The organism is Labrys sp. E2SS-1L (genome assembly GCF_057073705.1).
Genome location: NZ_CP172712.1, coordinates 2938868 through 2996538, shown reverse-complemented (window position 1 = coordinate 2996538; position 57671 = coordinate 2938868). Strand labels below are relative to the sequence as shown.

The 57671-nt window shown below is 62.7% G+C and carries 43 protein-coding genes, 1 tRNA gene and 1 pseudogene (2 of these 45 running past the window's edge); 11 read left to right on the top strand and 34 right to left on the bottom strand.

All coding sequences use genetic code 11. The features are described from left to right. From rnc to pyrE, 6 genes are all read right to left on the bottom strand, one after another. Positions 1-545, bottom strand: partial view of a ribonuclease III gene (gene rnc / locus ACIGJE_RS13755; RefSeq protein ID WP_311934437.1) — the 5' portion only. 169 nt of this gene lie to the left of the window's left edge; only the first 545 of its 714 coding nucleotides appear in the window; its start codon is at positions 543-545; its stop codon lies off the left edge, out of view. Beyond that, positions 542-1213, bottom strand: coding sequence for a signal peptidase I (lepB, locus tag ACIGJE_RS13750; RefSeq protein WP_415086659.1), 672 nt, complete (start codon positions 1211-1213; stop codon positions 542-544). The genes rnc and lepB (ACIGJE_RS13750) overlap by 4 nt, the downstream gene beginning before the upstream one ends. After that, the gene (lepB, locus tag ACIGJE_RS13745; RefSeq protein WP_311934436.1) at positions 1213-2013 is read right to left on the bottom strand and encodes a signal peptidase I; all 801 of its coding nucleotides are present in this window, start codon (positions 2011-2013) and stop codon (positions 1213-1215) included. Before lepB (ACIGJE_RS13745) ends, lepB (ACIGJE_RS13750) begins: the two co-directional genes overlap by 1 nt. 376 nt (positions 2014-2389) lie before the next feature. Beyond that, the gene (acpS, locus tag ACIGJE_RS13740; RefSeq protein WP_367625736.1) at positions 2390-2797 is read right to left on the bottom strand and encodes a holo-ACP synthase; all 408 of its coding nucleotides are present in this window, start codon (positions 2795-2797) and stop codon (positions 2390-2392) included. Next, a complete protein-coding gene (locus ACIGJE_RS13735; protein WP_415086655.1) occupies positions 2794-3576 on the bottom strand; it encodes a pyridoxine 5'-phosphate synthase in 783 nt (260 codons plus the stop codon). The genes acpS and ACIGJE_RS13735 overlap by 4 nt, the downstream gene beginning before the upstream one ends. Before the next feature lie 2 nt (positions 3577-3578). After that, a complete protein-coding gene (gene pyrE / locus ACIGJE_RS13730; RefSeq protein ID WP_311934433.1) occupies positions 3579-4169 on the bottom strand; it encodes an orotate phosphoribosyltransferase in 591 nt (196 codons plus the stop codon). Positions 4170-4404: 235 nt separating this feature from the next. Between pyrE and ACIGJE_RS13725 the strand changes: the two genes are divergently transcribed. Beyond that, positions 4405-4749 (top strand): hypothetical protein, encoded by a 345-nt coding sequence (locus ACIGJE_RS13725; RefSeq protein WP_311934432.1) that lies wholly within the window; start codon positions 4405-4407, stop codon positions 4747-4749. Between the two features lie 73 nt (positions 4750-4822). Here ACIGJE_RS13725 and ACIGJE_RS13720 read toward each other — a convergent pair whose 3' ends face one another. Both ACIGJE_RS13720 and rpoZ read right to left on the bottom strand, forming a co-directional pair. Further along, positions 4823-7015 carry a RelA/SpoT family protein gene (locus ACIGJE_RS13720; RefSeq protein ID WP_367625753.1) on the bottom strand — a complete coding sequence of 731 codons (2193 nt, stop codon included), beginning with the start codon at positions 7013-7015 and terminating at the stop codon, positions 4823-4825. Positions 7016-7194: 179 nt separating this feature from the next. Next, on the bottom strand, positions 7195-7572 hold the full coding sequence (gene rpoZ, locus ACIGJE_RS13715) for a DNA-directed RNA polymerase subunit omega (protein WP_311934431.1): 378 nt from the start codon (positions 7570-7572) through the stop codon (positions 7195-7197). Positions 7573-8005: 433 nt separating this feature from the next. On the opposite strand from rpoZ, the gene ACIGJE_RS13710 reads away from it, so the two are divergent. Next, entirely contained in the window at positions 8006-8674 is a 669-nt protein-coding gene (locus ACIGJE_RS13710) for a LabA-like NYN domain-containing protein (protein WP_311934430.1), read from the top strand. Between the two features lie 218 nt (positions 8675-8892). Next, entirely contained in the window at positions 8893-9537 is a 645-nt protein-coding gene (locus tag ACIGJE_RS13705) for a uracil-DNA glycosylase (RefSeq protein ID WP_394309696.1), read from the top strand. Positions 9538-9645: 108 nt separating this feature from the next. Here ACIGJE_RS13705 and smpB read toward each other — a convergent pair whose 3' ends face one another. After that, complete coding sequence (gene smpB, locus ACIGJE_RS13700) at positions 9646-10119, bottom strand: SsrA-binding protein SmpB (protein ID WP_311934428.1); 474 nt, start codon at positions 10117-10119, stop codon at positions 9646-9648. A gap of 134 nt (positions 10120-10253) precedes the next feature. Then, a complete protein-coding gene (dapA, locus tag ACIGJE_RS13695; RefSeq protein ID WP_440724479.1) occupies positions 10254-11144 on the bottom strand; it encodes a 4-hydroxy-tetrahydrodipicolinate synthase in 891 nt (296 codons plus the stop codon). A 366-nt stretch (positions 11145-11510) separates the two neighbouring features. Between dapA and ACIGJE_RS13690 the strand changes: the two genes are divergently transcribed. Continuing rightward, entirely contained in the window at positions 11511-13589 is a 2079-nt protein-coding gene (locus ACIGJE_RS13690) for a lytic transglycosylase domain-containing protein (protein WP_483677704.1), read from the top strand. Between the two features lie 135 nt (positions 13590-13724). Here the strand turns inward: ACIGJE_RS13690 and ACIGJE_RS13685 are convergent, their stop codons facing one another. Next, entirely contained in the window at positions 13725-14918 is a 1194-nt protein-coding gene (locus ACIGJE_RS13685; protein ID WP_415086651.1) for a porin, read from the bottom strand. A 292-nt stretch (positions 14919-15210) separates the two neighbouring features. On the opposite strand from ACIGJE_RS13685, the gene ACIGJE_RS13680 reads away from it, so the two are divergent. Next, on the top strand, positions 15211-16890 hold the full coding sequence (locus tag ACIGJE_RS13680) for an ATP-grasp domain-containing protein (protein WP_415086649.1): 1680 nt from the start codon (positions 15211-15213) through the stop codon (positions 16888-16890). Between the two features lie 257 nt (positions 16891-17147). Here the strand turns inward: ACIGJE_RS13680 and ACIGJE_RS13675 are convergent, their stop codons facing one another. From ACIGJE_RS13675 to ACIGJE_RS13635, 9 genes are all read right to left on the bottom strand, one after another. Beyond that, complete coding sequence (locus tag ACIGJE_RS13675; protein WP_311934423.1) at positions 17148-18503, bottom strand: porin; 1356 nt, start codon at positions 18501-18503, stop codon at positions 17148-17150. A gap of 980 nt (positions 18504-19483) precedes the next feature. Continuing rightward, the gene (locus tag ACIGJE_RS13670) at positions 19484-20776 is read right to left on the bottom strand and encodes a porin (protein WP_415086647.1); all 1293 of its coding nucleotides are present in this window, start codon (positions 20774-20776) and stop codon (positions 19484-19486) included. Positions 20777-21457: 681 nt separating this feature from the next. Next, the gene (locus ACIGJE_RS13665; protein ID WP_415086645.1) at positions 21458-22228 is read right to left on the bottom strand and encodes a hypothetical protein; all 771 of its coding nucleotides are present in this window, start codon (positions 22226-22228) and stop codon (positions 21458-21460) included. A 324-nt stretch (positions 22229-22552) separates the two neighbouring features. Then, complete coding sequence (locus tag ACIGJE_RS13660; RefSeq protein ID WP_483677701.1) at positions 22553-23386, bottom strand: phosphotransferase; 834 nt, start codon at positions 23384-23386, stop codon at positions 22553-22555. A 196-nt stretch (positions 23387-23582) separates the two neighbouring features. After that, on the bottom strand, positions 23583-24749 hold the full coding sequence (locus ACIGJE_RS13655) for an iron-containing alcohol dehydrogenase (RefSeq protein WP_367625725.1): 1167 nt from the start codon (positions 24747-24749) through the stop codon (positions 23583-23585). An 81-nt stretch (positions 24750-24830) separates the two neighbouring features. Continuing rightward, positions 24831-26216, bottom strand: a complete 1386-nt coding sequence (locus ACIGJE_RS13650; protein WP_415086641.1) for an aldehyde dehydrogenase family protein — start codon at positions 26214-26216, stop codon at positions 24831-24833. 172 nt (positions 26217-26388) lie between these two features. Then, positions 26389-27762, bottom strand: coding sequence for a glutamine synthetase family protein (locus ACIGJE_RS13645; RefSeq protein WP_311934417.1), 1374 nt, complete (start codon positions 27760-27762; stop codon positions 26389-26391). Positions 27763-27860: 98 nt separating this feature from the next. After that, positions 27861-29453: an amino acid permease gene (locus tag ACIGJE_RS13640; protein ID WP_483677698.1), complete on the bottom strand. Its 1593-nt coding sequence runs from the start codon at positions 29451-29453 to the stop codon at positions 27861-27863. Between the two features lie 113 nt (positions 29454-29566). After that, a complete protein-coding gene (locus ACIGJE_RS13635) occupies positions 29567-30370 on the bottom strand; it encodes an N-formylglutamate amidohydrolase (RefSeq protein ID WP_483677696.1) in 804 nt (267 codons plus the stop codon). A gap of 119 nt (positions 30371-30489) precedes the next feature. Here ACIGJE_RS13635 and ACIGJE_RS13630 point away from each other — a divergent pair, with 119 nt between their 5' ends. Continuing rightward, positions 30490-31368, top strand: coding sequence for a MurR/RpiR family transcriptional regulator (locus ACIGJE_RS13630; RefSeq protein ID WP_311934414.1), 879 nt, complete (start codon positions 30490-30492; stop codon positions 31366-31368). Here ACIGJE_RS13630 and ACIGJE_RS13625 read toward each other — a convergent pair. From ACIGJE_RS13625 to ACIGJE_RS13590, 8 genes and pseudogenes are all read right to left on the bottom strand, one after another. Further along, entirely contained in the window at positions 31365-32195 is an 831-nt protein-coding gene (locus ACIGJE_RS13625) for a carbohydrate ABC transporter permease (RefSeq protein WP_483677694.1), read from the bottom strand. The two genes, ACIGJE_RS13630 and ACIGJE_RS13625, sit on opposite strands and share 4 nt — an antisense overlap. Further along, positions 32192-33055 (bottom strand): carbohydrate ABC transporter permease, encoded by an 864-nt coding sequence (locus ACIGJE_RS13620; protein WP_311934412.1) that lies wholly within the window; start codon positions 33053-33055, stop codon positions 32192-32194. The genes ACIGJE_RS13625 and ACIGJE_RS13620 overlap by 4 nt, the downstream gene beginning before the upstream one ends. A gap of 316 nt (positions 33056-33371) precedes the next feature. Next, on the bottom strand, positions 33372-34715 hold the full coding sequence (locus ACIGJE_RS13615) for an extracellular solute-binding protein (protein ID WP_483677692.1): 1344 nt from the start codon (positions 34713-34715) through the stop codon (positions 33372-33374). A gap of 25 nt (positions 34716-34740) precedes the next feature. After that, a pseudogene (locus ACIGJE_RS13610) lies at positions 34741-36287 on the bottom strand (putative N-acetylmannosamine-6-phosphate 2-epimerase). Positions 36288-36377: 90 nt separating this feature from the next. Continuing rightward, entirely contained in the window at positions 36378-37196 is an 819-nt protein-coding gene (locus ACIGJE_RS13605) for a GntR family transcriptional regulator (RefSeq protein ID WP_483677690.1), read from the bottom strand. A gap of 335 nt (positions 37197-37531) precedes the next feature. Further along, positions 37532-38689, bottom strand: coding sequence for a LysM peptidoglycan-binding domain-containing protein (locus ACIGJE_RS13600; RefSeq protein WP_483677688.1), 1158 nt, complete (start codon positions 38687-38689; stop codon positions 37532-37534). Positions 38690-38830: 141 nt separating this feature from the next. Then, the gene (gene pbpC, locus ACIGJE_RS13595; protein WP_483677686.1) at positions 38831-40951 is read right to left on the bottom strand and encodes a penicillin-binding protein 1C; all 2121 of its coding nucleotides are present in this window, start codon (positions 40949-40951) and stop codon (positions 38831-38833) included. A 193-nt stretch (positions 40952-41144) separates the two neighbouring features. Beyond that, entirely contained in the window at positions 41145-46370 is a 5226-nt protein-coding gene (locus tag ACIGJE_RS13590) for an alpha-2-macroglobulin family protein (RefSeq protein ID WP_483677684.1), read from the bottom strand. 356 nt (positions 46371-46726) lie between these two features. Here ACIGJE_RS13590 and ACIGJE_RS13585 point away from each other — a divergent pair. Together ACIGJE_RS13585 and ACIGJE_RS13580 are read left to right on the top strand one after the other, a co-directional pair. After that, a tRNA-Phe gene (locus ACIGJE_RS13585) sits at positions 46727-46802 on the top strand. A gap of 272 nt (positions 46803-47074) precedes the next feature. Further along, entirely contained in the window at positions 47075-47287 is a 213-nt protein-coding gene (locus tag ACIGJE_RS13580; protein ID WP_311934406.1) for a hypothetical protein, read from the top strand. Positions 47288-47788: 501 nt separating this feature from the next. On the opposite strand, the gene ACIGJE_RS13575 is transcribed toward ACIGJE_RS13580, so the two are convergent. The 6 genes from ACIGJE_RS13575 to ACIGJE_RS13550 all read right to left on the bottom strand — a co-directional run bounded on the left by ACIGJE_RS13575 (position 47789) and on the right by ACIGJE_RS13550 (position 54866). Next, positions 47789-48547, bottom strand: a complete 759-nt coding sequence (locus ACIGJE_RS13575) for a hypothetical protein (RefSeq protein WP_367625715.1) — start codon at positions 48545-48547, stop codon at positions 47789-47791. 336 nt (positions 48548-48883) lie between these two features. Then, entirely contained in the window at positions 48884-49930 is a 1047-nt protein-coding gene (locus ACIGJE_RS13570) for an ABC transporter permease (protein ID WP_105865301.1), read from the bottom strand. A gap of 76 nt (positions 49931-50006) precedes the next feature. Then, entirely contained in the window at positions 50007-51536 is a 1530-nt protein-coding gene (locus ACIGJE_RS13565; protein WP_483677681.1) for a sugar ABC transporter ATP-binding protein, read from the bottom strand. 139 nt (positions 51537-51675) lie between these two features. Then, positions 51676-52602 carry a sugar ABC transporter substrate-binding protein gene (locus ACIGJE_RS13560; protein WP_311934402.1) on the bottom strand — a complete coding sequence of 309 codons (927 nt, stop codon included), beginning with the start codon at positions 52600-52602 and terminating at the stop codon, positions 51676-51678. A 176-nt stretch (positions 52603-52778) separates the two neighbouring features. Continuing rightward, positions 52779-53609, bottom strand: coding sequence for a TIM barrel protein (locus tag ACIGJE_RS13555; RefSeq protein ID WP_367625713.1), 831 nt, complete (start codon positions 53607-53609; stop codon positions 52779-52781). Between the two features lie 231 nt (positions 53610-53840). Beyond that, positions 53841-54866 (bottom strand): LacI family DNA-binding transcriptional regulator, encoded by a 1026-nt coding sequence (locus ACIGJE_RS13550; protein WP_367625712.1) that lies wholly within the window; start codon positions 54864-54866, stop codon positions 53841-53843. 255 nt (positions 54867-55121) lie between these two features. Here ACIGJE_RS13550 and ACIGJE_RS13545 point away from each other — a divergent pair, with 255 nt between their 5' ends. The 3 genes in view from ACIGJE_RS13545 to ACIGJE_RS13535 are tightly spaced (at most 36 nt apart) and all read left to right on the top strand, a layout consistent with a single transcriptional unit that may run on beyond the window. Continuing rightward, complete coding sequence (locus ACIGJE_RS13545) at positions 55122-56237, top strand: fatty acid desaturase family protein (RefSeq protein WP_415086819.1); 1116 nt, start codon at positions 55122-55124, stop codon at positions 56235-56237. Between the two features lie 36 nt (positions 56238-56273). Further along, positions 56274-56588: a MocE family 2Fe-2S type ferredoxin gene (locus tag ACIGJE_RS13540; RefSeq protein ID WP_367625710.1), complete on the top strand. Its 315-nt coding sequence runs from the start codon at positions 56274-56276 to the stop codon at positions 56586-56588. A 4-nt stretch (positions 56589-56592) separates the two neighbouring features. Further along, positions 56593-57671 carry the 5' portion of an NAD(P)/FAD-dependent oxidoreductase gene (locus ACIGJE_RS13535; RefSeq protein WP_415086817.1) on the top strand. Its footprint extends 157 nt past the window's final position, so only the first 1079 of its 1236 coding nucleotides appear in the window; its start codon is at positions 56593-56595; its stop codon lies beyond the right edge, outside the window.

Genomic DNA, 57671 nt, shown 5'->3' with positions numbered 1-57671 from the left:
AGGCGATAGGTCGGCGCCTTCAGGGCCCTGCCCTGGGCCCATTCCTGCAGCGCCGTCTTGGCGTCGCTCGGCGGTCGCACCGGGGCGTGGAGCCGCTCGCGCCAGGCCTTTTCGACCACGGCGCGCGCCTTCTCATAGCCGGCATCCACGAAGACGCCGCCGATCAGGGCCTCGCAGACATCGCCCAGCGTGGTGACACGCTTGCGCCCGCCCGAATGGGCTTCGCCCAGGCCGAGCTTGACGTGCGGACCGACGCCCCAGTCGGTGGCGACGGCCGCGCAGGTCTCCTTGCGCACGAGATCGGAAAGCCGGCGCGACATGGCGCCCTCTTCGTCATCGGGGAAGACGCGGTAGAGCATGTCCGCGACCGCCAGCCCGAGCACACGGTCGCCGAGGAATTCAAGGCGCTGATAGCTCGCCAGCCGGCCTGGCCCATCGAGGAAACTGATATGCGTCAACGCCCGCTCCAAAAGAGAGCGATCGGCAAAGACATGGCCGAGCGCAGCTTCCAGTGTTTCGAGCGCAGGTTTCTTCTTCGAACTCATTGTATGATCTTAAACAGACGCATTTGTGCCTTGGCTGTCGAGAACAGGACCCGCCAGGGTTTGCCCACGAAATTCTCGAGCGAAATATAGCCGACAGCCGCAAGATCCCGCGAATCGTCGGAATTGTCGCGGTTATCACCCATCACGAAGCAATGGCCGGCCGGAACGACATATTCATCGGTATTGTCGTAATAGCCGCTGTCGCCCTGGATCTCGATCACTTCATAAGTGCGCCCATTCGCCAGGATCTCCCGGTATTTCGGCACCGGCTTCTCGCTACCGAACTCCACCGCAGTCTTGTAACTGCCGGCTGGTTCGCGGCGCACCATGTCCCCGTTGATGAACAGACGGCCATTGCGCATCTGGATGCGATCCCCCGGCAGGCCAATCACCCGCTTGATGAAATAGCTCGATCGCACCTTAGGCAATCGGAACACCGCCATGTCGCCGCGAGCGGGAGCCCCGGTTGCAGGCCCCTCGCCGAAGGGCAACACCATTACGATGTCCCCCACGAGCAGCGTCGGGATGTTGGAACCACTCGGCACGGAGAAATTGCGGCAAGAGGCGAGCAACAGCAAAGCGCCACCGGCAAGCAGCAATCTGCCGAGGCGGCTCGCACGAGGCCGAATTCGATACAACACTCCGTCAGGCGTGGTCCGATCCGTCATTATCGAATGAGCGAGAACAACCGGCTGCCGCGCACGGTCCACGGCCACTGCCAGAAAGCGAGCGGCGAGGCGTCATCGGCGACGGAGAAGAAGATGATCTGGCCCTTGCCGACGAAATTGTCGAGCGGCACATAGCCGACAGCGGCAAGATCGCGCGAATCATCGGAATTGTCGCGGTTGTCGCCCATCATGAAGTAGTTGCCCGGCGGCACGACATATTCGTCGGTATTGTCATAGTAGCCAGTGTCGCCCTGGATCTCGATGACCTCGTGCTTCACGCCGTTGGGCAGGGTCTCGATATATTTCGGCACCTGCTTGTCGCGCCCGAATTCATCCTTGACCAGATAGGTCCCAGCCTGCTCGCGCTGAACCATGGTGCCGTTGATGAACAGCCGGCCCTGGCGCATCTGGATGCGGTCGCCTGGCAGGCCGATGACGCGCTTGATGAAATCGGTCGAATTGTCTTTGGGCAGCTTGAAGACGGCGATGTCGCCGCGCTTGGGCCCCTCGCCGGCCCACAGGCGGCCCGATGGCAGAATGCCGGAAATCACCGGCACCGAATAGCGCGACCAGCCATAGCTGTATTTGGAGACCATGACGTAGTCACCGACCAGGAGCGTCGGGATCAGCGAGCCGGACGGAATGTTGAACGGCTGGAACAAGGCCGTACGGACCACCAGCGCGATGATGAGCGCGTGAACGATGATCTTGATGAGCTCGCCGATACCGCCATCTTTCGACGTCTTCTTGGCGGCGCCGCTGGTGTCGGGCGTCTTGTTCGGTTGGCTGGCCACGCTCATCGATCTTCCATCTTTGGAGGCGGTCCTTGGCGGAACCGGAGCCTCGAAATATTGCTCCGATCCAAGATCCCGCAAGAACCTTGAAATTACGCAAAGCTTCCGGAGCCGGCCTTGAGGCAAGCTCCGGAAGCTTTGTAACGAAACAACCCTGTTGCGGCTGCTATAACCCCTGCGGATTGAGGGTGCAACGACAGAGCCTGCCGCGCGGGCATGTGGTGAGGCGAGGTCTTGCGCCGGATGAGAGCGGGGTTCGTCCTCGTCTGGCGCCGTACCATGCCTGACGAAACGCCCTGACAGCATCGATCATTCGCCGGAATGACGGATGCCAGAAACAGCATGATTTCGGCAATTGCGCGGCGGCGGACAACCTTTCCTCTCAAGCGCGCGGTCGGGCCTCGATCACCACGAAGGCCTGCGCCAGGGGATGCTCGTCGGTCAGGCTGAGATGAAGATGGGCCTCATGCGCCTCGGGCAGCATGTCGCCGAGGCAACGCAAGGCCGCGCCGCTCAGCCGCAATTCGGGCCGGCCGCTCTCGGCATTGAGGACTTCCATGTCATGCCAGTGAATGCCCGCCATACCGTTGACGCCGGTTCCCAGGGCCTTGGAGCAGGCCTCCTTGGCAGCGAAGCGCTTGGCAAGGGTACCGGCCTTGTCGGCCCGGCCCGCGGCCTTGGCCCGTTCGCCTTCGGTGAAGCAGCGCCGTTCGAAGCGCTCGCCGAAACGGGCGAGTGCATCCTCGATCCGGCGGATGTCGCAAAGATCGCTGCCGATGCCGATGATCATCCGGCACGACTCCGTCCAGCCGCCATTGCCGCCTTGACGGTGCGGATACTCTCGGCGAGCCCGACGAAAATCGCCTCTCCGATCAGGAAATGCCCGGTGTTGAACTCGGCGAATTCGGGTACCGCAGCCAGGATTTCAGAGGTCTCGAAGTCGAGCCCGTGCCCCGCATGCACTTCAAGGCCGAGGCCCGCGGCGATGGAAGCGCCGAGCTTCAAGCGCTCGAATTCGGCAGCAGCATGGCCGGTCTCCCCCGAAGCGACGGCTTCGCACCAGGTGCCCGTATGGAGCTCCACGATATCGGCACCCAGGGCGGCGCAGGCTTCCAGCACCGCCCTGTCCGGCTCGACGAACAGGGAGACACGGATGCCGCTGCCTTTGAGCCGCGGGATCGCCATCCGCAGATTGGCCTCGCCCGCCCTGACGTCCAGGCCTCCTTCGGTGGTCCGCTCCTCACGCTTTTCCGGCACCAGGCAGACGGCATGGGGCTTCACGTCCAGCGCGATCGCCAGCATCTCGTCGGTCACCGCCATCTCGAAATTCAGCGGCGCCTTCACTTCGGCGCGGATGCGACGGATGTCGGCATCTCGGATATGGCGGCGATCCTCGCGCAGATGGGCGGTGATGCCGTCAGCGCCGGCCTCGACCGCCAGATGCGCGGCGCGGACCGGATCCGGCCAGAGGCCACCGCGCGCGTTGCGCACGGTGGCCACGTGGTCGACATTGACACCCAGGCGCAGAGCCTCCGGGCGCGGAACCTTGGGCAGAGCAGTTGCGGTCATCTTCAGGCCTGTCCTGCGAGAGCCCGGCTGCCGGGCTTGACGGCCGGCAGGCTGGCAAGTTCCGGCGGCAGCTTGTCGGCCTCGAAGGTGGGGATGTCCAAGGTCGCCAGAGCCACCAGAGGCTTGCCGAGCTCGGCCTTGCCGCCCGAGCGGTCGATCAGGCAGGCCGCCCCGACGATTTCGCCCGGCTGGTCGGCGATGGAGGCCAGGCATTCCCGCGAGGACAGGCCGGTGGTGATGATATCCTCCACCATCACCACGCGGGCGCCCTTGGGAATGGCAAAGCCGCGCCGCAGCTGGAACTGGCCATTCTCGCGTTCCACGAACACCGTCTTGGCACCGAGCGCGCGCGCGGTCTCGTAGCCCGGCACGATGCCGCCCACGGCCGGGGACACCACCATGTCGATGGGTCCATAGGCGGCGCGGATGCGCTCGGCCAAGGCACGGCAAAGACGTTCGGTGCGCGGAGGATCCATGAAGACGAGGTTCTTCTGCAGATAGACCGCGGAATGCCGTCCCGATGTCAGGATGAAATGTCCTTCGAGCAATGCCCCCGCCGCCCGGAATTCCGCCAGCACCTCATCCTGCGTCATCATCGTCTCCTGGTTTTTCCGGTTGTACGGGCTACGCTTCCGGGGCGTACAGATCAATGGCCGACACCGGTTGGAGGTCGAAAATTTCGTGAAGAGCCAACGGCGGTGTCCCGCCCGTGGGTCGGCAACGGGAGGTTTTGGATATGCCTTTGCGCTTCCAGGAGACTTCGTCTAGTCGCAACACGGTTTAGCCGCCAACCTCCCGCTGTTTTTCGAGATATGGAGCGCGAGTACCGTGAGAAAACTGATCTTCTGCCTGTCGCTGCTGCTCACCGGATGCACGATCGGCGACAGCGGTATCCGGCCGCTGTTCTCGATGGGCTCGTCGGAACAGGCTTTCGTCGAGCGCTACGGCAAGCCGGATTTTCGCGCCGCGGAAGGCGGCGCCGTTCGCCTCGTCTATCTCGGCAATCGTCTCGACTTTCGCCAGCGCGGTGATACGCCGCCCATCCCGCTGCCTGAGCAGAAGCGGATCCTGGCTCGCTACGGCCTGGCCTATGACCGCAATTGCGCCGTCCTCGTCAGCCTGATGTTCGGGCGCGTGATCGGCATGACCAGCATCGGCGGACAATGCTCCTGACGCCCTTGCGCCTGCTTGGAACGCGGACCTCCCAGCGACATGCCCGCATGTCGCTGTGACCGCGCTGCTGGCCTCAGATCACGCGCTGCACCTCGCTCACCACCTTGCGGGCGCGCAAGCCATCGATGATGGCGAGCAGGTGCTTGAGGTCGTAGACCTCGAGATCGACGATCATCTCCGTCATGTCGAAGGAGCGGCGCTGCATGGCGAGATTGTCGATATTGCCGTCCGTCTCGGCGATCACCTGGGCAATCTGGGCGAGCGTGCCCGGCTCGTTGATCGAAACCACCTGAATCCGGGCGGGATAGCGCTCGGCGCGTGCCGCCTCCAGATCCCAGCGCACGTCGAGCCAGAGTTCCGGCCTGTCCTCGAAATCGGCCAGCGCCTGCGACTGGATTGGATAGATGGTGATCGCCTCGCCCGGCGTGAGGATTGCCACGATGCGGTCCCCGGGTACCGCCCCTCCTTCGGCAAAGCGCACCGGCAGATCGCCCATCAGGCCGCGCACCGGAATGGCAGCCTTGGCCGGATCCCCGCCCCCAGGCAGCTTGAAGCGCAGATTCTGGCCGCCCTGCAGGCCGAACCAGGTCTCGTCGAGCCCGGCAGCGGCATGGCTCGACTGTTCGAGCTTGAAGTCCGGGAACACCGCCCGCACCACATCCTGCGAACGCATTTCGCCGCGGCCGACGGCGGTGAGCACATCGTCCACGCTCTTGCGGGCCAGCCGCTTGAGCGCCCCCTGCAAGGCATCGGGGCTATAGGTCTTCTCCAACCGTTCGAAGGCGCGCTCGATGATGCGCTGGCCGAGCCCTGCATATTGCGCACGCACCGCCGTGCGCGTGGCACGGCGGATGGCGGCCCGAGCCCGGCCGGTGACGACCAGCGTCTCCCAGGCCGCCGGCGGCGTCTGCTGCTTGGCGGTGATGATGGCAACCTCGTCGCCATTGTAGAGTTCGGAGACCAGCGGCGTGGTGCGGCCATTGACGCGGCAGCCCACCGCCGTGTTGCCGACATCGGTATGCACGGCATAGGCGAAATCGATGGCGTTGGCCCCGCGCGGCAAGGTGATCAGCTTGCCCTTCGGCGTGAAGCAGAACACCTGGTCCTGAAACAGTTCGAGCTTGGTATGCTCGAGGAATTCCTCCGGATTGTCGCCCTCGGCCAGCATCGCCATGGTTCGGCGCAGCCAGGCAAAGGCCCGGCTCTCCCCTTCCAGGCGCAGGCTGTCGCCGGCCTTGTTCTCCTTGTAGAGGGCGTGGGCGGCGATGCCGAATTCGGCGATGCGATGCATCTCCTCGGTGCGGATCTGCAATTCGACGCGCTGGTGGCCCGGGCCGATCACCGTGGTGTGCAGCGAACGATAGTCGTTCTGCTTGGGCGTGGAGATGTAGTCCTTGAAGCGGCCCGGCACGAGCGGCCATTTGGTGTGGACGAGGCCGAGTGCGCGATAGCAATCCTCCACCTTGTTCACCAGCACGCGAAAGGCGAAGATATCGGAGAGTTGCTCGAAGGCGACCTGCTTTTGTTCTGTCTTCTTGAAGATCGAGTAGGGGCGCTTCTCCCGCCCCTTGACCGTCGCCTCGATGCCGCGCTCCTGCAGCCGCTCGCGCAGATCATTCTCAATCTCCGCGATCAATGCGCCATTGCGGCGCTTCAATCCTTCCAGGCGGCGGACGATGGTTTCATAATGGGCCGGCTGCAATTCGTGGAAGGACAGGTCCTCCAGCTCCTCGCGCATATCCTGCATGCCCATACGCCCGGCAAGCGGGGCGTAGATGTCCAGCGTCTCCTGGGCGATGCGGGCGCGCTTCTCGGCTCGCATGAAATTGAGCGTGCGCATATTGTGCAGGCGATCGGCGAGCTTGACGAGGAGAACGCGCACATCCTCGACGATGGCCAGCAAGAGCTTGCGCAGGTTCTCCGCCTGCTTGGCCTCCTTGGAAACCAGATCGAGCTTCTTGATCTTGGTCAGCCCGTCGACGAGAGCCGCAATCTCCTTGCCGAAACGGCGTTCGATCTCGCCGCGCGTGGCATCGGTGTCCTCGATGGTGTCGTGCAGCAGGGCGGCGGCGATGGTGGCGTCGTCGAGCTTGAGATCGGTGAGTAGCGAGGCCACCTGCAAGGGGTGGGAAAAATAGGGATCGCCCGAGGCGCGAAACTGGGCACCATGCTTTTGCATGGCATAGACATAGGCGGCGTTGAGAAGATCCTCGTTCACGGCCGGGTTATAGGCCCGCACCTTGTCGACGAGTTCATATTGCCGCATCAGGCGAAATGGCGCCGTCACTCACAGTCTCCCGCCGGCAGCGTTGCCGCACCCGGCTCACCTCATTACCGCGCTTCGATCGAACCGAAGCATCGCGCTATTCAATACGGGTGCAGCGCAAAAGAAAAGCGGGCCGGTGATGCCGGCCCGCTGAAATTGCCTGGGAGGAAGCGAAGAGCTTATTCTTCGTCGTCCGAGCCATTGTTGGCCGGCGGCACCAGCCCTTCCAGGCCGCGCAGCAGGTCTTCTTCCGACATGCGGTCGAAGGCGACATTGTCGTCGGAATCGCCGGCGGCGAGAGCGGCCGGATCCGATTCGGGCTCGTCCACCTCGACATATTTCTGCATCGAGTGGATCAGGTCTTCCTTGAGGTCATCCGGGGTCAGGGTTTCATCCGCGATCTCGCGCAGAGCCACCACCGGGTTTTTGTCACGATCGCGATCGACCGTCAGCGCAGCGCCGCCGGCGATCATGCGGGCGCGATGGCTGGCCAGCAGAACCAGCTCGAAGCGGTTCTCGACCTTGTCGATGCAATCTTCCACCGTGACGCGGGCCATGGCGACGCCTTTCTGTACCGTGTTTTGGGATCAAGCGCGCCAACTACACCGCCAGGCGAGTTTGTGCAACCCTAAAAGGCCGATCCGTGGTATCGTCGGGCCTCCGAGGCAAGGAGATTGACCGCAAGTTCTACCTCATTCGACTTACATATCGAGGCTGCTCGTCTCGATATTGCAATAATCCTGTCAACACTCTCATTGGAAAACACTCAATCTAACGACAATGCTGATAACCTTGACATTCTATACCGCGATAGGCACAAGCTGAATGTATCGGGCCTAAACTTGCCGTTGCTGCCGTTCCGCTGGGATTACACAGAGAGCCCCCTCTCGATGTTGCCCTTGGGATTAATTCTAGACTGTAATTTAGACCGATTTCAATCGCATTCGATCAAACCGAGCATCAGCAGAACGAACCTCAACTGGCAGAAGAATGAACAACACCCAGGAACGCATCGCTCTCTTTATTGACGGCGCCAATCTTTACGCAACGGCGAAAAGCTTGGGGTTTGATATCGACTACCGGAAAATGCTCAAGGAGTACCACAGCCGCGGCTATCTGGTGCGAGCGTTCTATTATACCGCCCTGGTGGAGGACCAGGAGTACTCGTCGATCCGTCCGCTGATCGACTGGCTGGATTATAATGGCTATGCCGTCGTCACCAAGCCGACCAAGGAATTCGTCGATTCCACCGGCCGCCGCAAGGTGAAGGGCAATATGGACATCGAGCTTGCCATCGATGCCATGGAACTGGCCGATCACATCTCGCACATGATCCTGTTTTCCGGCGACGGCGATTTCCGTTCCCTGGTCGAGGCCATGCAGCGCAAGGGGGTGCGCGTTTCCGTGGTCTCCACCATATCGACCCAGCCGCCGATGGTCGCCGACGAATTGCGCCGCCAGGCGGACGAGTTCGTCGACCTCGTCACGCTTCAAAGCAAGATCGGCCGCGATCCGTCCGAGCGGGCCGTGCGCAGCCAGGCCGGCGGCAGTTTTCCGGCCGGCCCCGCGCCGACCCGCCAACCGCCCCAGCAGGGCTTCGCCGGCCAGACCCCTGGCTTCATGTCGGCGAGTTCGAGCGGCCAATCCGACGATCAATAGGTCGAGAACTCGCCTCGCACGATCGGTGCCTTCATTTGACGGGGCCTGCCTGCTGGCTCCGTCCGCACTGCGGTTTCGTTCCTGGCCTCGGGCACTTTGCGATTTGACGGAATCAGCGGGACCGGCAAAGACGCCCTAGCCAATCCGTTGGATTGGCTAGGAAACAGGGAGCGAGAGCAAGCTGCGTTTCTTCAAGACGCCCTTTGCTCGAGTAATCGATGACCGCCAGCCAATTCCAAGAACCTGGGCGCGACTGCCCGCTCTGTGAGAGGCTCGTTGCCTTCCGTCTGCAGGCACGTGCCAGGCATCCCGATTGGCACAATGCGCCGGTTTCCAGTTTCGGCCCGGCCTCTGCCCGGCTGCTGATCGCCGGCCTAGCGCCGGGGCTCCAGGGTGCCAATCGTACTGGGCGGCCCTTTACGGGCGATTGGGCCGGAGATCTGCTCTACGAGACATTGGGCGATTTCGGCTTTGCCAGCGGCACCTATGACGAGCGTCCTGACGACGGCCTCGAACTCGTCGACTGCCGCATCACCAACGCCGTGCGCTGCGTGCCGCCCGAGAACAAGCCGATCGGCAGCGAAATCGCCGCCTGCCGCCCCTTTCTGGCCAATACGGTCAAGGAGATGGCGAACCTTGAAGTCATCCTGGCGCTCGGCAAGATCGGACATGACAGCGTGGTCACCGCCCTCGGCCGCAGGCCGGCCCATTTTCCCTTTGCTCATCACGCGCAGCACCAGATCGGCAATCTGACGCTCGTCGACAGCTATCACTGCTCCCGCTACAACACGAATACGGGCCGCCTGACCACGCCGATGTTCCGGGCAGTTTTCGAGACCATCCGCGGCATTCTCGATCGCTGAACGGTATTTTCTGGGATCGCAGGTGTCCCTGCTTGCTCTTGGCAGCAAGGCCCCTGGAGAAGAAGACACCGGCAGGGACGCGTGCGTCCCCAGCAGCGTCCGCACAGATCAGCCTTTATCCCGCAGCAAGCGTCCCTTTTCGCGCTGCCAATCGCGCTTCTTCTCGGTCTCGCGCTTGTCGCCCAGGCTCTTGCCGCGGGCAAGAGCGAGCTCGATCTTGGCCCTACCCTGCTCGTTGAAATAGAGCTTGGTGGGCACGATCGTCAGGCCATCGCGCTGCACGGCACCAATCAGCTTGTTGATCTGGCGTTTATGCAAAAGCAGTTTGCGCGGACGCTTACGCTCATGATTGAAACGATTGGCCTGCAGATATTCGGGAATGTCCGCGTTGAAGAGCAACAACTCCTCGCCGGATGGCCCGGCATAGGATTCGCCGATCGTCGCCTTACCCAGGCGCAGGGATTTCACTTCGGTTCCGGCCAGCACAATCCCGGCCTCGAAGGTGTCGATCAATTCGTAGTTGAACCGAGCCTTGCGGTTGTCGGCAACCAGCTTGCGAGCACCGTCCTTCTTGTCCGCCACGTATCACCCAGAGAGCCTTCGAGCAAAACACTCGAAACAGACTCTACCTTCTTGTTTTTCGAAGCGTTTCCTGGAATCAGCCGAGTGCCCGGCCGTTTCGGACGGAGAGGGATTGCCTCCCCCGCTTCAGGGTTTCAATTGAGCAACCCGGCATGCACCATCGCCTGCCGGATCTGGGTACGCGCGCCATCCGTCACCGGCAGCAGCGGCAGCCGCACCTCTTCCTTCAGGCGCCCCAGCATGGCCAGGCCGCATTTGGCCCCAGCGAGCCCCGGCTCCAGGAAGGTTGCCCCATGAAGTGGGACCAGGCGGTCCTGAATTTCAAGGGCTGAGGCGTAATCCCCGCGCAGCGTCGCCTCCTGCAAGTCCGCACACAGCCGCGGCGCGATGTTGGAAACCACCGAGATGCAGCCCTGGCCACCGGCCGCGTTGAAGGCGAGAGCCGTCATGTCCTCGCCGGAGAGCTGGATGAAATCCGGTCCGAGCTGCTGGCGCTGCTGCGACACGCGGGCAAGATTGCCGGTGGCATCCTTCACCCCGACGATATTCTTGAGCTCGTAGAGGCGCTTCATCGTCTCCACCGACATGTCGACCACCGAACGCGGCGGAATGTTGTAGATGAAGATCGGAATGCCGATGGCGTCGTTGACGGCCTTGAAGTGCTGGTAGAGCCCTTCCTGAGTCGGCTTGTTGTAGTAGGGCGTTACCACCAGCACGGCATCGGCGCCGGCCTTTTCGGCATGACGTGCCAGATCGATGGCCTCGACGGTATTGTTCGAGCCGGCCCCGGCAATCACGGGCACGCGGCCACCCGCCTGGGAAATGCAGATCTCCACCGCCCTGTGATGCTCGGCATGGCTGAGCGTCGGACTTTCGCCGGTGGTGCCCACCGGCACCAGGCCGCTGGTGCCTTCGGCGATCTGCCAGTCGATCAGGTCGCGAAAACCTTTCTCGTCGATGGCGCCGTCGCGGAACGGCGTCACCAAAGCGGTGAGCGACCCTCTGAACTTTGCCTTCGACATCATCTCAACTCCACGGATTCCGATCGGATGGCTGCCCTGATGATCTCAGCCGGGCGCCAGACATATACGAGCCACCCCGTCACGAAAAGAGCATAGGCACCGATTGGGGGCCGAAAACACCCCATTTCAACGAGATGATCTTCGCATCGCTCTGGTTAATGGAATGAGTCGGCTCCAGATTGCCACTTTTTAAGGCAGCAGCCCCGAATCCGCCGCCTTCGGGCCTTGAAAATCACCTTTTCCTCGTGCCTCACTGATGGCGAGAATGCGGCATTCCGACGTCGTCATTCACGGTTCGTCAATCAGAGGACGCGACAATCGCCAAACCGGATCACCTGGATTGGCGTGGCGGCAATGCTCTTGCGGTTCATGACGGGTACATCCCTCTTCGTCGCGGTGTTGACCGGCGCGCTTGCCGCCCCGGTCACGCGGCCTGGCGATGCCACCCTGACGCACCCGCCTCGTACGGTCGCGCTGCGCACGGATGCCGCTCCCCCGGCGATCTCGGCCCGCCCCGACACCGAAATCACCGGTTCGATCATCGTTCCTCCGCCGCTGGTGAACCAGCTCGACGTCCTGCGCCAGGTGATTGCCGCCTATGAGGGCAGCGACCGCTCCGGCGGCGACACCCTCGCCCGGTCGCTGACCGATCCGGCCAGCCAGGCCGCAGCAGAATGGATCGCCATCCGCAGCGCCGCCCGCCATATCGGCCTCGCCCGAATCAAGGCCTTCCTTGCCACTTATCCGAGCTGGCCCGGCAATGGCTTGATCCGGCGGCGCGGCGAAGAGGCTCTCTACAATGAGGGAGCCGATGCCGACACGGTGCGAGCCTTCTTCGCCTCTTCCCAGCCCGAGACCGACGAAGGCAAGGTCGCCCTCGCCGCCGTGCTGCAGCGCGACGGCGACCAGGCGGGCGCAACCGCCCTCATTCGCGACGCCTATCGCAATGACAGTCTGTCCGGCCAACTCGAGGGCGATATCCTGCGCGACTACGGCGCCCTGCTTTCATCCGCCGACCATAAATATCGCGCCGATCGCCTGATCTATGACGGCAGTTATGACGATGGCTTGCGCGTTGCGGCCCGTGCCGGCCCGGATGTGGTGACGCTTGTCAAGCAGCGCATTGCCGTGGCCAGGCAGGCCAGGAATGCGGGCGCCCTGCTGGCCGCCAATGTTTCCACCGACCCGGCCTATGTCTTCGCCCGCATTGCCTATCTCAGGCGCCAGAAGAAGCCGCGTGATGCCGCCGCCCTGTTGCTGAAGGCCTCCCGCGACGCCGCCGCACTGGTGCGTCCCGACCAGTGGTGGACGGAGCGACGCCTGATAGCCCGTGCCTTGCTCGATCAGGGGGATGCCCGTACCGCCTATGCCGTGGTCGCCGGCTTTACTGCCGAAAGCGATACGACCCGCATGGAGGCCGAGTTCCATTGCGGATGGATCGCCCTGCGCTTCCTGAACGATCCTCGCAGTGCCGCCCGGCATTTTGCCAATCTGAGCGCCGATTCCCAGCGGCCGATCTCGGTTGCGCGCGGCGCGTACTGGCAAGGCCGCGCTGCCGAAGCAGCCGGCGACAAGTCCGGGGCGACCGGGTTCTACCAGGCAGCCGCGCGCTACCCCATCACCTATTACGGCCAGATCGCCCGGGCTCGCTTGGGGCTGCGGACGCTCGACCTGAATGCTCTCCCCGAGGCCACGCCCGCCAGCCGCGCGGCCTTCGAGGACCTTCTGGCAGTGCGTGCCATCAACCAGCTCTACACGCTCGGCAAGCGTGACTATGCTCGTATTCTCGTCGCCGACATGGGTCGACAGTTGCAGGACAGCCAGCAACTGGCCCTGCTCGGCCAGATTGCTCTCGACAATCTGGACACCAAGACGGCCCTCACGGTCGGCAAGTCGGCCACGCAGCGTGGCCTGCCGCTCGATGCGATCGCCTTTCCGATCGGCGCCATTCCCGGCTTCGAGAGTTCGGGCAATGTCGAACGCGCCGTGGTCTACGGCATAGCCCGGCAGGAGAGCGAGTTCGGGCACGAGGTCGTCAGCAGTGCCGGCGCCCGTGGACTGATGCAGGTGATGCCTTCGACCGCCAAGGCGACCGCGCGCCTCGCCGGCATCGCCTTCGATGCCAAGAAGCTGACCAGCGATCCGGTCTATAATGCACGCTTGGGCGAGGCTCACCTGGGCGATCTGATCGGTCGCTTCCGCGGCTCCTACATCATGACCTTTGCCGCCTACAATGCCGGTCCCGGCAAGGTTGCCGAATGGGTGAAGGCCTATGGCGACCCGCGCGATCCGAAGGTCGACCCGATCGACTGGGTCGAGCGCATCCCCTACACGGAGACGCGCAATTACGTGCAGCGCGTGCTGGAAAACGTGCAGGTCTACCGCTCGCGCCTCGATACCACGAGCACCTTGCTGATCGAGGCCGATCTTCGTGGCAAGAGCCGGTGATACCGAGAGGCTTTGGAAACGCCCCTCCGTACCGTTTCGTGATTTTCGCCAAACCTTTGATTTTAAATCCAGAATTTCGATGCAGTCGGGTCTCGTAGGCGCCTGCATCTTCGAGGCTTGGAATAAATTCCCGGCTCAGAACGTCCGGCGAACGCGCAGCACCCCGGTCCAGCCTCGGATGTCCTCCTCATAGGGAAAGAAGTCCTGCCCGCCCTTGGCCCGATAGGATGAATAGAACCCCTCGATGCCGAAGGAGAGACCGCGGGTTACGGTATAGACGGCGTTGCCGCCTGCAACCCATCCTCTCACATCCGGCGCCGCCGGATTGACATAGTCCCGCGTGGTCGCTGCGCTGTAGTCGAGGTAGGAACCGAGCAGATTCAGGGTTAGCGCGGGCGTGATGTTGATGCCCGCCTCGCCGGTAACCGTCCAGCCACGGCCAATATCCTTGCGCCCACTGAAATTCTCATAGGCGGCATCGATCTGCTGCCAGCCGAGATAGGCAGAGGCCCCATTGGCGTAGGTTCCCTCCACGGCGATATGGGCGCCGGAGCGTATCGGCAAGTTGAGACCGAAGGCTGCGCCGACGGCATAGCCATAGTCGGAACCGCCGATCTGCGGCGGCCCGGGATATCGGAGCTGGTGGCCAGCGCCGAATACGGCCAGCGTGCCCCAATCGCGATCGAGGCGGACATTGCCGACGATGTCGGGCATCGCGGTTCCGCCGGCAGGGCGTCGCGGTTCGGGAAAACCGAAGAAATTCAGCACGTCGCTGCGCGTGCCGCGCGCATCCTCGAGCGATAATGTCGCCGAAAGGCCGCCGCCGAATTCCTGCGTATAAGCGATGAGGTTGGTGGTGGCGGCATAGCCGAAATAGGGCTGCAGGAGATCATTGCCATAGTCGAGGTCATAGATGCCGAAGAAACTATGGGCATAGCCGGCCGTCAGCCCGCCAAACTGCAGAAAGGCCTTGTCGATCACGAATTCGGTGCTCGTCCTCGGGCCGACATAGGCGTCGATCAGGAAGAAGGAACGAAGCAGGCCGTAATCGGTATCGGTGCGGGCGTCGAAACCGATCTGGCCGCGGGTGACAAACCCGCTGAAGTCATCCTCACGCATTCGTTGGCGGCTCACGACATAGTCGGCCCGCACTTCGCCGCTGATCTTCACGCAGGTATCGCTGCCCGGCAGCTGCCAGAACCCCACACCCATGTCGACGCAGGCCTGGAGATAGCTGTCTGGCGCGCCCTTGCCAACCGGCAAATCCTGCGCATGGGCAGCACCAGCCCCCAAGATTGCACCGGCAAGGCCGATCGCCACTGCCTTCATCGTTTTTCCCCAAGGTGGCGGCCCATCCCCAACCGCGCAACCTCCAGCTGCAGAGTGCGGCAAAAGCGCAGGCAACTCAACGAAATGTCGCAGGTCAAGCTTCCATAGACCGACTATTGAGACGGCGCGTTGCAAAAAGAGCACGCCGCAACGTCAAGGCGATTCTGCCTTAAGCGCGTTAGAGAGGCGTGACATCAGAGCCCTTCTTCGATTGTTGAGCTTTGGGGTAGTTCCGCCCCACCATTTTGCCCTTTAGGGTAGCCGTCATCTGTTTCTCAGCTTGAGGCGCTCAATGTCCGCTCCGTCCCATACTGATCGAGACAAGGCCCTTGCCTTGCACCGTAACGGGCAGATCGAACAGGCAATTGCAGCATACACGGCGCTTCTCACCCACCAACCCGACAGTGCAGATATTCTTGGTCTCCTCGGCGTCGCCAACGAACAGGTCGGGCATCTCGATGAGGCCGAACGGTTGCTCCGCCTCAGCCTGCTGGATCGGAGGTCTGTTCCCCTCGCCTACCGCAACCTCAATAATCTCCTGGGTCTTCTGATCGAATCTGCCCGACAGGAAGAAGCAAAGGCAGCTGCCGAGACCTATTCACCATGCACCTGGCCCTCAGGGCGCGTTCCGGACGCCGTCGAGCACGGTACCATCGTCAGCCTTGTCAGCGCCCTCAAAGATATCGGCCTTGCCAACCGGGCTCTCGCGACTGGATTCCCCCTCCTGTCCACGATGGGAGAGGACGTCGAATTTGCACTGCTGATCGCCGAGATGCTGCACGATGCCGGCCGCAATGATGAAGCCTTCGTCGCGCTGGACCGGGATTTCGGTCCAGGAGAAGAGTTACCCAACCTGCATGCGGTTCGCGCCGCACTTGCCCATGAGCGTAATGATCGTACCGCCTGCGGCCAAAGCAGTCAGCGCTTCGTTGCCAGCATGCCCATCCTGCTCGCCGAAGCCGCCCCCTCCCAGCAATTCGTGCTTGCCGTATTCAACCGCTCGCCCGAATTCATCGCCGATTTCCGGGAGCCCTATGATCACCATTATAGTGGCAACTTCCCTTCGCAACTGGCACAGGTCTTCGCCGATCGTTTCCGCTTCATGTCCATCCTGGCGGACTCCCCGACTGCCGCCAATGCATTGCGTGGCATGCCACGCCCGGCTCTGGCACTGAACAATGTCGTCAATGCCGAACAATTGATGGTAGAGGACACGCTGCAGCGCGTCAGCGCTCTGGAGGACAGCCTTGGCATCAAGGTGATCAATCATCCCAAGCTTGCCGTGCAGGCGACACGCCAGAAGAATTCGGAGCGCTTCGCCAATATCCCCGGCATCGTTTTCCCGAAAGTCCACCGTTATCAAAGCGACAGGGAGCAGAGGCCCGCTCTGATCGAGGATATCGAGAACCGCTTTGGTTACCCTCTCATCATTCGTACCGTCTTCCAGCAGATGGGCGTGGGTACCTGGCGCATCGGCGATAGACAGGAGCTTCGTAAAGCCCTCGATAAGCTAGACGGCCTACAGTTTTACGCAATCACCTATGTCCAGACCCACCATGCTGACGGCAGGTTCCGCGCATTGCGTACGGCTTTCGTCAACAAGCAACCCGTCATCGTCCGTGCCGACTATAGCGACCATTGGAACGTGCGAGCCCGTCGAACTCCGGGCCAGCAGGCTTTCTATCATGAGAACCCGCATCTGTTGGAGATTGCCAATCGTATCGTCCTCGATCCGGAACGAGAACTGGGCAGTAATATCTACGACCAGCTTCGAACGATTGCAGACTCGATGCCGCTTGAGATTTTTGGAATGGATTTTGATCTCACAGAAGATGGTAATCTGCTGATCTTTGAGATCAATGCGACAATGAACCTGCTTTCGACCTCACCTACCGGACTTGAATATCCGCCAGGGAGTGAGAAAAAACTCTTGCATCACATGGCAGAATTTTTCCTGCAGCACAGACTATGAAATGAATAATCTTCTTTGCATGAGCAAGCCGTGCGCCAGGGCACGCCACCCACAATGCCTAGGAACAATTAATGCGGGCGTGTATTCTGGGATAAATGCATTCTATTCTTTGGCTTGAATTCAAAAAAATTTGAACCATGCGGGCGATATCGCGTCATTCCCGCTATCTCAATGCAACCCACATATTTCGGCAGTAGCAAATAAAAAACCCAGCTGCTTACGCAGCTGGGCCTTTTTTTGTGCGAGATCGAAAACGATCAGAACACGCGCTTCAGGCGGACACCAGCCTGCCAGACATTAGCCTTGTCGTCGCGGAAGCCGGTGACGGTGTCCTCGTCGTCAACAATCGCAATACCATTGTCCTGCTGAACGCGGGTGTAGGAGACTTCGGCGCCGATCGTCAGACCCTTCACGATGGTGTAGGTGAGGTTACCTGCGATCGTGAATTCCTTGATACCGTAGTCAGCAACAGCCCCTGCGTCCGTAGCCAGGAAGCGGTCATACTTGGTGTCGATGTAGCTGCCGACCAAGTTCGCGTTGAGAACCGGCGTGATGTTGCCGCCGAGTTCCGCCACGATCGACCAACCCTTGCCGCTGGAGAACCGGCCGGAGGTGTTGAGGAAGCGATCGCGCGAGCCCAGGATGCTGTTGCCGGCGCCGAGATAATCGGTAGCGCCGTTGGCATACTGACCTTCCACGACGAAGTGGCCACCGTCGATGAAGGGCAGCTTGATCAAGCCAGTGGCGCCGATGGCGTAACCGAGCTTGTTGGTGTGACGGACAGTGACCTCTTCGGGATCGGTCGTCGGGTCATCATCGGTGTCGACGAAGAAGTTCTCACCCGAACGCGCCTGATGAAGAGCGCCCTGCACCGCGATTGCGCCCCAGGACTGATCCCAGCGCAGCTGAGCGACGACGTCAGGATATTGCTGGCCGCCCGAGGTATAACCAACCAGGTTGCCGTCGATCGTGCGGTAGTTGCTCGAGTCGGCGCGATGGTCACGGCCATCTTCGATCGACAGGGTAGCCTGGAAGCCACCACCGAACTGGGCGGTGTAGGCGATCAGGTTGACGGTGTTGCTCTCGGCGTAATAGGGCGCCCAGATCGTGCTGCCGTAGTCATTGTCGTAGAAGCCGAAGAACGAGTGGGCATAACCAGCCGTCAGGCCACCAAACTGGATGAAGGCCTTGTCGATCGAGAAGGTGTTGCCGTTATAGGTGCTGTTGCGGCCACCAGAGCTGATCGGATGCGAGTCAGCGTTGATCTGGAAGTAGGAGCGCAGCAGACCCCATTCGGTCTCGGTGCGGGCATCAAACCAGATACGAGCCTGGGTGTTGAAGGCCGAGCGATTGTCGTTGCGATCGAAATCGCGGCTCGCACCCAGGAGAGCCGGGCGATCACCACCGAAGACGCGGTAGTCGGCGCGGATTTCGCCGCCGATCTTGAGGCAGGTGTCGCTGCCCGGAATGTAGAAGAAGCCGGGACCGAAAGCCGAGCAGACCTTCACATATTCAACAGCTTCGCCCTTGGTCATGGGCAGATCAGCAGCCTGGGCAGTGCCGATGGCGGCAATACCAGCAGCGGCGCCGAGGAGAAGGGACTTCATCGTCATTAGATGACCTCCAAGACAGTTATTATTTGATCGAAAGCGCCGCTTGGTGCTCCGATCGACTCGCGAGACCCCGATCACACGTTAAACTTGCAATCCGGACACGACCCATCGAGTGAATCGTTGTCATGACATTGCTTCACTGCCTCTGGTTGTACAATAGCGATTACACCCAACAACCTAGGGTCGTAACATTTTGGCAAAGCTGTGTAGCAAAAAGGACACACGCAGCATTTTCGCCACAATTGGGTACGATTTCAGCGAAAATCCGGGCTTTCCTGGCTGTCTTCATGCCCGGACGACACAATTTCAATGCAAGAGGCCAGGGTCGACAGCCAGTTGTCCGCCGGCGGCGCTTCCGGAAGTTCGAGGGCAACAAAATCGCTTTGCACCTGTTCGGAGCGGCAATTCCGATCGATTTTCTCCCTTCGGGAGACATCGACATGGAATCATCGCCGTCGAATTGCCTACCTTCGCACGATGGCTTGAGGCGTGATTCAGGCGCAACTCGTTCGAAGGAATCGGCCATTGCGAACGCCCCATTCGCTGAACGGGTCCGTTTTGGGACTGGGGTCGCCCGTGCCGCTCAGCCGCTCAGGTGCAGGCTATGCCGGGGCCTGTTACCCATTGGCATTGGCGGTGAAGATTGGAATGGGCACACCGGCCTGGCGTGATCGCAAAGTGGCACTCGGCTCACATTGCAAGACCGGCGACGGGACCTACGACATCATCGTCCCGAATAGACAATAGGCAGTATCGTCCCAGCACCTCTGACGGTCACCTGTGCCTGAGCCTATGCCTAAGCGGTCCGCAACTGGTCAGCCCATGCCTATGACAGGTGACAGGGGGCAACTAACATATGTCGGTCATTGCAAAAGAGGATCGATCGATGCCTCAAACCCGCAAGGCGATCTAAGTGTCTCGCTCAAAAAAGAAAGGCCCGGCTTTCGCCGGGCCTTTCCTCGAATATTTGAACTGAATGATCAGAACTGGCGCGTAATGCGCATGCCTGCCAGCCAATTGTTATAGCTGTCACGACCCGGCAGGGTATCAATCGCACCGTGATCGACCTTACCGTGTGTATAGCCAACTTCACCGGCGACCTTCAGACCCTTAACGACCGTGTAGGTCAGGTTGCCGCTAATGGTGAACTCCTTGATGCCATAGTCACCCAGATCGGAGAACCTGTCGAACGTGGTGTCGATATAGCTGCCGACCAGAACGGCCTGCAACTGCGGCGTGATGTGTCCGCCCAGTTCACCCGTGATCGACCAGCCCTTACCGGCATCGACTCGGCCCGCGGCGTTCACGAAGCGATCAGACTGGGCCACGAAGGTGTTGCCAGCGCCGAGATAGTCAAGGGCACCATCAGCATACTGGCCTTCCACAACGAACCAGCCATCGATCGCGGGGATCTTGATCAAGCCGGTGGCACCGACGGCGTAGCCATACTTGTTGCTGCGGCGAACAACAACGTTCGTATCGGCAATACCATCATCATTCGTGTCGATGCTATAATCGGTCCCCGAACGAGACTGATGACCTGCTGCCTGAACAGCGAGCGATCCCCAAGACTGATCCCAACGCAGCTGGGCGACCACGTCAGGAACCTGCTGGCCACCTTCACGGTAGCCGTAAAGAACAGCTGGATTTCCAACCGGGACAGGATCGCGAGTTCCCTCGACGCGATGGTCACGACCGTCTTCGATCGACAGCGTGGCGCTGAACCCGCCGCCGAACTGGGCGGTATAGGCGAGCAGGTTAACGGTCTTGGTCTGGGCGTAGTAGTTACCCTCAAGGGTATCGCCATATTCGTTGTCGTAGAAGCCGAAGAACGAATGCGCGTAACCAGCCGTCAAACCACCGAACTGGATAAAGGCCTTGTCGATGGTGAAATCGTTACGCCGGCCGTCACCACCGCCACGGCCCACCAGCCTGTTGGAGTCAGCATTGATCTGGAAGTAGGAACGCAGCAGACCCCAGTCGGTCTCGGTGCGGGCATCGAACCAGACGCGGGCCTGGGTGTCGAAAGCCGAACGGTTGTCGTTGCGGTTGTAACCGGTGCCGCCGAAAGCATAATACTTGGCGCGGATTTCACCACCGATCTTCAGGCAGGTGTCGGTACCGGGGATATAGAAAAAGCCTTCGCCGAAGGCCGAGCAGACCTTCACATATTCAACGGCTTCGCCCTTGGTCATGGGCAGATCGGCGGCCTGGGCAGCGCCGATGGCGGCGATACCGGCGGCTGCGCCGAGAAGAACTGACTTCATCGTCATGAGATGACCTCCAAGACATTTTTACTCGGTCGGAAACTTGACCTCTCCGACCGGCTCGCGAGACCCCGGCCCCAACCTCTGGCGGCGGCCCGGAGACGACCCATTGCGTGAATCGTTGACAGTGACAGTGCGGCAGGTGCCACCTTTCCACAACGCGAAAACGACCCGAGCCAAGGTATTCACATCGTTTTGCCCAAGACATGTCACCCAAAAGACACAACTTTTTCCGAAATTGAGAGTCTAGGCGCCAAAATATCAATTTAAGGTTGCAATATTTTCACCCAATCAACCCACATTAGAAACGAAATCGTTCTTGAATTGGCCAAAATTAAACCAGATTTATTGCACGTATAAGTTTGGTTGCTATAATGAATAATATATATACTTAAAGTTATGAAAAATTCATAACGCACCTTTTACGTGCATCTGATCGGGAAAAGCGCTGCTGAAGGATTGTAAGCATGGCCGGCAGGGCGCTGGATGCCCTTTGCCCATCCCGGCGCTCCACCTGGACGAATCGGCGGATCGACCGATGACGAACCCGCCTCGATAAAGAACTCAGAAAAACCAACCGACCTTCGACCCAGAACTCCGAGAGCATGGAGCCCAAGCCAGTCGAGCTGCAGCGCCCATGACCGAGAATCGAACCAACGGCGAGAGTGTGTCTATTTGGGAGTTGAGCTAGACCTGGGGCAAAGCACGTCTGCGCAGGTCGAGCGTCTCGGCCAGATTGCCCCGATAGGAATGATGGCCATTGTGCCGGATGGTCGCCGTGGTATCGACCCAAAGCTCGCCGCCGCACGCGCGCCATCGATCGCAAAAGGCATAGTCCTCGCCGATCGCCTCGCCGTTCACCACCGGGATGTTGAACAACGGAAACAGGCGGAACGGCACATTATGATAGGAATAGCCTTGATCCCGACAACGGGCGACCATCGTCTCCAACATGTCGCGGCGGCACAACATGGCGCCGGCCCCGACACGTATGGCGCGCGCAAAGCCGTTGCGCACCTCCAGCCGCCCCTGCCCCGTCAGCGCCTGCGGATCCTCGAACATGACGTTCCAGCGCGACGCGGCAGCGTGAAAATCTTCAAGGTCGCGGGCGAAAACCCTGCTGGTCTTCTCATTGTCGTAGCCCTTCGACACATAGGGCGCGGCCGTGAACGGCTTGTCGTGGAGTTGGCTGAACTGGAGCAAGCGTCCGATCGTCTTGGGCAATATCTCCATGTCCGAATCCAGACAAAGAAGATAGTCGCTGCGGCCTTCGAGAAAATAGCTGACGACCGCATTCCGCGCATGCTCCAGATGTGGAATGCCAGACTGCCCGAGAAAGTCGACCTCGACCTTCCGTTCCTTCAAGTCCAGGGCGATGCTGAGGAAAGAGCGCACGGCATCGATGTCGACAAAACGGTTTCCACAGACACAGGCGATAAGAATACTTGGCTTTTTCATCGCAACACCGTCTACAATATAACTCTAAAATAACTTCGAAATTTTGAACAATTCAGCACCTCAACCAAAAGTTGAATTATATAAACTGCTCTATCCCCGATATCTAAACACAAAGAATCAAATATATTTACAAAGAGATAGCGAAATAAACTTCATCGTACAACGCTAAAACATTGATCTCACGCGGACATCACTTAATAGTGAAGCGGTAAATTGACACCACCCCCGCGACCTTCTTACGAATGAAGAAAACGGCAAGAGCAGAACTATCGACTTGCTTGGAAGACGTCGAAAGCCCCCTGTCAGGGGCAGGCCTGCGGACGATCAAAGGCCTGCGGCAGCAACGCGCACCCGATTTTCGTTGATGGCGATATAGCCGTCGAGTTTGCCCGGCCGACTTGCCACCAGGCCGTCCTGAGCATAGCCCCAGAACAGGTCACGCATAGCCGCCGCCAGACGCATGGCCATGAAGCCCTGCATCTCTTCTGCCGTCGGCGGACGCCCTAGCCAATCGGCAAGGCAGATAGGAGCCATCCCGCCATCCAGGCCGGCATTGTTGAAGAAGCTGGCGAGATCGACCAGGGACTGGCCCTGCCCGGCATATTCCCAATCGACCAGCCAAAGGCGTTGGCCATCGTCGATGATGTTATCGCCATGCACATCGTTATGGGCAAAGCCGGCAGGCATGCCGGCAAGCTGCGCCGCCAGCTTGTCGAGCAACGGCCGGTAGCGATCGATGACTTGCTGCCAACGATTGGGTTCGGCAGACAGCCTGCGGAGGTAACCATCCAGGATGGCGAGCGGGTACCTATCGCGTAAGGGTCCCCGATAGTGCTCCGGCAAGGTGCGTCGAATCCTGTTCAGCAACGCCAGAACTTGTCGGAGCTTTGCCCGGTCGCGGAGATTCGCACTGTCGAGCATGCGCCCTTCGATATGGCGCAGAATCATCAGCCCGGGTTCCGCCCAGACCAGATCGGGTCCGAGCCCGCATGCCGCCGCGGCGCGCGTGGCAGCTTGCTCGGCCGCGCGATCGATATCGTGCGCCGGATTGTCGCCGGCAATGCGAGCCACGAAGCGACCGTGCCGTGCAGTAACCAAAAGATTTCGATTGGTCAGCCCGCCCGCAATCGGCTCGACAACGATGGCACCGTCCCACAAGGGCAAGGCTGCGAGGCGGTCGTAATGATCGGGCTTGCTCGGCATGACAGTTTCAAACATAGCGCCTCGGGATCGGCTATCCCGTCACGCCAAAGGCAAAGCGCATGCGAATGACGCGCTTTGCTGCACGATTGCCAGCGCTTCGTCGCTAAGGCGGGAAGTTGTCGCCGCCCCGGCCGAGCACCATCAGATCAGGCTAGATAGCCCCTTCCAGCGTCTTGCGATAGAGCTTGAGGGCACCGGCCTTGGTGAGCGTGACGGGATTGCCGCCGGCGGTCGGATCCTTCGGAGCCATCTTCGACATCAGGTCGAATTTCTGGTCGTCGACCTTGAGGCCGGCGAGGGTATGCGGCACGCCGAGTTCCTCGCGCAGCGCCAGCGTCCAGTCGAGGAAGGCCGAATAGCGCGGCTTCAGCCCGATATAGGCGGCGAGGCGCTCGATCTTCTCCTTCACCGCCTTTTTGTTGAAGGCGATGACATAGGGCATGAACACCGCATTGGTCAGGCCGTGATGGGTGTCGTAAAGCGCGCCAACCGGATGGGAGAGCGCGTGGATGGCCCCGAGCCCCTTCTGGAAAGCGGTGGCGCCGATCGCCGCCGCCGACATCATGTGGGCACGGGCTTCGAGATCCGTGCCGTCCTTATAGGCACGCGGGAGGAACTCCTTGACCAGGCGCACGCCCTCCACCGCCATGCCCTCGGCCATCGGATGATAGAAGGGCGAGCAATAGGCTTCCAGGCAATGGGCCAGCGCATCGAGACCCGTACCGGCGGTGATGTGCTTGGGCATGCCCACCGTGAGCTCGGGATCGCAGATCACCACCTTGGGCATCATCAGGGGGTGGAAGATCACCTTCTTGGTGTGGGTCTTCTCCTGGGTGATCACCCCTGCCCGGCCGACTTCCGAACCGGTGCCGGCCGTGGTCGGCACGGCGACGATCGGCACGATGCCGCTGGGATCGGCCCGGGTCCACCAGTCGCCGATATCCTCGAAGTCCCACATCGGCCGCTTCTGGCCGGCCATGAAGGCGATGACCTTGCCGGCATCGAGACCGGAGCCCCCACCGAATGCGACGACGCCGTCATGCCCGCCCTTGCGCAGCACTTCCAGGCCCGCATAGACGTTCGATTCGACCGGATTCGGCTTCACGTCCGAAAAGATGGCGGCATGCAGCCCGGCCGCCCTCAGACTCTCCAGCGCGTCCTTGGTCATCTTCTGGGTGGCGAGGAAGGGATCGGTCACCAGCAGCGGCGCGGTGATGCCGGCGCTCTTGCAGGCTTCCGCCAGTTCCGAGATGCGGCCGGCGCCGAAACGGATGGCGGTGGGGTAGCTCCAATTGGCGCGGGGAGACGTGGTGGTCATGGGCAGGGTCCAGAAAATGGGGGCGGGTCTTCAGAGCCGCCATTGGCGAGATGAAGGCGGGTCTGAAGACCCGCCCTCCGATCACAGGTTGCGCAAGTGATAGCTCTTGGGTTGGGTCAGCGAGTCATAGCCGAGCCGCGACAGGCCTGTGCCGCGGCCGGTATCCTTCACGCCGGTCCAGGTCAGGCCGGGGTCGAGATAATCGCAACGGTTCATGAAGATGGTGCCCGTCTCGATCTCGCCACCGATACGCTCGGCCGCGTCGAGGTCCTGGGTCCAGATCGCCGCCGTGAGGCCATAGGGCGAGTCATTCATCAGGGCGACGGCCTCTTCGTCGGACTTCACCTTCATGATGCCGACGACGGGACCGAAGCTCTCTTCCATCATCACCGACATCGAATGGTCGACATTGGTGAGAACCTGCGGGGCGAGATAGGCCGTGCCGGTGGCGTTGGCCGCAAACTTCGACGTATCGATATGGGCCTTGGCGCCCTTGGCAAGGGCCTCGGCCGTCTGCTTGCGCACCCAGTCGGCGAAGCGGACATTGGCCATCGGGCCGAGCGTCGTCCCCTCCTCGAGCGGGTTGCCGAGCACATATTGGCTGGTGAGACTGGTGAAGCCGTCGACGAAGCGATCGTAATGGCTCTCATGCACATAGATGCGCTCGATGCCGCAGCAGCACTGGCCCGAATTGAAGAAGGCACCGTCCACCAGGTTTTCGATCGCATGCTCGACATTGGCGTCGGCGCGCACATAGGCTGGGTCTTTGCCGCCGAGTTCGAGTGCCAGCGTCATGAAGGTGCCGGCAGCGGCCTTCTCGATGGCGCGGCCGCCTGCGACGGAACCGGTGAAGTTGGTGTGGTCGACCAGCCCCTTGGCCAGGATGTCGCTGGTCTGCTCATGGGTGAGCACCAGGTTCTGGAAAACCCCCTTGGGCAGGCCTGCCGCGTCCATCGCCTTCTGGAAGCGCTCTCCCACCAGGATGGTCTGCGCCGCATGCTTGAGGATCACGGCGTTGCCGGCGATCAGCGCCGGGGCGACCGTGTTGACCGCGGTCATGAAGGGGTAGTTCCAGGGCGCCACCACGAAGACCAGGCCGAGCGGCTCGCGCTTGATCATGCGCTTGAAGCCGGGGCGGTCATCGTCGGGGATGGTGGGAGCCAGGCTGTCCTTGGCAATGCGCACCATGTAGCGCACGCGCTCCTCGAAGCCGCGGAATTCGCCGCCATAGCGTACCGGCCGGCCCATCTGCTGGGCGAGTTCGGGCACGACTTCCTGGTTCATCGCCAGCATGGCGTCGAGGAACTTCAGGACATAGGCGCTACGCTCCTCGATGGAGAGCCGGCGCCATTCCTTCTGGGCCTTGCGGGCCGCGGCCAGCGCCGCGTCGATCTCGGCGGCACTGGCGGCCGGGCGACGCACCAGCTCCTTGCCGTCGATGGGAGAGATACAGACGATGTCGGACATGATTGAGAACCTCGAAAATGCTGGTCGTCCCGGACGCGATGCGGCGCGAAGAGTCGCTTCGCAGATCCGGGACCGCCAGCCGAATGAGACATAACTGACGGGCGGTCCCGGATCTGCATCGCATCATTTCATGCTGCAATGCGTCCGGGATGACCTGTCTTTGTGATCACATCTAGATGATTTCGAAATAGCGTTCCAGCTGCCAATCCGAAATCGTCCGGCGGAATTCACGCTCCTCCCATTCGCGGGTGGCGGCATAGTGCTCGACGAAGGCATCGCCGAACAAGGACCGCGCCGCCTTGGAAGCCTTGAGGCGCTGCGCCGCGTCCCACAGCGAGCGCGGCAGCTGCCTCGCCTTCGGGAATTTCTTGTCATAGGCCGAGCCCTGCACGGGCGCGTCGGGCTCGATACGGTTCTCGATGCCCCACAGGCCCGATCCGATCGCCGCCGCCAGCGCGATGTAGGGATTGATGTCGGCAGCGGCCACGCGATACTCGACCCGCTGGGACTTTTCGGAGCCGGGAATGACGCGCAGGGCGCAGGTGCGGTTCTCCACGCCCCAGCTTGCATCGGTCGGGGCCCAGAAGCCCGGGATCAGCCGGGTGTAGGAATTCACCGTGCAGGCGATCATCGCCAGCAATTCGGGCATCAGCGCCTGCTGGCCACCAACGAACCAGCGCATCTCGTCCGACATCGCATGCGGCTTGGAGGGATCGTAGAATGCCCCTTTGCCCGTCTTCAGATGGGAGAGCGAGGCGTGCAGATGCCCCGATTGGCCCGGCCAATCATGCGACCACTTGGCCATGAAGGTCGCCATCCAGCCGCGCTTCTGCGCCAGGATCTTGGTATAGGTCTTGAACAGGGCGGCCTTGTCGGCCATGGCCAGGGCCTCATCGACCTTGAGCGCTGCCTCGAGCACACCGGGGCCGGTCTCGGTGTGCAGCCCCTCGATCTCCATGTCCATCTCCCGGCACATCTGCAGGAGATCCTGGTAGAAATCGGCATGCACGCCGGCGCGCAGCATGGAGTAGCCGAAAAAGCCAGGCGTGATGTTGTTCAGATTGCGGAAGCGCTTCTCGCGCACGCTGTGCGGGGTCTCGTCGAAGACGAAGAACTCGAACTCCGCGGCGGCCGAGACCTTGTAGCCCATGTCGGCGGCACGCTTGAGCACCCGGCGCAGCGTGCCGCGCGGACAATAGCTCTCGGCCTCACCCGCAAATTCGCCGATGAAGAGCGGCATGCCGTCTTCCAGCGGGATGACGCGCATGGTCTCGGGCAGGAAGCGGGCCTCGGCATCGCGATAGCCATTGTGCCAACCGGCGAACGAGGTGTTGTCATAGAGCTGGTCGTTGGAATCCCAGCCGAGCACCACGTTGCAGAAGCCGAAGCCCTTTTCGAGAGCACTCTCGAACTTCTCGCGAGCCATGTATTTGCCGCGGAAGACGCCGTCTATGTCGAAGACACCGACTTTCACATCGGAAAATCCGTGCTCGCGCACATAGGCGATCGCCTCGGCCGCATTGGTTGGTCTCGCTGGGTTCGCCATGATCCGCTAGTTCCGTCTCTCTAGATTATTCTTGGTGGATGGTTCGGTGCACTGGATTGGCCGGCCCCGGCTGCGACCAGGGCCGGCTGTCGTCGTGTTTAGGTGCTCTGGCCGACCGCCTTCTCGGCCTCGGCGATCTCGCTGGCGCGCCTGGCGATGTCACCGCCGATCGGCGGGCCCTTGAACCGGCGCGCCTCGATGCCGAACCACAACACCAGCAGCAACACCAGCAGGCCGATGGCATAGTTGATCAGGATATCGAAGGGCGGCTGGATGCCGGCATACATCAGGACGAGCACGCCGAGCACGGCGATCGCGCCGAGAGGTTTGGACCAGATGCCGAGGCGGAAGGGTCCGAACTCGGTCCAGGTCTTGCCCTCCGCCAACAGGCCGGCAGCGATCGGCATGGCATAGGAGACATAGAGGAACAGCGCGCAGCCCGCTGCAAGCGCCGCGAAGGCCGGCGAATAGAGCGTCGCGGCGACCGAGAGCACCGCTCCGAGCCAGATCGCCGCCACCGGGGTGCGCCAGGTCGGGCTCACGCCCTTCCAGATGCCGGAAGCCGGCAGGCCGCCGTCACGGGCAAAGGCATAGATCATGCGCGAGGTCGAGGTCAGGCCGGCCAGGGCACAGATGAAATTGGCCAGCACGATGCCGATGGCCAGGATGTCCTTGAGCAGGCCCGGCGCGGGCAGGTTGTTGAACAGGTTGAACCAGCCGGCGCCGCCGTCCTTGGCGGTCTGGGCCAGGTCCGGGCTGGCCAGCACGAAGGACACCGCCATCGCAAAGCCGAACACCAGCGACCAGAACACCGAATGGATCATGCCTCTGGGCACGGCCACGCGGGCATTCTGGGTTTCCTCGGAGGTGTGCGCCGAGGCATCGAAGCCGGTGATGGTGTAGAGCGGGTAGAGCAGGCCGACCAGGAAGGCGATGAAGGCAGGCCGTGCCTCGGGCACGTAATTGCCGCCCGGATCACCCGTATTGTTCACGAAGGTGGTGAGACGCGAAAAGTCCCAACCGGCGCCCCAACCCAGGAAAGTCAGGGTCAGCACCACGGCAATCACCAGGATGAGATAGCCCGAGAAGTCGGTCAGCAGCGTGGTGAGCTTGATGCCGAAATGATTGATCAAGGCCTGGGTCAGCGTGATCAGGCTAACCGCAACGACCTGCGCGGTATAGGCAGAACTGTTGATTGCCGTTGCCTGTTCGGCCGTCATGCCCGACGGCAGCGGGTCGGTGGTGACAGCGGTCCAAGCCGTTACGTCGACATGGAAGACGCCCGAAAGCACCAGGTCCCTGAACAGCAGCCAGACGCCGACATTGACCGATGCGACCACGAAGATCAGACCGAGAAGGTTGATCCACGCCGTTGCCCAGCCCCAGCCACGACCGCCGAGAATCGAGGACCAGTGATAGAGGCCGCCCGCCGTGGGATAGGCCGAACCGATCTGCCCGAGACAGGCCGCGACAACAAGGGCGAAGACACCGCCGATGACCCAGCCGATCGTCGCCTCGAAGCCGGAGCCGGTCCCCATTGCCAGCGGAAACGAGGTGATGCCGCCCGCCAGGATGCAGATGATGGAAAAGGAAATCGCAAAATTCGAAAAGCCGCCCATGCGGCGCGCCAATTCCTGCGCGTACCCCATGGAATGGAGGACTTTGACGTCCTCGTCAGTCGATCCACTCATAGAAAGTCCCCCGACTTATGGTCCAGGATCGGTCGACATTGGACCGATAGCCATTGGACCGATGGATATTGCCTTTCACACTGCTGTCGTTTCCGGCCGGCGCTCCGGCTCTCTCATTTTGGCGAATCGTCCCCCGGCAGGCCGATCTGCTTCAAGATGGTAGCAAGTTTCATGCCCCATTCTTCCTGCTGTTTCGGCGTCGCCAGGAGATCGTTGCGGATTTCGATCATCACGCTGGGAAGGCCCTGGCTTTGGCCATGGCGATCGAGCGTGTGATAGACGCGATCCCCCGGGCTGTAGGGCTCGTTGACCCCGACCACGAGATCCGGGTCCTCGCGCAGAGCTGTAATCATCGGTCCCGACAGGCTCTCGTCGCGATCGAAGAGAATGCCGACATGCCAGGGGCGCTGGGTGCCGTTATAGACCGGCGTGAAGCTGTGAATACCGATGACGGCGGCCGGTCCGTCCAGCCGCTTGGCCACCACCGCGGCGGCAACCCCGGCATGGAAGGGTTCATAAACCTCATGCACCCGCCGCGCGCGCTCGACCTCGCTGAGATCCACATTGCCGGGAATGATCGTGTCCTCGCTCTTCAGGGCAATGGCATCGAAGACCGAAGGATCGCGGTTGCAGTCGATCACGAGGCGACTGACGGCGCAGGAGACCAGCGGCGCATCGAGTTCGCGTGCCATCGCACGGGCAACCCCGAGGGCACCGGGATCCCAGGCGATATGGCGTTGCAGGTCGGCGTCGGACAGGCCGAGCTTGCCATAACGCGCAGGAACGAAGTTGGAGGCGTGCTCGCAGACGAGGACATAGGCTCCCCTACCCCGACCATTGTCCAGGATAGCGGTTTCGGGCTGGGTTTCCCCTTCCGATGTCCCTCCGGCGGCTCTCTCGGCGAGCGATTCTAACATTCATTACGTCCGAGCTTGTTTTTGTATTGAGTGTTATTTTGAGTACAGCCGTAGCCGACTTGTCAATTGTGAAAATTGTGTCCACCTTCCACTCTCGCTTTTCCAGAGGGAGTCGCCTGATGACCAAAAGCCCAGACGCGGCGGCCACGGCAAGCGATGAGACCTTGGCGACGACCATCCGCGGCAAGCTCGGCTCGCTGACCCCCACGGAGCGCCGCGCCGCCCATGTCCTCTTGTCGAACTATCCGTTCGCAGGCCTTGAAACCGTTGCGCAATTTGCCTCGCGCGCCGGCATCTCCGCGCCCTCGATCCTGCGTTTCATCGCGCGGCTCGGCTTCGGCGCCTATGCCGATTTCCAGCGTCATCTCAAGGACGAGCTCGAAGCGCAGTTGCAGTCGCCGCTGATGAAGCAGGCGCCGGAGCAGGCCAACGCATCTCCACTCTCCGCCTTCGCCGCCGCAGTGGTCGCCAACATCACCCACAGCTTCGAGGCGATGGCGCCGACCGAGTTCGATGCGATTCTTGCGATCATCACCGACACCAAGCGCCGGCTGCATGTCGTCGGCGGCCGCCTCACCGAGGCCGTCGCGCTCTATACCGTGCGCCATCTCAGGGTCATCCGTCCCGACGTCACGCTGGTGGAGGGACAGGCGGCGACCTGGCGCGATCAGGTCATCGATTTCGGCAAGCGCGACGTGCTGATCGTCTTCGATATCCGGCGCTACCAGGACGATGTCATCCTGCTGGCCCAGGAGGCCACCGAACGCGGCGCCACCATCATCCTGTTCACCGATCAGTGGCTGTCGCCGATCGCCCGTTTTGCCCGCCATGTCATTTCGGCGCGCACGGGGGTGCCGTCGAACTGGGACTCGAACGCGGCGATCCTGGCGATCATCGAGGCCCTGATGGCCGCCGCCACCAAGACGCTGTGGGACCTCTCCAAGGCTCGCATGGAAGCCCTGGAGATCCTGCGCAAGAACAGCCAGCGCCCGGTTTAGCCCTTGACCGCACCGGCCGTCAGCGAGCGTCCGATATAGCGATAGGCCAGCAGGCTGAGCAGCAAGGGCGGCAGCACGGAGAGGATCATTACCGCCGCCGCCGTGCCCCATTGCACCCCGCCACCGCTCGCGGCGAAGAAGAACGAAGCCCCGACGGTGATCGGTACGGCGCTCTGCGTCGTCAGCATCAGGCCGAACAGGAATTCGTTCCAGGCATAGATGAAGGCGAGGATCAGCGAGGAGGCGATGGCCGGGGCGGTCAAGGGCAGCACCACTCGCCACAGCACATAGAAGGTGCTGGCACCATCGACCAGCGCGGCTTCCTCGATCTCGATCGGCAGGTCCCTGACGGCATTGGCGACCAGCACCAGCACCAAAGGCAAATTGACGAGACACAGGATCAGGGCGAGCCCGAAGCGGGTGTCGAGCAAGGCCAGGCGCTGATAGATCAGATAGATCGGGATGGAGAAGATGATCAGCGGAATGGCGCGCAGATTGGTCACGCCGGGCAGCAGCCAGCGCTGGCCGATGCCATGGCGTACGATGGCATAGGCTGCCGGAAAACTGAGCAGAATCGCAAAAAGCGAGCCCAGTGAGGCGGCAATCAGGCTGTTGAGCAGATAGTGCGCGATATCGAAGCGATCGGATATCTCGAACACCTTGGTGAAATTCGCCAAGGTCGGTGCCTCGATCAGCAAGGACGGATTCTCGGCAATCTCCGCTTCGCTCTTGAAGGCCGCGACCAGGGTGGCGATCAGCGGAAAGTTCAGCGCGAAGGCCGCGAGAAGAAAGACGATCCAGCGCAGCAGGGTGAGAAACCGTGTCATGCGCGGCGCTCCGCCAGCTTCATCAATCCCGCCACCACGACGTAGGACATGATCAGCAGGATCAGGGATGCTGCCACGGCAACCCCGATATTGCTGCCACGGAAGAAGGCTTCGTAGATGTAGATGCTGATAGTGGTGGTGCTGCCGCCGGACCCGCTGCCGGTGAGGACATAGACATTGTCGAAGACCCGGAAGCTGTCGATGAAGCGGAAGAAGAAGGTGATGGCGATGGTCGGCGCCATATAGGGCAGATCGATCCAGCGCAGCCGTCGGAAATAGCCCGCACCGTCGATGGCCGCCGCCTCCCTGATCTCGATGGGGATTGCCTGATAGGCCGAATAGAGGATCAGCAGGGCAAAGGGCGTCCACTGCAGCACCTCGATGGTCACCAGCGTGGCGAAGGCATTGTCCGGGCTGAGGAAAGCCGGGCTGTCACCGGTGAACAACAGGAAATAATAGGGGATCACGCCGACGAATTCCTGCAGCACCAGGCGATACATCAGGCCGACCAGGGCCGGGGCCAACATCATCGGCAGCATCAGGACGGCCATCAGCCAGGGGCGCTTGGCCAAGAGCGGGCTGAGAAAGATAGCGAGGAACAGGCCGAGCAGGATCTGGGCAATCGAGGCGGCCAGGGCAAATTTCAGGGAAAAGCCCATGGCCTTCCAGAATGCACCGTCCTGGAGCACCGTGAGGAAATTGCCAAAGCCCTGCAGGCTCGGGCTGCGCAAGGTCTCGAAGGTCACTTTCGAGAGCGCATAGATGATGTCGATGCATAGCGGCAGCGCCACCAGAAAGATCAGGAATCCGGTGATCGGAGCGATGAGCAGATAGGGTGTCTTGCTCTTGGCGAGCGCCATCAGGCTGTCTCCGGCAGATGATAGCAAGTCTCGAGAATATCGACAAAAGCCCGCCACATAGGTGCACACCTCTATCACCAAGGTCGCACCGCCCCTCACCTTACCTCTCCCCGTAGAAACGGGGCGAGGGAGCGCAGGCGTCGCGATCGGTCCCCGAACCTCCCATCTCGCCCAGCGGTTGGGCGAGATAAGATCGCTGCACGATGGAACGCGCCATCGAAGTCCCCTCGCCCCGTTTCTACGGGGAGAGGTAAGGTGAGGGGCGGTGCGATCTTGGTGGCAGGAGGTGAGTATTTACCAGCGGCAGGACAATTGCCTATTTCTTCAACAATTCCTGCATCTTGGCGGCCGTTTCCTTCAGTACCGTATCAAGGTCGACCTGTCCCGCCCAATAGCCGGTGAAGTTCTTGGCCTGGGTCTCATAGACCTGCAGGGCGCCGGCCGAAGTGCCGCCCGTCATCACGAAACCATATTGCCCGGCGAAGTCGCCGATCTTGGCGAGATCCGGCCGTTTCGGCAGCGCAGCAGTGAGACTGTTGTCGAGTGCCGGCGAACCGCCCGCCTCGGCATAGATCTTCATCGCCTCGGCTCCCGCGAGCCAGTTCAGGAACTTGACGGCTCCCTCCTTATGGGTCGAAGCCTTGTTGAGGCCGAAGCCGAGGCCGTGAATATGGGTGGTGCGTCCCTCGGGTCCCTTGGGTGGAGCCAGCGCGTCGATCTTGCCCGCCACCACGGCATTCTTGGCCGGATTGTCGAGATCAGCCGCGGCAGCGTTCCATTGCAGCATGGTGGCGACCTGCCCGGCGCCGAAGGCGGCATTGGCCTCGGCATATTCGTAGGACAGCGAATCCTTGGGGCTGGCGCCAGCATCGTAGAGCTTCTTGTAGAGCTCCAGGCTGGTGCGGTAGGCGGGCGAGTCCACCGTGATCTTGCCTGTGGCGTCCTGCCAATCGGCGCCGTAGGAGCGCGCCATGGTCTGGAACACCATCATGTTGAACAGAAGGTTCTTCATCTGCAGCACGGTGCCGTAGCGCGTCGGGCTGGCCCGATTGATGCTCTTGGTGAAAAACAGGGCCGTGGCTGCATAGTCGTCCCAGGTCCACTCCTCCGGCTTCACCGGCTGCAGCGGCTTGCCGAGATATTTCTGGGCGATCTCGCCATAGGTCTTCTTCCAGCCGTCATCGGCCAGGAGCTTTTCCATCAAGTCCTTGCGCACATACATGAAATGCAAGGACAGGTCCGTCGGCACCCCATATTGCTTGCCGTCGAACTGCATGGTCTTCAGCACCTTCTCGCCGAAGACCTTGGCGCTGTCGGCGGGCAGGTCCACCGGCTGCATGAAGGGCGCATATTTGCCGAGCGAATAGGTGGCGACCAGGTTGAGATCGAATTCGGTCGAGCCGGCGGCGAGGTCCGCCTGCAGCTTGTCCCAGAACCCTTCGCGGTTGAAGAAGATCAGCTTGACCTTGTCAGCCTCGGCAAGGCCGGAGCGTTCGTTGTAGGCCTTGGCGGTCGCCCGCAGGGCCGTCTCCTCCGGCCCGCCCGGCCAGCCGAGGACGGTGACCTCGGCCAGGGCGCTGGTGCTGCCCGCCAGCACCAGCGCCAGACCGGCCAGCAGCGCCCTGCATCTGTTCCTTCGGCCTCGTTTCAGCTCAAACATGATCCACCTCCGGTGCGCTTTCTGGTTATGGGTCGACGAGATCGGCCACGCCGATCAGTCCCGCTTCGGCGCCGAGCGCGGCAGCGCGGAATTCGGGACGGTATTGGGAAGGGAGCGCCGCGGCGTGGCTGTGCAGCCGGTCAAGGAAACCTTCGGCCAGGCCGAGACCGCCGCCGATGATGAAGCAATCCGGATCGACCAGCATCTGCAGGGAGCGCGCGGCACGAACCAACGGGAGCATCGCGCCGTCGATCAGGGATTCGGCGCGAGCATCGCCGGCCCGCGCAGCCGCCAGCAGGGCCGGCGGGTCGGGCCACTGCCCGCTGCCGCCCGCCAATCGCGCCAGGGCAGAGCCGGCGGCGACATCCTCCAATCGCTGCTCGCCTGCCATGAGATCGGTCAGGATCTGGCCGACATGCCCGGCCAGGCCGTTGCGGCCGGTCAGCAGGCGCCCGCCCAGGACAAGGCCACCGCCGACGCCCGTCGATACCGTCATGAACACCATGTCGGCGCCCTGCCCGGCACCGAAGCGATATTCGCCCCAGGCGGCGGCCTGGGCATCGTTGACCGCGGTGACGGGCACGCCCAGGCGCTCAATGAGAACCTCCACGAGAGGATAACCATCCGGCACCGGCAGGATGGCCGGGTTCAGCGCCGACCAGCGGCCGCCTGCAATCCGACCGGTGACGGCGATGCCGGCCGCGGCAAAGCGTCCGCGCCAATCGGCGATGCTCGCGACGACGGCATCGAGCCAGGCTTGCGGACCACTTTCGCGGGCGGTTTCGACACGGCGCTGCGCCAGGACCCTGTTACCGTCGACCAAGGCCGAGAGCGTCTTGGTGCCGCCGATGTCGATCGCAAGGACAAGCCGTCGCTGCATGGGCGTTCCTAGGAGGATGGGGCGGAGGGCGACTTGACCGCCTCGACGAACCAACTCGTGATATGCTCGGGGCGCGTGATGGCGGACCCGACCACCACGGCATCGGCGCCGGCCTGACGCGCAGCCTGCACCTGGGCCAGCGTGCGATAGCGCCCCTCGGCGAAAACCGGCCTGCCGAGCGCCGCGGCCTGGCGCACGAGATCGATATCCGGCTCCTCCGGCACCGGCCCGCCGACATAGCCGGACAGGGTGGTGCCGATCACGGATGCCCCTGCTTCCACAGCCGCGGTGGCATCCGCCAAGCCGGCGCAATCGGCCATGGATTGACGTCCGGCGGCATGGATGGCGGCGATCATCGCCGGCACAGGGACGGGGCGCGAGCGCTGCGTGGCATCGAATGCGATGATGTCGGCACCGGCTTCCGCCAGGTCCGTGACGTCCGTCAGTAGAGGCGTGATGAACACGGGTGTGTCTGCCTCGGCCCGTTTGATCAGGCCGATGACCGGCAGCGACGTCGCCGCCCGCACGGCCCGGACATTGGCCAGCCCTTCGATGCGCAAGGCCGCGGCGCCACCCGCCACGGCGGCCAGTGCGAAGCCGACGACGATCTCGGTCCGGTCCATGGCGCCGCCGATCACCGGCTGGCAGGACACGATCAATCCGTCGAGCGCTCGTTCAACTGCGGATGCCACCCAATGCTCCTCGCTTGCTGATGAGGAAGCCTGACATCAATAGGACCAGAATGCAACCTGTTTAATACCAGTTGCGAGGGCGTTTATGGATCAGCTGCCGCGACGAGCCAGTTCGACCATGAAATCATAGGCATCGCCGCGATAACGGCTGCGGGTCAGTTCGACCACCCGCCCGTTTTCAAGCGAGCAGCGACGCTCCATTTCGAGAATGGGCGCTCCCGTCTCGATCTCGAGCAGGCGCGCCTCGTGGGCGGTCGCCACATCGGCCCTGACCCGCTGGAGCGCGCGCACCGGCTGGCAGCCGCGCCGCTCGAGCGTCACATAGAGCGACCCCTCGATCAGATCCGGGTTCGGCAGGAACTCTGCCGGCAAGACCGAATATTCGATCGCTATCGGGACGCGATCCGCCAGCCGGAGCCGGTGCAGGCGGCACACCCCTGCCCCCGGCGAGAGCCCCAGGGCCATGGCTTCGGTCGTGTCGGCCACACCGACCTCGCGGCGCAGCCAGGTTGTGCCGGGCACGCGGCCGCGCGCCTCCATATCTTCGGAGAAGCTGGTAAACACCGTCATCGGCTTTTCCAGGCGCAGCGCTACGCTGGTCCGCGCCCCGTGACGCTGAACCAGCAACCGCTCCTCGACCAGCCCCTTGATGGCATTACGCACGGTCACGCGCGACAGATCGAGGCGCTGGGCCAGTTCACGTTCGCCCGGGATCATGGCGCCCGCCGGAACGATTCCCTCCGAGATGGCGCTCCGCAGGGCCTCCTGCAGGCGTCGATAGAGCGCGGTCGGGCTTTCTGTTTCCAGGCGTCCCTTGCGTTGCAGATGATCGATCAGCCGCTCGACCTCCGCGCTTTCTGCCGGTTCGGAGCGGCCGGCATTCTGGTCGGGAGAGAAGGAAGAAGACATGCGGCACCAGACATTTTCAGGCAAAGGCGCCCTGCGGCTCAGTGGACTGACCAGGAGACGCAAGGGCACGGCATTACAAAAACACCAGGCAAAGCAGCCTTTCCGCCTGTACCCGCCTTGCTCGAATGGGCGGGATCGCAAAGGCACGTTCACATCGCCGCCACGCAAAGGAGGAACGTCGTTCTTGCCTGACTCGGCCTCTGTCTAACACGCAATCTCGATTGACGCATCGGCGACGAGAAAAGGCCGGTCAGCATGGCTGCCCGGCCCGGTAGGTCCTGAAACCGCATGGAAGAACAGATTTCGTGCTCGAAAAGCCGGAAGTCGGCTTGGACTCAATAGGCCAGCGCCGGTGCCAGTCTCGGCGCCGCCTGCACGGCCGCCCGGCGCAAGCCCCAACGCAGCAAGGCGCCCGCGGCGGCGAAGCTCGCCGGATCATCGGCCACACCGCCTCCCGCGGTGGCCGCGTCCTCGAGCAGGGTCAGCCCGACGATGACCACCGCGCCGACGATGGCAACCGTCGCCTTGCCCCAATGGATGCCCGACGAGGATTCCGGAGTAGGTGCAGGCTTCCGGTCGGTGTGCACCGGCTGGGGGCGCCACACCCGCGTTGCATCGGGAACCGGACGATAGCTCGGCGCCAGTACCGGCTCGGGCAGCGGCGGGCGCAAATGCTGGTCCGGCTTCAGCTCGATCTCGACCTTGAACTCGCTGGCGACATAGACGTAGTCGCGGATTCGCCCGGTCATACGCGGATAGGTCAGGGTGGCCTTGAGCACCGGTTCGCCCGCGCTCGATATGCCCGCAGAGAACTGGGCGCCCGGCGAATGGGCATTCGCGCGCAAGGTGAGCTGGCATTCATAGGTGACGCTGTTGGACTTGCGGTCCCAGCTCAACTTGCCGCCGGACACCAGTTCGCCGAGCACGGTCGAGGTCTGCTGGCGCGCCTGCGACTCGAGCCCCTTATTGCTGTAGACGAGAAGCGGCACCTTGTCGGTCGGCTGCAGGAAGATCGCCCCCTTCAGCTTGACCTTGGCCGAGAAGCCATTGCCCTTGATCTCGATGATCGGCAGGTCGTCGAGCTGATAGCCGAAACCGAAATTGTTCGCCGGCGTCCTGGCCGCCGGGTTGCTGCCAGCATCGGGCTGAGTGCGCGTATGGGAATGGGACGGAGTCGTGCCGCCCCTTGTCGGAGTGGGGGCGGGCGTGGGTGAGCTGGGTGCGGGCGGATTGGCGGGTTGTGGCTTCGCCGTCGGAGCCGGGCCTGTCGACGTACCGCGCAGAACCACGCGACGATGCTGCTTCGGCAGGTAGATCACCGCTCCAGCTTTGATGAGATCGGGATTGACGATGCCGTGTCCGGTCTTGGCGACGATGGCCGGCCCATTGTTGTAGGCATAGATCTCCGGCCAGCGCACCGGATTGCCATAGTAACGGCCGGCGATTCCCCACAAGGTATCGCCTTGCTTGATCACGTAACGCCCTGCCTGCACGATGCCTCTCCCGGAAAATGGTTTTCTGCCAATGGTTGGAATGTGCTGCGCCCGAGGCTAGGCTTGCTTCTTGACAGGAATATTATGGTTCCGGGTGAAAAATCTTGTCCTAGGTCATCGGTCCCTTACGAAAAGCGGACGTCAATCCAACCTGATCTGCACACTGGCCGTATGCCCCCTGGCGTCGATCACCGAGAGCCGCGCAAAGCCTTTGCCTGGCTTGTCCCAAACGGCCTCCCGGCGTTCTTCGCCGATCACGATGGGCAGGCCGTCGGCGAGCCAGGTGAACGGCGGCGCCCCCCCCATCGCCTTGAGAGCCAGCGCGGCATCCGGCTCTCCCCCGGAAACCTCGACCCGTGCGCCATCGGGCGGAAAGGAAATCACCAGAGGGGCATCGCCCGAACCGGCGGCGGCAATTTCGGGTAAGGCGCCGGGACGGAAGCGCTGCAAGGCTGGCGGCAATTCCGAGGTCCGCGCAAACACCACGCCCGACGGCGGCGGCTTGAGCGGCACCCGCTTCTCACCGATGCGCTGAAAGGCATCGAACAGGATGGGAGCAGCGGCCTTGCGCCCGACCAGATCCGAGACGGGCGCGCCATCGGGCCGCCCGACCCAGACGGCGACCGTGTTGGCACCGTCGAACCCGACCGCCCAGGCATCGCGATAGCCGTAGGACGTGCCGGTCTTGTAGGCGATCTTGCCACCCACCGCGTTCTCCGGCGGCGGCGCGCCGATCAGGACATTTCCGACCTGCCAGGCCGCGGCCTTCTCGAAGAGGCGATGGGGCTGCGCACCAAGGGCGCGGTCCTGCGGTCGCCAGATCAGCGGCAGTGCCTCCCCGTCCCGGGCCAGTGCCAGATAGAGCGTGGCAAGATCGGTGAGTTTCACTCCGGCGCCGCCGAGACCAACGGCTAGGCCCGGCACGGCGTCGGGCGGCAAAGACGGCTCGGCACCGGCATTCTTCATGCGGGCGATCAGCCGGTTCGGCCCGATGGAATTGAGCAGCATCACCGCCGGTACGTTGAGCGACTGCTGTAAGGCACGGCGCATGGTGACGGTGCCCTGAAAGGCATCGTCGAAATTCTCGGGCTTGTAGACCCCGAAGCGCGCGGGACGATCATCCACCAGCGTCTCGGGATGGGCGAGGCCATCCTCGAAGGCAAGACCATAGATGAACGGCTTGAGGGTGGACCCGGGTGAGCGCGAGGATTCGGCAAGATCCATCTGGCCTGCCCGCGCCTTGTCGAAATAGCCGACGCCGCCGACATGCGCCCTCACCTCACCGCTGGCATTGTCGACGGCGACGATGGCAACCGAGACGCCGCCGCCCAAGGCGGTCGCACGCTCGCGCGCCAGGTTCTCGAGCTGCTCCTGCAGGAAGCGGGCAATCGTGGTGGTCACCACCGGATTGGGCTCGTTCCTGCCGGCCTGGGCCTGAAGCACCAGTTCCTGCCGCACCAGCCGTTCGGCGACATGGGCCGCCAGGATCGGGAAGGGCTTGCGCCCCTGCGGTGCCGCCTCCAGCGTCGCGGCCTCGGCCTGATCGGGATGGAGTGCGCCCTTGCCGGCGAGAAGCCGCAAGACCCGGTTTCGGGCCGCCTTGGCTGCGGCCGGAGCCCGGTCCGGGCGGCGCGATTCAGGGGCCTGCGGCAGGGCCACCAGCATCGCCGCCTCTGCCGTCGAAAGGCGCTTGGGCTCCTTGCCGAAATAAGCGAGCGATGCGGCCCGTGTTCCTTCCAGATTGCCGCCATAGGGTGCCAAAGCCAGATAGAGGCCGAGGATCTGCTCCTTACTCAGCCGGTTCTCGATCTGGACGGCGCGGATCATCTCCGCCGCCTTGTCGGCAAAGGTACGATCCGGCCGCGGCTCGAGCAGTCGCGCGACCTGCATGGTCAGGGTCGAACCGCCGGAGACGATCCGCCCTCGGCTCAGCATCTGCCAGGCAGCCCGGGCCATCGCCACCGGATCGATGCCGTGATGGGAATAGAAGCGCTTGTCCTCATAGGCGACCAGCATCGACAGGAAGCGCCGGTCGACCTCCTCCGGCTTGGCCGGCAGGCGCCAATAGCCGTCCGCCGTGGTGAAGGGTCGCAGCAGCTTGCCGTCGCGGTCCACCACCAGCGGAGAATAGGTCACGTTCTCGCCCAGGGGCACCGGCCCGAGGCGCCTGACAGCTTCCGACAGCGCAAAGCCGCCGGCGTTCACGGCGACAATGGCCGTGAACAGAAGCGCGCAAAGGATATGGACGCGCCGGGCGGTCATGGGCGCAGCGCTGGTTTCACCCTCCCCTGGAGGGGGAGGGTCGACGCAAAGCGTCGGGGTGGGGTGACAATGCCAGCTTCCCAGTGGAGAGCGACAGCGAACGATACAATGTGTTTCGAGGTGAGGATCACCCCACCGCGGCCCTTCAGGCCGAGCCTCCCCCTCCAGGGGAGGGTATAGCGCGGCCTTCTCCTCATTTTTCGGTCACCGTCAGCGTGCCGGTGGCAAGCGTGGCGTTGCGCTCGGGCTGGTACATGTCCTCCACCGTGGTACCGGGCATGATGTAGCGGCCAGGCGCCACCGCGCGCACGACATAGGCAACCTTCGCGGCCTGGTCGGTGAACGCGGCGACGAAGCGGTCGTCTCGGAACTCCGAATGGGTGACCTCGGTGAGATCCTTGAGCCAGGACATGCTGCCGGTCTCGCCGGTGACGACCAGGTTCGGATTCTCGATCTCGAAGCCGGCCGGAAGCCGGTCGACGAGCAGGAAGTTGCCGGTCTGGTTGTCGCCGCTGCGGCTGGCGCTCACCACCACCACCAGTCGGGTGTTCTGCTTCACCTCGGTGGGATCCACGGCCTTGCCGTCGAGCGAGAAATAGCTCCGCGTCAGGTTCATGCCGTTGTTGGCAGCGGGCTCGGGTACGACGGGCGAACCGGAAACCGCAACCACGGCCTGCAGGGCCGAAGCGCCGGGGTTCGAGACCGAATGCGGGGCCTTGAGCGCCTCGCCGCGATAGACCTTGTAGAAGGCACCCTGCTGCTCCGAGCCATCGGCGATCAGCTTGAGGGAACGGGCCTGGTCCGCGACGCTCCGGGCCGCGAGTACCATCCAGGTCATCTCCTGGGTCGAGGCATAGCGGGATTTGGAGCGCGCATCGGTAATGACCTTGAGCGCCGTCCTGATCACCGGCAGGCTGGCATTGTTGTCCCCTGCAAGCGCCACCACCGCCGCGGCGTCGCGAAGCGGAGAACCGTAATTGCGATAGGCCAGGCTGGTATCGCTGGTCTCCTTCTGGAGCGCCTCGGCAGCCGAGCCGAACGCCTCGCCGGCCCGCGGCTTGTCGCCGAGCATGCCGAGGGCGGCGGCGATCTGGGCCCGCGCCATGGCACTGCCGAACTGGCCGATCTTGGTATCGGCGAGATATTTCAGATCACCCGCCGGCGCCCTGCCGGCCCGGGCCAGCGTGTAGAGGGCATAGGCGATGTCCTCGCCCTTGCCCTCTTCCACGTCAGGCGCATTGCCGACGCGGTTGCGCAGATAGTCGACGGCTTGGTTGAGCGCCAGTTCCGGCACGGCGAAGCCCTTCTCGCGAGCCCGCAGCAGGAAATCGGTGACATAGGCCGACAGCCACAATTCACCGCTGTCGGCGTTCCACAGGCCGAAGGCACCATTGGAATCCTGGCGTGCGAGCAGGCGCTGTACCGTATCGCCCAGGCGCTCCTTCACCGTGCCGTCGAGATCGATGGCATTGCCGCCGAGCTCGCTGAGATAGAGCAAGGGCAGCGCCCGGCTGACGAGCTGTTCCGAGCAGCCGTAGGGATAGCGATCGAGATCGCGCAGCAGGCCGGGCACGTCGAGGGCGCTGAACGGCCCCACCGAAAGCGAGACCGCGCCGGTGCCGGGCACCATTTCAGCGATGAGGTCGGCATTGACGGTGATACCGCCGCCATTGGCGGCGATGGTCTGGATCGTACGGCGCGTCACCGGCGGATTGGCCGGCAGGACGCCGAGCGTGAAGCTCTGGTCGATGGCGACATTGCCGGGACCGGCCAGGGTGGCGACCAGCTTGCCGGTGCCGATACCGTTGGCGGTGATGGGAATGTTGACCGGCGTACGCGAGCCAGCCGCCCCGATCTTCACGGTCTGATAGAGAGCTGACGGCTGGGCACCGATCGGCCCTTCCATAGTGACGGCGAGCGTATAGTCGCCCGGTGCGGCCTCGGCGTTGACGAGATCGAGGCGGAAGCGCGACTGATCGCCCACGGCAAGGAAGCGCGGCAAGGTGCCGGCGATCACCACCGGATCGCGCACTTTGACGTCCGCCGAGGCATGGCCGACCTTGGTCGGCGTCCAGGCCACCGCCATCACCCGCACCAGACCGTTGAAGGCTGGAATGTCGAAGCCGATCTCGGCCGTGCCGTCGGCACCGACCTCGACCATGCCGGAGAACAGGGCCAAGGGCGCCTGGGTCGGCGGCGGGCTGTTGAAATTGGCACCGCCGTCGCCCCCGGTGCGGATCCGTCCCTTCGCCCCTTCCATGCCGTCGATCAGCTGGCCGTAGAGATCGTGCAGTTCGGCCGAAAGGCGCTTCTGGCTGTAATAGAAAGTCTCGGGCTCCGGCGGCTTGTAGCCCGTGAGGTTGAGGATGCCGACATCGACGGCTGCCAGGGTGACATAGGCCTTCTCTCCGGCAAGGCCCTCGACCTTCACCGGCACCTTGAGAGGCTGGCGCGGCTTCATCAGCTCGGTCGGCGTGAGCGTGACCTTGAGCGTGCGCTCATTGCGGTCGATGCCGAACCAGGCAAGGCCGATCGCGCGCGTCGGCATGCGTTTGGCTGCAACATCCATCGGCCGGAAATGGGTGACCACGACATAGGCGCCCGTGCCCCAATCCTTGCCGACGGTGACGGGAACGGTCGTCCCCTTTTCCGGCACGTCGATCAGGGTGGAGGACAGCAGCTTCTCGCCGACCACCTGCACCGAGGCCTTGCCGGCGAAACGGGCATCGATCTTCACCTGCAGCGTATCGCCGGTCTTGACGCTGGTCTGGTCGAGGGCGACCGGCAGCATGTCGGGCGTATCGGCCTTCTCGCTGGTGTAATAGCCCGCATAGAAGGAGCTGGAGGAGGAAGCCAGCCCATCCGCCGAGATTTCGAGGCGGTATTGGCCCCATTGCACCTGCGCGGAGATCTGAGCGGGCTTGTCGGCCAAGAGATCGACCGTGCCACCGCCGACCTTGCGGGCGGTGGTGACAGCCTCATAGTTCCAGCGATTGTTGCTCTTGTACCACTGATAGGTCGTGGTCAGGCGCTTGAGCGTCCAGGTCGCGCCCTTGGCCGCCACCTGATTGCCCTGGGGATCGACGGCAATTGCGTCGAACAAGGCCTGCTGGCCCTCGGGCACCGTGCCCTCGGCGAAGCCTGGCTTCAGCGCCAGCATCGGGCCGGTGGAGGCGATCGGCAGGGAGGCGCTGCGCACCACGCCACGGCCCCCGCCTTCCTTCATGCGGATGACGAAATTGGCCTTGAGCGGACGTGTGGTCGTCGGCAGTTGCGGCAGCGGCACGGTGAATTCGGCGTGACCCTTGTCGTCGGTCTGGGCGAGATCGTCGACGGTGTTCTGCACCGTATCGACATTCTCGTCCGACAGGCCAAAGGCGTAGTTCTTCCACTGCGAGAAGGGCTGGCTGTCGGTGGAGACGGAAACGTCACCCTCGATGTCGAGGCCAGCCGCCGGGGCGCCGAAGAGATAGCGGCCGTCCACCTTCAGGTTGGCGCCGCTGGTGCGGTCGATGCGCGTGCCCGAGGTAGCGAGGTCGAACTCGATGCGATCGGGCACGTAGTCCTCGACCAGGAAGGTGGTCTCGCCGACCGGTGCCGCCTTGGGATCGGTATAGGCGACGACACGCCAGGTTCCGCTGGCGGCGGAGGGAATGATGGCGATATCGGCGGTGCGGCCGCCGGCGCCCTGGTCCTTCAGCACGGTGCGGGAATATTCAACGCCATCGGGACGCTGCACCACCATGGTGACGGGCACCTCGGCCAGCGCGTTGGCATTGCCGTCGCGCAGCAGGATGGCGGCATGCACCGTCTCGCCGCGGCGGTAGACGCCGCGCTCGACATAGACGAAGGCATCGGCCGGCCCCGGCGGGTCGCGGCCGGTAACGCCGCGATCGGTGAGGTCGAAGGCCTGCTGGGTAAGGTCGATGAAGGCGTAGTCGCTCTTCTCGTCGGACGCGACCACGAGGGCCGGCTCCTGGCCCTCATTGCCCTTGGTGAGGCCGGCATCGAAGAAGGCAGCGCCATCGGCATCCGTCTTCACCGAGCCGAGAATCTCGTTGTTGCGGGCAAGCAGGCGCACCGTGACATTGGCAAGCGGCTCGGCGGAGGCGATGGAGCGCAGGAAGACGTGCAGGCCATCCTTGCCCTTCAGTGTCGACAGGCCGAGATCGGAGACGACGAACCACTGCGTGGCGAGCTGGTTGTCCTCGTCCTCCTTCACCTCCCCGGGCTGGGCCGTCATCACATAGAGGCCGGGCTCGATCTTGCCGAGCGCCTCGTCGACCGGAAAGGCGGTGGTGACGTCCTGATTCGGGGTGCTGGTAAGGTCCATCGTGCCTTCCCAGACCTTCTTGCCCTTGGTGCGGGCAATCTCGCTGGCCTGGGAGCCGTAGATCTGGTCGAGGAAATTGGAATCGATCACGGCGGAGATCAGGCTGCGGTCGCCGACCCGGTAGAGCGCGAGCTTGGCCTGGGTGGAATTGACCGAGACCAGAGGGATGCCGTTCTGGCCGGTGCGCGGCAGGACGTAGCTCTTGCCGACGAACTGCACGGATGGCAGGCGATCGCGCACATAGATTTCATACTCGGCGTTCTTGAGCAGGTTTTCGTCCACGGCAGAAGGCAGACCCTGGCGCACGGTGACCTTGTAGCGCCCGCCATGCTTCAGGCCTTCGACACAGAGCTTGGTGCCGTCGACCGTGACGGCCGAGACGGGCCCAGGATCCTGGGTGAAATAGGGCGTGTAGTCGGCGACCGCATTGCTCAACGGATCGGAAAACTGGAAGCACAGGCGCGGCTGCGGCGCGTCGCTCTCCACCGTATAATCGGTGATACGGAAGCCATGATCCTTGCGCACGTCCTCATAGGCTTCACGAATCTCGGCATTGTCGACCAAATCGAGGCTGGCGCGATAGGCGTTGAGGGCTGGCCGCCAATCCTCGCGCTTGACCAGCGCCTGGGCGACATCGTTGAGCGCGTCGGCCTGTTCCTGCGGCGTCTTGGCAAGCTGATAGGCGCGAATCGAGGCGCCAAGCGCCTTGTAGGGCAGTTCGTAGCCGTCCTGGCTGTTGAAGGGCTCGGCCACCAGCAGCAAATCGGCGAGGCGCTTCCACATCGCACCGTCATTGGGGGACAGGGCGATGAACTGCTCCACCACCACGGCGGTGTTGCGCGCATTGTCGGAGCTGATGGCCGCCTTCAGCTCTTCCTGGAGCTGCGGCGCGCTCTTCTTCATGGTCTTGGCGAGCTTGGCGATGCTGTCCTTGTAGCTGTCGGCCGCATAGGAATAGCTGTCGGCCTGGAACAGCGGCGCCGCCTGCACCGGGCCGGCGGCCACCCAGCCCAGCACGGCGAGCATGAGCACGAATGCTGAGAAAAACCGCACGAAGACGCCTTGGCGCGCTGCCTGCCTGACCATGTTGCCTGTCCTCTTACCCGCCCCCGGGCTTGTTGCGGCGGTCCTGTCCACGCTAGCGAGTCGGCGTGACCCGGGCGTGTCGTCAGTTATGGATGGGACCCAATCGATAACTGACGACACGCCCGGGTCACGCGATATGCACAGGGAACGGGCCACCGAGCCCGCAAGATTAAGGGCGCCCTGGGTCGGCGGCAATCATGATTCAGAGAGTTTTTACCATCTGTACCGGTGGGAACAGGATGCGTACCGGTGTTTTTGCAGCCGGCTTATTTTTTCCGTGCAAGAGGGCTGGACAACCACGGAGGCGCTGGCTATACACCCGCGGTCTCGCGGCGGCCTCGGCTGACTCGCCGGATGCCTGAGTAGCTCAGTTGGTAGAGCATGCGACTGAAAATCGCAGTGTCGGTGGTTCGATTCCGCCCTCAGGCACCATCAGCCCTTCCGCTGATTTCCAAATTCTTCGAAATCGTCGAAAAAATCAACGCTTTGACACCAAAGCGCGCGTTGTTACGTGCTTGGTCTATCCGCTCGCAGATGTGAAAGTCTGCAAGGATCTGCGCGCTGCGACGTTCTCCAGGGTCACGGCGAGGCTCCAGTCGAAACGAATAGCCTGATAGTCGCGCGGGCCAAAGAGCGCCTCCACAACCGAACATTAACCCCATGCCGCGAACACTGTGCCGGAAGGCATAACGGTGGGGACTGATATGGACTTACGCGACACGGCGAACGTGATTGATGCGCGCCAGGCGTTTCTCGATGCGGAGTTCGATTTCATCTGCCGCCTCCCGCCAGGATATGCTGCCCCGACCTCGGGCGGCTCGCCACCGGCAGATCTGTCGGCCTTTCGCCAAGCCAAGGCCGCTGCGAGCCAATCAAGCGTCGAAACGATCACACCGCCCCGATCGCAACAAATCTAGCTGGTCACACGACACAAGCAGTTGTGACCATAGCCTATCCGCACCCACGATCCTCTCATCGCCGGCCCGTTTTCGGCCCATGCCCCGCGCGACGCGACGGAATCCCGGACCGCCCCACTCCCGCGCATTTCCGTCATGGAAGCGTTCAACAAAGCCCCGGTCAGAAAGAACTCTGCCCTTCTGATCGGGGAGCGAAGTTTGGTTAAAGCGTTTTTCGATTTGGTTGAATCACCAAGAATCGCAAAAACGCGTCGTATCAAAGAGTTAGAGCAAAAAAGCGTTCACGCTTGAACGCGCTTTGCTCTGGGGGTCATCGGCCCGGGCGCGTGGGCCATGGGCGGATCCATGCGCTCGGGCCTAACCGACAATCCGATAAAAGCCGAGGATTGCTCTTCGCAGGCCTCGCGGACGCCAGCCTGTCGTCTGCTTAGCACGGGATCAGGGCAAGAGTTTGAAACGCCCGGGTCGCCCCCTCTGAGCTGCCCCCCTACCCCGTCGCGGCTATTGCCAGGTCCAACGATTGTTCAGACCCTGGCCACGTTCCAGCGTTGGATTGTCTCCCCATTTGCGCTCGGCCCAGGTTTCGTAGAGGGCCAGGTCGAGCGCATTGTCCTGCAGGATCTTCTGACGCAGTGCCTCGCCAATATCCTGGCTGCGCAGCGCATTGGTGGGCGCGGCATTCTCATGGGGCAGTTTCTCGAACTTCCAGCCGATATCCTGGGTCATCTGCTCCATCACCGCATCGCAATTGCGATAATCGCCGACGAACCAGAACGTCTCGAACTGCCTGGACAGGAACTCGAACCTCTGGCGCTGGCTCATCTTGCGGATGCCCAGGGAGGACAAGCCGAAATAATGCCTGAAATAAAAGCGGCTGATACGGTTGTGCTTGTTGGTCGGGTACCATTGCTCAAAGGACATGCCCACGATCCGATGTCTCTCGGGCGTCTTCTGCAGGAAATTATAAAGCGAGACATAGAAGGACACCGGTTCCCGGAGCAGGCCGACCTCCCGGATGACGCGGCCCTCGAACCCCCGGGCGGCCGTGCGCGGCAATCTGTGGCCGAACAGGATGCGGATTTCGTCGCGGTCGGCTTGGGGCACGCGGTTCACGGGATCGAGCCAAGGCCGTTGCTCGGGCTTGGAATAGATCACGGCGGAACCGCGCGACGGGACATCGTGCAGGAGATAGTCCCTGACGCTCAGGCCGGCGCATTTCAGGATATGCGGAAAGAGATAGACGGTGGTGTTGCTGCTCATCAAGTCTCGCCAGGCTCAACCTCCTGCCGGCACCGGCCGGAAGAGTTGACCCCTTCACCCCTCATTTCTTGGCCAGGGGAACATTCGTACCGCATTGACCATGGTGTCATTCGATCTTCTGTGCTGCCCCTGCCCGACAATCACTAGACGGACAAGCCATCAGCAGTCACTACAAGGATCGACTACATATAGTAAGTCGGCGGCGAGGCAACGGGCCTGTTCGCGAGGGCACGCGTGATTGCAACCAATCGTGTATGCCTCTGCAAGGGCGACAGGCCTGGAAACGACACCGGCCCGTCCTCGCGAACGGGCCGTTCGATCGCGGTCCCCCTCGCCTCAGACCTTCCGGCGCCGGCGATACTGGTCGATCACCACGGCACCCACGATGATGGCGCCGAGCACGATCTGCTGCAGGGAGGCGGGAACGCCGAGGAAGGTGAAGCCTGAGGTCACCACCGAGAGGATGAGGAGGCCGATCACCGTGGAGGTGATGCGCCCCACGCCGCCGGAGAGCGAGGTGCCGCCGATCACCACCGCCGCGATGGCCTGCAGCTCATAGCCGAGGCCTGCGCCGGCCTGGCCCGAGCCGGCACGGGCGATCTGCACCACACCGGCCAGGCCCGAGAGCAGGCCGGCGAAGCCGTAGACCTTGACCAGGTGCCACTTCACGTCGATGCCCGAAACACGGGCGGCCTGCATGTTCGAGCCGATGGCATAGGTGAACTTGCCGTAGCGCGTGTAGCACATGGCGATATGGAAGATCAGCGCCACCACCAGGAAGATCACCGTCGGCACGTCGATGGAGAAGCCGAAGAGTTCCACGGGCGAGCCGATGACGCGGAAGGAAGGCGTGAAGGTGCTGACGGGCTGGCCATTGGTGTACCAGGTGGCGAAGCCGCGCGCCGAGACCATCATGCCGAGCGTGGCGATGAAGGGCGGCACATTGGCGTAGGCGATCAACGCGCCGTTGATGACGCCGGCAAGCAGCCCCGTCGCCAGGCCCGCCAGCACGGGAATGATGAAAGGCAGGTCGGTGAGGTGAGGATAGACCACGGAGCGCGCCGTGCTCACCTGCGCGAGCGAGGCGGCGATCATGGCGGTGGCGCCCACCACGGAGCCGGAGGACAGGTCGACGCCGCTGGTGATGATGGTCTGCGCCACGCCCACCGCGATGATGCCGATCACAGCCACCTGCAGGAAGATGATGCTCAGGCGCCCCGCATTGAAGAAGAAGCTCTGGCTCTTCAGCGGCCAGCCGATGAGCTCGAATATCGCCACGATGACGGCGAGAACCGCCAGGATGCTCAGTTCCTGCGGCAGCCGGCGATGCGGCTTGACGCTGGATATCTGCGGCGATTTGCCGGCAGCCTCATTCGCGGACATGGGATCCTCCAATTCTATCGCTAAGCGCCTCACGGCGCATCGTATCGGGGTTCTTCCAATTCCAGGGCCTCGCGCCTCAGCGCGCGGCCAGTTCCATGATCTTGACCTGGTCCGCCTCGGCGCGGTCGAGGATGCCGGTGGCATGGCCGGCATGCATGACGAGGATGCGGTCGCTCATGCCCAGCACTTCGGGCAGTTCCGAGGAGATCATGATCACAGCCACGCCCTCGCCCGCCAGCTTGCTGATGAGGCGGTGGATTTCGGCCTTGGCGCCGACATCGATGCCGCGCGTCGGCTCGTCGAGGATGAGTATCTTCGGCTTGGTCAGGAGCCAGCGGCCGATCAGCACCTTCTGCTGGTTGCCGCCCGACAGGTTCTCGATGCGCTCATGCAGGTTCGGCGTCTTGACGCGCAGCGCCGCGCTCATCTCGGTGCAGGCCGGCGTCACCTCGCCCGCGGCGACGAAGCCGGCCTTGACGTAGCGCTGCGTCAGCACCGCCATCTGCATGTTCTCGAGAATATCGAGGATGAGAAAGCAGCCCGTATCCTTGCGGTCCTCGGTGAGAAACGCCATGCCCTGGCGCATGGCGACCGCAGGCGAGGAGATGGAGACGGGCTTGCCGAAGACCTCGATCGTACCGGAGGAGGCCGGCGTCACGCCGAACAGGGTCTCCGCCACATTGGAGCGCCCTGCCCCGACCAGCCCGGCGAAACCAAGGATCTCGCCGGAACGCAGGTCGAAGGAGACATCGTGGAAGACGCCATCCAGCGTCAGGTTCTTCACGGACAGGACCACGTCACCGATCGGCACCGTCTCCTTGGGGAACATCTGGGTGATCTCGCGGCCGACCATGCGGCGGATGATCTCGTCGCGCGTGAGATTGGCGGCTAGGTCCGTGCCGATATATTTGCCATCGCGGAAGATCGAGACTTCGTCGGCGATCTCGAAGAGCTCGTTCATCTTGTGCGTGATGTAGACGATGCCCTTACCCTGGGCCTTGAGATCGTGGATGATCTCGAACAAATGCGCGACTTCCGTCTCGGTCAGCGCCGACGTCGGCTCGTCCATGATCAACACGTCGGAATTGTAGGAAATCGCCTTGGCGATCTCGACCATCTGGCGGTTGGCCACCGAGAGCGAGCCGACGGGCACGGTGGGGTCGATCTTGATCTTGAGCTGCTCGAACAGCTTGGCGGTGCGGCGGTTGAGCTCGCCATGGTCGACGAAACCCAGCCGGGTCAGAGGCTCGCGCCGGATCCAGACGTTCTCCGCCACCGTCATGTACTGCATCAGGTTGAGTTCCTGATGGATCATGGCGACGCCTTGCTGGAGCGCATCGAGAGGCCCGGAGAACTGCACCTCCTGCCCGCGCAGCTTCATCACGCCGCCGTCGCGCTGATAGACGCCGGCAATGATCTTCATCAGTGTCGACTTGCCGGCGCCGTTCTCGCCCATCAGGGCATGCACCGTGCCGGGACGCAATTTGAAGGAAACATTGTCGAGCGCCAGCACGCCGGGAAAGCCCTTGCGTACGCCCTCCACCTCGATGAGACAGGCAGAGTCCGAGGTACCGCGGCTCGCCGCCGCCGATTGCACTACAGCCATCCTTGTTCTCCCTCATGCCGGCGCCGGGGCTGGCGACGTGTTTCATCGGTCCGGAACCGAGGTCCGGACATTGCCGCGTCTGGCGAGAAGATCGTGAGCGCCTCCGGCCCTTCAGCCGGAGGGCTCTTATGCAGTCCGATCAGTTCTTCTTGAGGTAGTTGTCGATATTGGCCGGGGTCACCAGCTCGAAAGGCACCCAGACCATGGCGTCGACCTTCTCGCCCTTGGCAAGCTTCAGGGCCGTATCGACGGCACCCTGGCCCTGGCCGGCGGCGTTCTGGAACACGGTGACCTGCAGGTCGCCATCCTTCATGGCGCCGAGGCCGTCCTGCGTGGCGTCCACGCCGCCGACAAGGGTCTTGCCGCCAGCAAGGCCGGCCTGCTTGAGCGCCTGGATGGCGCCGATCGCCATTTCGTCATTGTTGGAGATCACGGCAGCCGGCTTGATGCCCGAGGTCAGCCAGTTGGTCATCAGGTCGATCGCCTGGGTGCGGTCCCAGTTGGCCGTCTGCTTCTGCAGGATCTTCATGCCCGTGCAGGGCTCCTTGGCGATCACGTCCTCGACGTCCTGCGTGCGCTGGCGGGCGGCCTGGTTCGACAATTCGCCCATGATCACCACGATATCGCCCTTGCCACCGAGAAGCTTGCAGATCTCCTTGGTTTCGAGCGTACCGGAATCAACCTCGTTCGAACCGACGAAGGCGACCTTTTCGGGCAGCTTCTCTTCGGAGGGCATGCGATTGACATAGACGAGCGGGATGCCGGCATCGGTGGCGAGCTTGGTCATCTGCGGGGTAGCATCGGTGTCGACCGGGTTGACGATGATGGCGTCGACCTTCTGGGCGATGAAGTTCTGGATCTGGCTGAGCTGCTTGTTGACGTCGTTCTGCCCGTCCTCGATCTGAAGGTTCACGCCGGACTTGGTCTTGGCATAGTCGGTCATGCCATTGCGCAGCACGGTGAGGAAGTTGTCGTCGAACTTGGCCATGCTGACGCCGATATTCTCGGCATAGGCCGTGCCGCACAGCAAGACCGTTGCGGCGAGCGCGAAAAGGGTCCGTTTCATCGTGTCTCCTCCCTGGGTCGGATGTCCGGCAGCACCCGTCATTTTCCGGATAATTCCCTTTCGGGGAATTGGTCGATCGTTCAAGCGTTTGCGGTTCGCCGGGATGGCCCGCAATCACAAAGACGCGTAGAAACAAAGAGCTGGAAAAGCGCGTCCACGGATGAACGCGCTTTGCCCTAGGAAACCAAGCCTGCCGCAATCAGCGCCATGCTCGCGGCAAGGCGAGCCTGGACCTGTTTGGCGTCCATCTGCTGGATGCTTTCGGCGAAAGGCTCGAAGGAGAGCGCACCGGCATAACCGCCAGCGCGCAACGCCTCGATCTGAGCGACATTGCCCAGACGATCATCCGCTCCCACGAGACCGCGATGGCTGTCCCGCATCTCCCCCACTGCCACGGACGCATCGTCCACGCCGGAGATATGAACCAGCCCTGTGCGGTCCGGGAACAACGCCGCCTCGCCCGCGAGATGATGATGGAAGGTATCATGCACCAATTTGAAGGTCCGCGCACCATCGACAGCATCGATGGCGGCAACGGCTTCCGACTTCAGGCGCAGGGAGCAGATCTCGAAACCCAAGGGCTCGACGAGGCCGGTCAGCCCGCGCCGAGACAGGATTGGCCCGAGTGCCTGCAACGCCTCGATCAACCGGGGCAGGCGCTCGTGATCGCCGCGCCCCTCGCCGTCGTTGCGCGGCACCAGCACGAGAGCCTTGGCGCCCGCACCGGCCGCATAATCGGCGAGTTCTTCGGCTTCCGACGCGCGTGCCGCGCCCCAATCGTTGAAACGCTGCAAGGCATTGATCGACAGGATTTCGACGCCGGCGCGCTGCGCCTCCTCCCTCACCGAGGCTGCCGGCGTTCCGTCGAGGATGGCGTTGCCGGTGAGGTCGTTGCGGATCTCGACCCTGTCGATCCCCAGATTGCGGGCAAGTGCGAAGAATTCGGCAGGCCGCAGCTTCGGTGCGGTCATATGGTTGAGAGCGAAGGGTTCGGCTCCGCTTGTCATGAAACACTCCTTGCAGGCGCAAGCGCCCTATTTCCAACCTCGCCGGCGCCGTTTGCGGCGCCATGTGCTCCGATACCGATCATCAAAAATAGAATGATTGGACCGTTTTTGAACTTAATTGGAATTAATATTCTATTTTTGCACTGCGCTGTCAAGTGCGCATTTCAGTCGCGCGCGGCCGCCAACGGGCCCGAGCGCGCGCCTTGCAAGATCAAGCAAGCACCGGCCTTCTCAGATATTTTCGGGAAGATAGAGATTGAAAGGCAGGAAGGTCTGTCCGGTTCCTTCCACGCTGCCGGCGAGGCAGGCCTGGGCCATGACGCGGACGAGCTCCACGGGCAGTTGCGGCAGCGGTGTCGCAATGACGAAGGAAATCACCTCTTCGCTCAAGGCAAGGCGCGAATCCGGTGTCAGTTCCGGGCAGACAGCCACCAGCCCCTTCGCCTTTTCCTCCCGCAAGGCGGCTATCACTCCCTCCATGCCGCCTCCGGCCACATAGAGACCGGCCAGGTCCGGATAGCGCCTGATGAGCCCGAAAGTCGCTTCATAGGCTATGCTCGACTCTTCCAGATTGACACGGCTGTCCAGCACCTCGAAATCCGGGGCATGTTCGCGGAAATAGCTGCGCAGCCCGATCTCGCGCAGTTCATGGCCATGGAAACGGTGACTGCCGAGAATGATGCCGATCTTGCCGGGCTGGCGAGCGGTGCGGGCGATGAGCCAGCCCGCGGTGCGCCCGGCCTTGCGGTTGTCGAGACCGACATAACCGGCGCGGTGTTCGGCGGCAAAATCGGACAGCAGCGCAAAGACGGGCACGTTGCGGGCCTTCAGTTCCGCCACCGCCACGGTAATCAGGGGATGGTCCACGGATACGACAGCAAGAGCCTGGCACCTCTCGCCGAGACTATGCATCCGCTCGGCCACGGCTGCCGGCGAGGTATCGCCATGGTGCTCGATCACAGCGGAGATGCGGAAGCCGGGCGCCGAAGCTGCGGCCTCCGCAATGGATTGAGCCAGCAGGCTGTAGAAAGGGGACGCGGATTTGAGCAACAGGAAACCCAAGCGCAGATGCGGCACTTCGCGATCGAGGCGTTGCTGGATCAGCCCGGCGGCGTAGTAGCCAAGCGTCTTGGCCGCCTCGGCTACGCGTCGGGCCGTTTCCGGCCGAACCGGAAGCCGGCCGTTCAGAACGCGGTCGACCGTTGCGGGGCTGACGCCCGCCTCCTTCGCGACATCCTGGATCGTCGGCCTGGCCATGGTGGCTCTGATGGAATTACATCATGATGATAGTTGTTTTGACGTGTTTTGATAGAAACTGTCAACGCCCCATTGAGCCCCGAACCGGTGCGACATAGCATCCGGATCAAGGATGAGGCCTGATCGGAACCAGGCCATAGCGTTTTGCGATTTGACGGTGTCAGCAGGAATCACAAAGACGCATCCAAACAAAGAGTTAGAGCAAATAGGCGTTCACACTTGAACGCGTTTTGCTCTAGATATAGGGAGCTCGCGATGAGGCCGACCCGGCGCGACTACAGTCTGATCGGGCGTGATGCCCAGGCCGCCGTCGAGAGCGGCCTCGCCGCTGCCGAATGGTATCGCTGCGACATTCCCCGCAAGCGCATGAAGGAGCTCATGCAGCGCAAGGACGGCCCGGCGATCCGAGACACCGCGCTTTGGCTGGCCGGGTTGCTCGCCAGCGGCCTCGCCGCCGGGCTGCTCTGGGGAAGCTGGTGGTGCCTGCCGTTCTTTGCGCTCTATGGCATTCTCTATGGTTCGGCCTCGGACTCGCGCTGGCACGAATGCGGGCACGGCACTGCTTTCCGTACGCGCTGGATGAACGACGTCGTCTATCACATCGCCTGCTTCATGATCATGCGCGAGCCGACGATCTGGCGCTGGAGCCACACGCGCCATCACACCGATACCATCATCGTGGGCCGCGACCCCGAGATCGCGGCAATGCGGCCGCCGGCAATCCTGCGCCTCATCTCCAATATCTTCGCGATCGCCTCGACCTGGGCCGCCCTCAAGGGTCTCGTGCTGCATGCCACCGGCCGGCTCAGTGAGGAGGAAGAGACCTTCGTGCCGGAGATGGAACGCAGCAAGGTCTATCTGGTCGCACGCATCTGGCTTGCCATTCTCGCCGCCACCATCGCCCTCTCGCTGGCGCTGCAGTCCTGGCTGCCGATGATGTTCGTGGGCGTCCTGCCCACCATGTATGGCGGCTGGCTGACCCTCTATTTCGGGCTGACACAGCATGCGGGCCTGGCCGAGAACGTGCTCGACCATCGTCTGAACTCCCGCACCGTCTACATGAACCCGTTCTTCCGCTTCGTGTATTGGAACATGAACTATCATGTCGAGCACCATATGTTCCCGATGGTGCCCTATCACGCACTGCCGGAACTGCATAAGGCCATGCTCGCCGACACACCGACGCCCTATCGCAGCACGATCCAGGCCTATCGGGAGATCATCCCGGCCCTGCGCCGCCAGATGAAGGATCCTGAATATTTCGTGCGCCGGATGCTGCCCGCGAGCGCCCGCCCCTATCGCCCCGATCTGCATGGCGAAGTGGTCATGCCCGACGATCCGCGCGCCCGCTTTGCCGGCCAGCATCACTGACAGACACAAGACGCAAAACCACATCGGGAGGAAAAAATGAGCAACTGGATCGATGCCTGCGATGCCGACGACATCGAGCAGGAAGACGTCCTGCGTTTCGATCATGCCGGTCGCACCTATGCACTCTATCGCAGCCCGGACGATGAATATTTCGCGACCGACGGGCTGTGCACCCACGAGCAGATCCACCTCGCCGACGGCCTGGTGATGGATGACATCATCGAATGCCCCAAGCATAATGGCCGCTTCAACTACAAGACCGGCGAGGCCAAGGGCGCTCCCGTGTGCATCAATTTGAAGACCTATGCCGTCCGGCTCGCCGACGGCAAGGTCCAGATCCAGCTGGGGTGATCCGATGCAGCCGGGCATGGTCATCGTCGGCGCCGGCGAGGCAGGCGCCAGAGCCGCCTTCGCTCTTCGCGAAAAGGGTTGGGCCGGCGCCATCACCCTGATCGGGGACGAGGTCCACGCCCCCTATGAGCGCCCGCCCCTGTCGAAGGCGACGCTGCTGGACGAAGCCGGTCCTTCCCCGCGTTATATCGTGGCGGAGGAGCGGTTCGAGGCCGAGGCCATCACCCACCTGGCCAAGCGCAGCGTGGTGGCGATCGATCGGGACCAGCGGCTGGTGCGGCTCGATGACGGCAATGCCCTTGCCTATGACAAGCTGCTGCTGGCCACCGGCGCGGCACCACGCCGGCTGCCACTGCCCGGCGCGAACCGGCCGGGATGCGTGACGCTGCGGCGCTTCGAGGATGCCCTGCATCTGAGGGAGCGCTTTCGCCCGGGCGCGGAGATCGCCATCATCGGCGGAGGCTTCATCGGATTGGAACTCGCGGCGAGCGCTCGCCAGCGCGGTGCGGCGGTGACCATCATCGAGGCCCTTCCGCGCCTGCTCAGCCGGGGGGTGCCGGCCGCTATCGCGGAAGTGGTGCAGGAGCGCCATCGCGCCGCCGGCTGTACCCTGCTGTGCGGCGAAGGCATCACCGCCATCGAGGAGGAACCCGATGGCCTCGCCGTCCGCCTCACCAGCGGCAAGCTGGTGCTCGCAGACCTCGTCGTTCTCGGCGTCGGCGCATCGCCCAGCACGGCGTTGGCGGAGGCCGCAGGCCTTGCCGTCGACAATGGCATCGCCGTCGATGCCAGGCTGCGCACGAGCGACGAAGCCATCTTCGCCGCCGGCGATTGCTGCTCCTTTCCCCTGCCCGTCTATGGCGGACGCCGGGTGCGCCTGGAATCCTGGCGTAATGCCCAGGAACAGGGTGCCCACGCCGCAAGCGCCATGCTGGGGGAGGACATCGCTTTCGACGCCGTTCCCTGGTTCTGGTCGGATCAGTATGACCTCTCCCTGCAGGTCGCCGGACTGGTGGACGAGGGGCGCCACACCATTCGCCGGGACGGGGCAGAAGGATCGTTCATCCTCTGCCATCTCGACGA

Bases quoted from the DNA above. Each gene is read 5' to 3' on its own strand.
- dapA (WP_440724479.1), bottom strand. From the start codon at position 11,144: ATGATGTCGAAGGCAAAGTTCAGAGGGTCGCTCACCGCTTTGGTGACG.
- ACIGJE_RS13690 (WP_483677704.1), top strand. From the start codon at position 11,511: ATGACGGGTACATCCCTCTTCGTCGCGGTGTTGACCGGCGCGCTTGCC.
- ACIGJE_RS13570 (WP_105865301.1), bottom strand. From the start codon at position 49,930: ATGTCCGCGAATGAGGCTGCCGGCAAATCGCCGCAGATATCCAGCGTC.
- ACIGJE_RS13620 (WP_311934412.1), bottom strand. From the start codon at position 33,055: ATGGCGCTCGCCAAGAGCAAGACACCCTATCTGCTCATCGCTCCGATC.
- ACIGJE_RS13625 (WP_483677694.1), bottom strand. From the start codon at position 32,195: ATGACACGGTTTCTCACCCTGCTGCGCTGGATCGTCTTTCTTCTCGCG.
- ACIGJE_RS13635 (WP_483677696.1), bottom strand. From the start codon at position 30,370: ATGTTAGAATCGCTCGCCGAGAGAGCCGCCGGAGGGACATCGGAAGGG.
- ACIGJE_RS13650 (WP_415086641.1), bottom strand. From the start codon at position 26,216: ATGTCCGACATCGTCTGTATCTCTCCCATCGACGGCAAGGAGCTGGTG.
- ACIGJE_RS13655 (WP_367625725.1), bottom strand. From the start codon at position 24,749: ATGACCACCACGTCTCCCCGCGCCAATTGGAGCTACCCCACCGCCATC.
- ACIGJE_RS13645 (WP_311934417.1), bottom strand. From the start codon at position 27,762: ATGGCGAACCCAGCGAGACCAACCAATGCGGCCGAGGCGATCGCCTAT.
- ACIGJE_RS13540 (WP_367625710.1), top strand. From the start codon at position 56,274: ATGAGCAACTGGATCGATGCCTGCGATGCCGACGACATCGAGCAGGAA.
- ACIGJE_RS13670 (WP_415086647.1), bottom strand. From the start codon at position 20,776: ATGACGATGAAGTCAGTTCTTCTCGGCGCAGCCGCCGGTATCGCCGCC.
- ACIGJE_RS13710 (WP_311934430.1), top strand. From the start codon at position 8,006: ATGAACAACACCCAGGAACGCATCGCTCTCTTTATTGACGGCGCCAAT.
- ACIGJE_RS13735 (WP_415086655.1), bottom strand. From the start codon at position 3,576: ATGACCGCAACTGCTCTGCCCAAGGTTCCGCGCCCGGAGGCTCTGCGC.
- ACIGJE_RS13605 (WP_483677690.1), bottom strand. From the start codon at position 37,196: ATGTCTTCTTCCTTCTCTCCCGACCAGAATGCCGGCCGCTCCGAACCG.
- lepB (WP_311934436.1), bottom strand. From the start codon at position 2,013: ATGAGCGTGGCCAGCCAACCGAACAAGACGCCCGACACCAGCGGCGCC.
- lepB (WP_415086659.1), bottom strand. From the start codon at position 1,213: ATGACGGATCGGACCACGCCTGACGGAGTGTTGTATCGAATTCGGCCT.
- ACIGJE_RS13680 (WP_415086649.1), top strand. From the start codon at position 15,211: ATGTCCGCTCCGTCCCATACTGATCGAGACAAGGCCCTTGCCTTGCAC.
- acpS (WP_367625736.1), bottom strand. From the start codon at position 2,797: ATGATCATCGGCATCGGCAGCGATCTTTGCGACATCCGCCGGATCGAG.
- ACIGJE_RS13565 (WP_483677681.1), bottom strand. From the start codon at position 51,536: ATGGCTGTAGTGCAATCGGCGGCGGCGAGCCGCGGTACCTCGGACTCT.
- ACIGJE_RS13590 (WP_483677684.1), bottom strand. From the start codon at position 46,370: ATGGTCAGGCAGGCAGCGCGCCAAGGCGTCTTCGTGCGGTTTTTCTCA.
- ACIGJE_RS13705 (WP_394309696.1), top strand. From the start codon at position 8,893: ATGACCGCCAGCCAATTCCAAGAACCTGGGCGCGACTGCCCGCTCTGT.
- ACIGJE_RS13685 (WP_415086651.1), bottom strand. From the start codon at position 14,918: ATGAAGGCAGTGGCGATCGGCCTTGCCGGTGCAATCTTGGGGGCTGGT.
- rpoZ (WP_311934431.1), bottom strand. From the start codon at position 7,572: ATGGCCCGCGTCACGGTGGAAGATTGCATCGACAAGGTCGAGAACCGC.
- ACIGJE_RS13580 (WP_311934406.1), top strand. From the start codon at position 47,075: ATGGACTTACGCGACACGGCGAACGTGATTGATGCGCGCCAGGCGTTT.
- ACIGJE_RS13575 (WP_367625715.1), bottom strand. From the start codon at position 48,547: ATGAGCAGCAACACCACCGTCTATCTCTTTCCGCATATCCTGAAATGC.
- ACIGJE_RS13545 (WP_415086819.1), top strand. From the start codon at position 55,122: ATGAGGCCGACCCGGCGCGACTACAGTCTGATCGGGCGTGATGCCCAG.
- ACIGJE_RS13560 (WP_311934402.1), bottom strand. From the start codon at position 52,602: ATGAAACGGACCCTTTTCGCGCTCGCCGCAACGGTCTTGCTGTGCGGC.
- ACIGJE_RS13675 (WP_311934423.1), bottom strand. From the start codon at position 18,503: ATGACGATGAAGTCCCTTCTCCTCGGCGCCGCTGCTGGTATTGCCGCC.
- pbpC (WP_483677686.1), bottom strand. From the start codon at position 40,951: ATGACCGCCCGGCGCGTCCATATCCTTTGCGCGCTTCTGTTCACGGCC.
- ACIGJE_RS13640 (WP_483677698.1), bottom strand. From the start codon at position 29,453: ATGAGTGGATCGACTGACGAGGACGTCAAAGTCCTCCATTCCATGGGG.
- ACIGJE_RS13555 (WP_367625713.1), bottom strand. From the start codon at position 53,609: ATGACAAGCGGAGCCGAACCCTTCGCTCTCAACCATATGACCGCACCG.
- ACIGJE_RS13665 (WP_415086645.1), bottom strand. From the start codon at position 22,228: ATGAAAAAGCCAAGTATTCTTATCGCCTGTGTCTGTGGAAACCGTTTT.
- ACIGJE_RS13720 (WP_367625753.1), bottom strand. From the start codon at position 7,015: ATGCGGCAATATGAACTCGTCGACAAGGTGCGGGCCTATAACCCGGCC.
- ACIGJE_RS13630 (WP_311934414.1), top strand. From the start codon at position 30,490: ATGACCAAAAGCCCAGACGCGGCGGCCACGGCAAGCGATGAGACCTTG.
- pyrE (WP_311934433.1), bottom strand. From the start codon at position 4,169: ATGACGCAGGATGAGGTGCTGGCGGAATTCCGGGCGGCGGGGGCATTG.
- ACIGJE_RS13550 (WP_367625712.1), bottom strand. From the start codon at position 54,866: ATGGCCAGGCCGACGATCCAGGATGTCGCGAAGGAGGCGGGCGTCAGC.
- ACIGJE_RS13615 (WP_483677692.1), bottom strand. From the start codon at position 34,715: ATGTTTGAGCTGAAACGAGGCCGAAGGAACAGATGCAGGGCGCTGCTG.